The organism is Streptomyces humicola (genome assembly GCF_024436035.1).
Lineage (GTDB): Bacteria > Actinomycetota > Actinomycetes > Streptomycetales > Streptomycetaceae > Streptantibioticus_B > Streptantibioticus_B humicola.
This window is the reverse complement of record NZ_JANFNG010000015.1, coordinates 55,809-111,276: the sequence shown is the minus strand read 5'-3', so window position 1 is coordinate 111,276 and position 55,468 is coordinate 55,809. Positions and strand designations below refer to the sequence as shown.

The window sequence follows — 55,468 nt, the reverse complement described above, 5'->3', positions numbered from 1 at the left end:
TGTACGGCACGCCGAACGCGTGCAGTCCGGACAGGCCGCAGGCGACGAGTGAGATCACCAGGCGCTCGGCACGCTCGACGAGCCCGTTGACGTTCACCGGCAGGCCGATGGCCTCGCCGCGTGCCTTGGTGTACGACACGACCTGGCCGCTGGCCAGGCAGAAGAGGGTCACGGCGCACAGAACGAGGTTCTTGCCACCTCCGGCATACCACAGCGCGAGCCCGCCGAAGATCGCCGCGTCGGCGACGCGGTCGAGGGTGGAGTCGAGGAAGGCGCCCCACCGGCTGGAGCGGCCCATCTGCCGGGCCATGTTGCCGTCGACGAGGTCGGAGAAGACGAACAGCGTGATGACGACTGTGCCCCAGAAGAATTCACCCCTGGGATAGAAGGCCAGCGCGCCCGCCACGACGCCCCCGGTACCGATGAGAGTCACCGTGTCCGGACTGACGCCCAAGCGCAGCAGCAGCGCGGCGAACGGTGTCAGAACACGCGTGAAGAACGCACGCGCGTACTTGTTCAGCATGGCCTTCCCGGGGGTTGTGGGTGCAGTGTGGCCCCTGTGGCCACCGGCCGCCCCATCGTAGTCACGCGAGCCCGTCGCCACGTCCCGCAGTCACCCGGCCAGAACCTGCACCGGTCCCGGGCGCGGACACCCGAGGTGACCGGCCGGGTACGGGATGGGTACCACCGCCCGTACGACGTATGGACGCAGCGTGACGAGCGTGGGAAGGTCGAAGGTACCGCGGGCGTCGCCGCAGCCGCCTGAGGATTCGCGTGGCCTTGGCGTCCTTGCCTGCGCACATAGGAGCCGGACTCAGAGCATCCCTGCCCTCGTCGGCAGCAGCATGAGGGCAGTCACCGTGCAGTGAGGCATGAGCGGGAGGCATCGACATGGGCGACAGGCGAGATGTACACGCAGGAGCCGCCGGAGGGGCGCCGACGGCCGACCGGCCCGAGGGGCTGCGCAACGTGGTGCTGGTCGGCCACAGCGGTTTGGGGAAGACGACCCTGGTCGAGGCGCTGGCACTCGCCGGCGGCGCGCTGAACCGGGCGGGCCGTGTCGAGGACGGCACGTCGGTCTCCGACTACGACGAGATCGAGCACCGCCAGCAGCGGTCGGTCCAGCTGTCGCTGGTCCCGATCGAGTGGGGCAGCATCAAGATCAATCTACTGGACACCCCCGGGTACGCGGATTTCGTCGGGGAGCTGAGGGCCGGTCTGCGGGCAGCGGATGCGGCCCTTTTCGTCGTCTCGGCGGCCGAGGGCGTCGACGGCGCAACGCGGATGGTGTGGGAGGAGTGCGCCGCGGTCGGGATGCCGCGCGCGGTGGTCATCACGCATCTGGAGAACGCGCGCGCCGACTTCGAGGAGATGACGGCCATCTGCGGCCGGGCCTTCGGCGGCGACGACCCGGACGCGGTGCTTCCGCTCTACCTGCCGCTGCACGGCGAAGAGGGGCCCGACGGCCACACCCCCGTGGCCGGTCTCATCGGCCTGCTCTCGCAGCGGGTCTACGACTACTCCTCCGGCGAGCGCGTCGAGCGCGACCCGGATCCGGAACACCTGCCGCTGATCGAGGAGGCGCGCGGCCGGCTCATCGAGGGGATCATCGCCGAGAGCGAGGACGAGACTCTGATGGACCGCTACCTCGGCGGCGAGGAGGTCGACTTCAAGACGCTCATCGAGGATCTGGAACGCGCCGTGGCCCGCGGCACCTTCTACCCGGTGCTCGCCGCCGCCCCGCCGGCCGAGGGCGCGCGCCACGGCCTGGGCACTCTGGAGCTGCTGGAGCTGATCACCGGCGGCTTCCCGACGCCCGCGGAGCGCGAGGTGCCCCCGGTGACCACGCCGGACGGCGGGCCGCGGCAGCCGCTGTCCTGCGACCCGGACGGCCCGCTCGCCGCCGAGGTGGTCAAGACCTCCTCCGACCCGTACGTGGGACGGATCAGCCTGGTGCGTGTCTTCTCCGGGACGATCCGGCCCGACGAGACGGTACACGTCTCCGGACACGGCATGGAGGACCGCGGCCACGAGGACCACGACGTCGATGAGCGCATCGGTGCGCTGTCCTGCCCGTTCGGCAAGGTCCAGCGCCCGGTGCCGAAGGCCGTCGCCGGTGATCTGGTGTGCGTGGCGAAGCTGACCCGTGCCGAGACCGGCGACACCCTGTCCTCCAAGGACGACCCGCTGCTGATGGAGCCGTGGGTGATGCCGGACCCGCTGCTGCCGGTGGCGATCGAGGCGCACAGCAAGGCGGACGAGGACAAGCTCTCGCAGGGCCTCGCGCGTCTGGTGGCCGAGGACCCCACGATGCGCCTGGAGCAGAACCAGGACACCCACCAGGTGGTGCTGTGGTGCCTGGGCGAGGCGCATGTGGACGTGGCGCTGGAGCGGCTGCGCGGCCGGTACGGGGTGCAGGTGGACGGCGTCCCGTACAAGGTGTCACTGCGCGAGACGTTCGGTGAGAAGGCCGCTGGGCGCGGGCGGCACGTCAAGCAGTCCGGCGGGCATGGGCAGTTCGCAATCTGCGAGATCGAGGTCGAGCCGCTTCCGGTCGGCTCCGGGATCGAGTTCGTCGACAAGGTGGTCGGCGGTGCGGTGCCGCGCCAGTTCATCCCTTCGGTGGAGAAGGGGGTGCGGGCTCAGGCGGCGAAAGGCGTCGCCGCCGGCTACCCGGTCGTCGACATCCGGGTGACGCTGCTCGACGGCAAGGCGCACTCGGTGGACTCCTCCGACGCCGCCTTCCAGACCGCGGGCGCGCTGGCGCTGCGGGAGGCGGCCGGCGATGCCCGGATCCATCTGCTGGAGCCGGTCCATGAGGTCAAAGTGCTGGTCTCGGACGAGTATGTGGGTCCGGTGATGAGCGATCTCGCCGGGCGCAGGGGCCGGGTGCTCGGCACCGAACCGGCCGGTCCCGGGCGGACGTTGGTGCGCGCGGAGGTGCCCGAGATCGAGATCGGACGCTACGCGATCGACCTGCGCTCGCTCTCCCACGGCACCGGGCGCTTCAGCCGCTCGTACGCCCGTCACGAACCGATGCCGCCTCAACTCTCCGCGAAGCTCAGGGAAGAGCGCTCGTAGCGCCCGCCCTTGGGAGCCCGATGCCCTGACGTGCGGGGCATCGGGCCGATACGCTGTGATCGGGTGGTCGTACTGCGGGATGGGGGCGTTGGGTGTCTGCACTTTCGGGATTCTCCGGCGTGGAGTTCGACTTCAGCCCGGGCGCTCAGGTCCCGCTCATCGGCATGGACGGACAGACGGCCGCAACGCAGGCCCTGTCGTCCGCCGCCTACCGCGACGGCCGGGTGGACGCGCTGGTGAAGGCGAACCCGGCGACGGGCGTCAGACCACCGAGGTTGTCGATCTTCGAACCCAATCTGGGTGAGGCGTTCGCACGGGCGGTGCAGGTGCGAATGCTCGGCGGGGCGCGCAAGGAGACCGTGCAGTCCTTCGGCACGGATCCGCAGACCGTCGTCGAGCACTGCCTCGCCGCCAACCGCATCCGGCAGGCCCGCGATGCCCGTCTCACCGTGGTGATGGCAGTCTGCGGCCTGCTGTTCCTGCCGGGTGTGCTCATCTGGCTGATCGCCTTCCAGCTGCGCAGGTGGCTGGCGAAGGCGGAGGGGGCTCGCGCCGGAGCCCTCGGCGGTCTCGTCATCGCGGTCGCGGGCCTCGGGACGCTGCTGCTGATCTGGCGGCCGCCGCTGCATGGCCTGGGCGCGTGGTACCTGCGGGCGATGATGGTGGTGCCGGTGATCGGATGGATCATCGCGCGGCGCATCTGCGAGCGCACCGCGGTGGATCTGCGGGATCGCTGGTCGGGGCTGTTGTCCGGGTCGGGTGTCGGCGCCCAGATCCCGGAGGCGGTGCCGCAGCACCCCAACGACGAGCGTGCCGAGCGGATGCGCCAGTCGTTCGTTGCGCTCGCCGCGGAGCAGAACAGCAATGTGGTCTTCTACGCCGGCCCCAAGGGGATACTCGGCATGGGCCCGCGCTGGGGCAGCTGGCAGCTGGCCGAGGAGCTCGTGCCGCAGGGCATGCCGGAGATCCACCCGTTCCGCAGCTGGGACGTGATCAAGGCCATCCAGGCCAAGCTCGGCGAGCTGGAACGCGGACCGCTGCACACCGGTGGCTTCCCCAAGCCGTCGATACGGCACTGGATCGTCGCACCGCTCGGGGAGAATGCCACGGAGATCAGCAGGCCCACCGGCGCCGAGGTGGAGGCGTTCACCGTCAAGGACTTCGAGCTGCAGCGGATATGCAACGAGCAGCAGTTCGGCAGCGGCAACCGGCACTACCTCGGTGTGCAGTTCGTGCTGTGGGACGGGCAGTTGGTCATCACCTTGCTGATCACGGTGACCGTGCTGCACGCGACCTTGCGCATCGAGGTGACCGGGCACGCGCTCGGGCCGGTCCACTCGCTTTTCACCGCCAAGCCCGCGCCGAAGGAGAAAGAGGTCTCCAAGTCCGTCAAGTTCTGGGAGACCAAGACGGTGCAGCTGCCGCTGGTGGAGCCCGGCGAGGTGGTGCGGCTGGCGGCACGGGCGCCGTTGACCTGGTTCCCGCCCGTACTGGACTTCTTCGGCGGCCAGTTGACGCTTCCCGAGCCGTTCGGGCTGCGCTCGGCGTGGGCGGACAAGCCGTGGAAGCACCGCTTCATGTCCGACGACGCGCTGCGCGCCGCGACACCGGTGCTGCGTGCGGTGCACGCAGCGGCGCTGTCGGTGCTGGAGGAGAACGGCGTGGACACCGAGCGGTTCGGGACGAGGTCGCTGTTCCTCAGCAACGTCGTCCAGGGCGTGGAACCGCGGCGGGCGGACGCTTACGATGCGTGACCCGGCCCTCGGGCAGGGCTGACCGGACGGCCGGTCAGCCCTGCGGCCAGGCCTGCGCGAGCATGGTCCGGGTTTCGGCGAGGAGCTGAGGCAGCACCTTGGTGTGGCCGACGACGGGCATGAAGTTGGTGTCGCCGCCCCACCGCGGCACGACGTGCTGGTGCAGGTGGGCGGCGATGCCCGCGCCCGCCACCGTCCCCTGGTTCATCCCGATGTTGAACCCGTGTGCGCCGGAGGCCGCGCGCAGCGCCCTCATCGCCTGCTTGGTGAACTCGGCGAGCTCCGCGGTCTCGTCCGCGTCGAGCTCGGTGTATTCGGCGACGTGCCGGTACGGGACGACCATGAGGTGCCCGCCGTTGTACGGGTAGAGGTTGAGCACCGCGTAGACGTGTTCACCCCGGGCGAGGATCAGCCCGTCCTCGTCGGACTTGGCCGGAATCGTGCAGAAGGGACAGCCGTCCTGGGCCCCGGGACCGCTCGGCTTGTTCTCGCCCTGGATGTACGCCATCCGGTGCGGGGTCCACAGGCGCTGGAACGCGTCCGGCGTCCCCACCCCGATCTGCTGCTCCGGCTCACTCGTCATGCGGGCCAGCATATTCGCCTCTTGCGGGCCGCGACGTGGCCAGGGGCGGACCGATCGGTCCGCCCCTGACGACCCGCTCGCGCGGGTCTCGCGTCACACCTGGATCCGGCTCTCCACGGCGTCGACGATCTCCGCGATCGCCTCGTCGCGCGGGATGCCGTTCTTCTGCGAGCCGTCCCGGTAGCGGAAGCTCACCGCTCCGTTGGCCATGTCGTCGTCGCCCGCGATCACCATGTACGGGATTTTCGACTTCTGCGCGTTGCGGATCTTCTTCTGCATGCGGTCCGTCGACGAGTCCACCTCGATGCGCACTCCCTTGGCCTTGGCCTGGGCGGCGAACTCCTCCAGGTACGGCACGTGCGCGTCGCCGATCGGGATCCCCACCGCCTGCACGGGGGCGAGCCATGCCGGGAAGGCGCCCGCGTAGTGCTCCAGCAGGACTGCGAAGAACCGCTCGATCGAGCCGAAGAGCGCGCGGTGGATCATCACCGGGCGCTGGCGGGAGCCGTCGGCGGCGGTGTACTGCAGGTCGAACCGCTCAGGCAGGTTGAAGTCGACCTGGATGGTCGACATCTGCCAGGTGCGGCCGATGGCGTCCTTCGCCTGCACCGAGATCTTCGGGCCGTAGAAGGCGGCGCCGGCCGGGTCCAGGACCAGCTCCAGGCCCTGCTTCTCGGCGGCCTTGCGCAGCGTCTCGGTGGCCTCTTCCCAGTTCTCGTCCGACCCGATGAACTTCTCCGGGTCCTTGGTGGACAGCTCCAGGTAGAAGTCCTCCAGGCCGTAGTCGCGCAGCAGGTCGAGCACAAAGGTGAGCAGTGAGTCGAGCTCGTCGGCCATCTGCTCCTTGGTGCAGTAGATGTGCGCGTCGTCCTGGGTGAACCCGCGGGCCCGGGTCAGGCCGTGCACCACGCCGGACTTCTCGTAGCGGTAGACGGTGCCGAACTCGAACAGCCGCAGCGGCAGTTCGCGATAGGACCGGCCCCTCGCCCCGAAGATCAGGTTGTGCATGGGGCAGTTCATGGGCTTGAGGTAGTAGTCGTGGCCCTCGTCCAGCTGCATGGGCGGGTACATGCCGTCGGCGTACCAGTCCAGGTGGCCGGACTTCTCGAACAGGGTCGACTTGGTCGCGTGCGGGGTGTAGACGAACTCGTACCCGGCCTGCTCGTGGCGCCTGCGCGAGTAGTCCTCCATGGCGCGGCGGACGACCCCGCCCTTGGGGTGGAAGACGGCCAGGCCGGAGCCGATCTCTTCCGGGATGGAGAACAGGTCGAGCTCGCTGCCGAGCTTGCGGTGGTCACGCTTCTCGGCCTCGGCGAGGAAGTCCAGGTGCGCCTTGAGCTGGTCCTTCGACGGCCACGCGGTGCCGTAGATCCGCTGCAGCTGCGGGTTCTTCTCGCTGCCGCGCCAGTAGGCCGCGGCGCTGCGCATCAGCTTGAACGCCGGGATGACGCGGGTGGAGGGCAGGTGGGGGCCCCGGCACAGGTCCTTCCAGCACAGCTCGCCGGTCTTGGCGTCGAGGTTGTCGTAGATGGTCAGCTCGCCGCCTCCGACCTCAGCGGAGGCGCCCTCGGCCGCTTCGGCGGCCGACCCCTTCAGACCGATCAGTTCGAGCTTGTACGGCTCGCCCGCCAGCTCCTCGCGGGCGGCCTCGTCGGAGACCACGCGGCGCGAGAACCGCTGCCCACGCTTGATGATCTCCTGCATCTTCTTCTCGACGGCCTTGAGGTCGTCCGGGTGGAACGGCTTGTCGACATCGAAGTCGTAGTAGAAGCCGTCCCGGATCGGCGGGCCGATGCCCAGCTTCGCCTCGGGGAAGAGCTCCTGGACGGCCTGGGCCATGACGTGCGCGGTCGAGTGGCGCAGGATGTCGAGCCCGTCCTGGCTGTCGATGGCGACCGGCTCCACCTCGTCGCCGTCGGCGAGCGGGTAGGCGAGGTCCTTCAGCACCGCTGCGCGGCCGGAGGAGGCGACCCGAGCGGCGACCACGGTGCGGTCGCCGTCGAAAAGCTCCGCGGCGGTTGTGCCCGTCGTGACCACCCGCTCTTCCCGTTCAGCGGAATCGCGTTTGATGATCACACGGACGTCGGACACCGGTTTCTCCTGCCTCGCGGTTTCGCTTCAGGGCAGCGATAGCTGCACCGCTGAATCGTACCGAGCCGCAGGCCGTGCGCGCGAAGTGATACGGACGCCGGATGGGCGGTGCGGGCGGGGCTCCGGGGCGGCTCCAGCCCTCGGCGGACCTATGCCTCACCCTCGTGCAGCGACTTCAGCAGCGCCTCGCGCTCCTCCTCCTCGACGGGCACGGGCGCGACGCCGGTGGCCCCGGTCATGCGACGGAACCCGCCGCGGCTCTCCAGCTTGCCGCTCACCCGCAGCGGCAGCCCGGCGAGGTGAGCGTGGACGGCGACGCGGTAGGCGTCCTCGGTGAGGCGGACGCGGATGTGGCGCACGTCGGCGCCGGCCAGCACCCGCAGCCGCACCGTGCCGCCGCCGGCCGGCCGGGTGCTGCGCAGCCGGACGACGGTGCCGGTCACCTGGACGGGCACGGGGGGCTCGGCCCGTACGAAGCGCGCGGAGGCGCGCTGGAGGGCGGGCAGGTCGCCCGGCGAGAAGTCCACGGGCTCGGGATGCGCGGCCATGCCTGTGGGCAGCCCCGCCGATGGGGACCAGGACAGGGCTATCTCCACGCCTTCGGTGTCGCGCACCAAGTGCACCACCGACTCCACGAGTTCATGGCATACGCCGAGGCCCACGGCCGCGTCGAAGGCCTCCATGCCGCCGGTGGCGCGCTGGTAGTCGATCGCGTCGCGAGTGGCCTGCAGCGCCCGCAGCAGCGTGCCGGTGACGGCACGGCCGTCCGGCGCGGGTGCGTACGCCGTCAGCAGATGGCCGCCGTTGGCGGGCCCGATGAGCACTTGGTCGAGGTAGGTGTCGGCGTACCGGCCGTGGCGCTGGCCGAAGTACGCGGCGGTGCCCCGCGCGGCCCGCGCCGCGGAGGTGAGCATGGCGCGCGCCGCGCCGCGCAGCTGGTCGGCGGCGGTCCAGGGCACCGCGCCCGCGATCTGCGGAACCTCCCGCCGCCAGCAGATCTCGTCGCCCGGCACGGCGAGCTCGAGCAGCACATCGCGGGCGGAGGGTGCGCCGGAGCGGGCGAGGGCGGTGAGCGCCTCGCCCAGCAGGTCGGAGTAGTCGCCGTAACCATGAGCGGCGGGCACCAGCAGGCTGGTGCCCGTCCCGTACCGGGTGCCGGATGCGCCCGGTGGGGTCCAGCGGGTGTAGCGCCCGCTCTCGCCTCCTCGGCGCTCCCATCCATGGCGCACCAAAAGCGCGGTGAGCACCTCGGGGTCGACGCGCTCGGGGTCGGGCAGCTCGGGCTCCCCGGGGGTGGGGCCTGCGGTGGCGCGGCCTTCCGCGGTGCGGCGCATCACGGTCTCCCTCCAGCCCCGACCCGCGTCATGATCTCGCACAGTGCCCGGTCGTCGAAGATGCGCGCGGTGGGGATGCGTACGGTCGTCTTGTGTTTGCCGGTCACGGCATGGCCGGCGAGGTTGGTCCAGTAGCAGCAGTGCCGCAGCTCCATGCGGTCGTGACCGGCGCGCAGCCACTGCTCCTGGCTGCGCGGCACGAGCATCACGACGAGGATCTTGTGGACCGAGACCGGCGAGCGGGCGAGCTTGACCAGATGCTCGTTCTCCAGGGTGAAGGAGAAGAACGGGCCCGCTGGGCGCGGTGCCACCTGGTAGGTGCACTTGAGCTGCACCTTGATGGTGACCTCGTCGTCGACGGCATGGCCGCGCGAGCTGTGACTGATGTGCCAGTCGATGCCGTTGTCCGGAAATGGCTGGGCCAGTGTGCAGCCCGCGGCCGCGGCGACCGCGTGCAGATACCCCACCTGCAGGGTCTCCATACAGCTGGTGACGGCGAGCCCTCCCCGTAGCGGTGCGGTCCGCTCGGGAAGCAGCCCGCCCGGTTCTGGCTGCGCGAGCGCCATGGCTGCTGCCGTGCCTTCCGGGCTTTGCGTTGGTTCGTTCCCCGCTTGCGTTGCATTTCCCCGCCGGAGCGCCCGAATTCGAACGGTCCGTCAACTCTGTCTTCTCCGCCGGAAATGATCCGCAAACGGGTACGGTTCATTGACACGCCGTCACGGGTAGAAATACGGACAGACGGACGTCCGCGCAGGCCGCAACCGCCGTGCAGCCGCTCGGGGTTCACCCTCTCGTCACCTTCGGTCACCCACGCAAGGAGCCGGCCATGGCGCGCTGGTACGAGGGACCTCTCGCCTCGTTCGACACGGAGACCACGGGCGTGGACGTGGAGCGCGATCGCATCGTGTCTGCGGCGCTCGTCGTCCAGGACGCCGAGGGGGGCCAGCCGCGCACGTCGCGGTGGCTGGTCGATCCGGGTGTGCCGGTGCCCGCCTCGGCGACCGCGGTGCACGGGCTGACGGACGCGTTCCTCAGCCTCCACGGCAGGCCGCCGGGGCCGGTCGTCGAGGAGCTGGCGCGGGCGCTTGCCGCGCAGTCGGCGGCGGGCGTTCCGCTGGTGGTGATGAACGCGCCGTTCGATCTGACGCTGCTCGACCGGGAGTTGAAGCGTCACCGTGCGACACCGCTCGCCGTGTACCTGGAGCACAGCCCTCTGTGCGTGCTGGATCCGCGGGTGCTGGACAAGTACGCGGACCGCTACCGCAAGGGCCGTCGCACGCTGACGGATCTGTGCGCGCACTACGGGGTGGAGCTGACCGATGCGCACGACGCGGGGGCGGACGCGCTTGCGGCGCTGTCACTGGTGCGCGCGATAGGACGGCGCTTCCGCGACCGTGGCGTGGGGTCGATGTCGGTTGCCGAGCTGCACGTACGGCAGGCGCTGTGGCATGCGGCGCAGGCGCGCGGACTGCAGGCGTGGTTTGCGAGGAACGGTTCGCAGGAGGCGTGCGACCCGGCGTGGCCGTTGCGTCCCGAGCTTCCGGAGGCTGCGTGAGCAAGGTGACGGCCGCACGGGTGAATTCGGTGTGGGCGATACTGGGTTCGAACCAGTGACCTCTTCGGTGTGAACGAAGCGCTCTTCCACTGAGCTAATCGCCCTGATCATCTGCTCGCGGGGCCTTGGCCGCCGCGGCACGCCCTGAACAATACAGCGCGCGGGACCCCGCGTTCAAACGGCATCCCGGTGGTCTGCCGCGCCGTCGCCGGCGGCGAGCAGCTCGGTCAGCCCGCGCCGCCCGCCGCGCATCATCGCCGCGTGGTTGGCACGGAACAGCGGGCGGGCCGGCACCGCGAGCACGCGCATCAGCCGTTTGCGGACGATCACGTCCTGCTCGAAGACCGCCTGTGTCCCCGTCCCGCGCGGACCCGGAATCAGCCTCCAGCGGGCCCACCCGTCGAGATCGCCGGTCATGGTGATCTCCAGTATCCGCGCCGCGGGGTCCCGGCGCGCTTCGCGAGCCGTGACGCACAGCTCGTAGGGAAGGGCGGAACGCATCCGGACGACGCCCACCCGGTCGTCGACGCGGGAGACCTCGCGCACCTGAGGCCACCAGCGCGGATACTCCTCGGCCCGCTCCAGGACCGCGTAGACGCGCTCCGGCGCCGGGTCGAGCGGCCAGACGCTGCGAAAGCGATAGCGGCACCAGTCCATGGATCCAGCATCCTGCAGACGCAGCGCGTGCATGCCAAAAAGCCCGGAAGTCATCACGACTTTCGGGCTTCCGGGTTCCGGGTGGGCGATACTGGGATCGAACCAGTGACCTCTTCGGTGTGAACGAAGCGCTCTCCCGCTGAGCTAATCGCCCCGGCGCGGGAGCAACATTACCGCATGTCAGCGGCTGCTCCTGACCACCTCCGGACGACAGGAGCGCCCACCTCCCGAACATTCATCACTCTCCGTAGTTCAATGGGCACACACTCGGGGTCCCGCAAGGTCACCAGGTCGGCCCACCGAGGGAGGCTGGAAATGGTCCGAACGAAGTACCAGAAGCCGCACAAACCAGTCAGAGGGGTTTACAACGTCCCCGCAGGTGGCATGTCGATTTCGCCGACGTGCGAATCCCCGAGCGCACACTGAGCGAAAGGCCCTGGCGCTTATGAACACCACGGTCAGCTGCGAGCTGCACCTGCGCCTCGTTGTGTCGAGCGAATCCTCACTGCCCGTACCCGCGGGCCTGCGGTACGACACGGCCGACCCCTATGCCGTGCACGCCACCTTCCACACCGGCGCCGAAGAGACGGTCGAATGGGTTTTCGCCCGCGACCTACTCGCCGAGGGCCTCCACCGGCCCACCGGCACCGGCGACGTCCGCGTCTGGCCCTCCCGGAGCCACGGGCAGGGCGTCGTATGCATCGCCCTCAGCTCCCCGGAGGGCGAGGCCCTGCTGGAGGCCCCCGCGCGGGCTCTGGAGTCGTTCCTGAAGCGAACCGATGCCGCAGTGCCGCCCGGCACGGAGCACCGCCACTTCGACCTGGATACGGAGTTGTCCCACATCCTCGCGGAGAGCTGAGACCGCGCACCATCCGCGGCCGTCCTGACTCGGGGGGACGGCGCGGACCCGAATCACGCCCTGCACGCACCGGTGGCACCAGGGTCACCACGCGTATGCCGCCGGCGCAGTCCCCCTGCGCCGGCGGCATACGTGCATGTGGCCGCGGACGGCCGTACGGCGCTTCGCACAGCGCCCCTGCGCGCTAGAGTCACCCGACAGATCTCCGGCCAGGGAGCGCAGGGAGCGAGACCGTGCTGATCAATCACGACACCCGGTGCGCCCTCGACTGCGTGGTGGATCTGATCAACACCGCGCCCGAGAGCGAGGGAAGCGAAGGACTGTTCGATCTGGAGGCGCTGCACGATTTCGTGGCGCGCAACCGGGTCAGCGACGTGGGGCGGCTCGGCGAGTCCGACCTCACGGCCGTGCGCGGGGTGCGCGACCGATTCACCGAGGTCTTCGGCTCCTCCGGTGACCGCACCGCCGCCGAACTGATCAACACGCTCGTCGCCGAGGCGGGCACCACGCCGCGGCTGACCGACCACGACGGCTACGACTGGCACGTCCACTACTTCGCGCCGGGCGCCTCGCTCGCGCACCATCTCGCGGCCGACGGCGGCATGGCGCTGGCGTTCCTGGTGGTCGCCGGGGAACGGGAACGACTGCGGCGCTGCGCCGCGCCCGACTGCCGTCGCGCCTTCGTCGACCTGTCCCGCAACCGTTCACGCCGCTACTGCGACAGCCGCACCTGCGGCAACCGCCTCCACGTCGCCGCCTACCGGGCACGGCAGCGCGAGGCCGCGGGCTGACCGCCCGCGGCCGGCTCACTTCTGGTCGCGCTCACCGCACGTCGTACTCACCACAGGTCGTAACAGGCACCGAACAGCAGCAGGGTGCCGATCACGGCGAGAAAGAGCATCAGCGGCGGCTGGGAGAGAGCGAAAAGGCACCCACGGGGCTCGTCATTCATCGGAGCGTGGCCTCAACAGATCGTAGGTCACTCGACAGGGGGCTTGCTCGCACAACCGTACGCCCTCGTGAGGCTCAAGTCGCTGTCCACGAGCGGGAGTTGGTCACAGCCGGGACGATCATCGCGCAGCGCCGTGCCGCGGTTGGAGGCAACACGCCCGCGTCGCTCCGATGCCGCTCCGATGCCGCTCCGATGCCGCCCGAACGCCGCTCGAATGCCGCTGGTGTCCCGCTCAGATACCGTGCTTTCGGAGGATTTCCTCGATGTCCCCGAGGTCGGACAGGCCGTCGTCGGCCGCACCGCTGCCCTTCCGTTCCTTCGGCTGCCGCTCGACGGCCTTGCCGCCCGCTCCGATCGCCGGCGCGGAGGTGGTGGGCGCCACCGCACGGCTGGCCGCCCCGCCCTCGACCGCTTTCCCGCCACCGCGAGCGGCGGCGAAGCGCGTCACCACGTACAGCACCACGGCGACCGCGAGCACGGCGAACCCCGCCCACACCGTCGGCTTGAGCACCAGGCCCGCGCCCCAGCTGCCGATCGCCTCGCCGACCCTGCTGCCGAGGGTGATCAGCCCGGTCATGTACAGACCCACGGGCAGCAGCGCCACCGCCGCGATCCGCGTGGCGCGCAGGAAGCGGCGCCGCCACGCCGTCAGCAGCGCGACCGCGAGTCCCGCGCCCGACAGCGCCACGCACACGGTCTCGGTCAGCATCGTCCGCTCCTTACACGCCGGGATGTGCGTCCACTCCCATCGTGCACCGCCCGACGGTCCTGCGGACCGTGCGGCGACCGGTCTTCAGGGACATCTCGGGGTGCGGCTCCTCCCCAGGTGCGAGGGGCGGGCGCGGGTACTGCCCGACGGCACTGGGAGACTGAGTGCATGAACGATGCCCCGCCCCCATCCGCCCGGCCCTCGGCACTGCCCCCGGTACTGGAAGTCTGGTGCGAGCTGCAGTGCCCCGACTGCCGCACCGCCCTGCAGGATCTGCACGTCCTGCGCGCCCGGTACGGCGACGCACTGCGGATCGAGCTGCGCCACTTCCCCTTGGACAAGCACCAGCACTCCTTCGCCGCCGCTCAGGCCGCCGAGGAAGCTTTCGCGCAGGGACGCGGCTGGCCGTACGTGGAAGCGGTGCTGGGGCGCGCCGAAGAGCTGGGCTCGCGGGGCGAGCGGCTCCTGGTGGAGATCGCGGACGAGCTCGGACTCGACGCCGAGGAGGTGGACACCGCGCTGATCGACGGCCGTCACACCCTCACCGTCGACGCCGACCAGGCCGAGGGCAAGGCGATCGGGATCACCGGCACACCGTCGTACGTCATCGGCGGAGTGCGGCTCGACGGCGGCAAGAGCCAGGAGGGGCTGCGGGAGCGGATCGAGCGGATCGCCGACGAACTGCTCGCCGGCGAGGGCGCCGCGGGCTAGATCAGACGGGCTGGATCAGGCTAGAACAGCTCCTTGGCCATGAAGCGGGTCGTGGTGCGGTAGCCCAGCGAGGTGTACAGGCGCAGTGCAGGGGCGTTGCCGGCGGAGACGTTGAGTCCGAGGCTGCGCACCCCGGCGGCCAGGCACTCCCGCTCGGCGGCCAGCATCAGCGTCCGCCCGTGTCCGCGGCCGCGGTGCTGCTCGTCCACCTCGACGTCGTAGACCCGCGCCGGGACCTGAGCGTCGGCCGGGTCGCGCAGCCGCAGCCACAGCCGGCCGACGTCGGTGCCGTGGTGAGCGAGCAGGCGCAGGGCCGTATCGGCGGTGTGCACACCGTCCGGAAGCGTTCTGTGGTAGGTGGCGTCGGCCTTCGCCACCGCGCGCTCGTACGGCACGCCGTGCTCCGCCAGGCTGCGGATGAAGCGGTCGCGCTCGTCGACGTGCCAGCGGGCGTACTCGTCTTCCCCCATCGGCCGTACCGAGCAGCCGTCGGGGAGCTCGGGCGGGGTGGCGTCCAGCTGCTTGAGCATGGTGCGGTTGCGCTCGGTGTAGCCAAGCGCCGTAGCGAGGCGCAGCGCCGCGCCGGCGCTCTCGGGGACGGCCGCCTCGATCCGGCGGCAGCCCCAGCCGCGCAGCACCTCCTCCGCGGCGAGGGCGGCGACCGTACCGCGTCCGCGCCGCCGGTCCGGCTCGTCGACGGCGAGTGAAACGATCCGCCCTTCGTAGGCGCCAAGGCGCGTGTCGGTGGCGAGTTCGACCGCGCCGACGGGGCGGCCGTTGACGCACACGGCGAAGCGCCGCGAGCGTGCTCCGTCGTCGCCGAGCCTTTCCGGTCCGACGGGGCGCAAGGTGGTGGTCATCGTGTCACTCCCCGCTGTGTCCTCCCCCGCCACGTCACCGGTTCACGGGTTCGGATCGGCGGCCGAGCGCTCGGCGAAGACGCGCATCGCCTTGGCGGTGACGGGTCCCGGCGCGCCCGGCAGTTCGCGATCGTCCACCCGGTGCACGGCCTGCACGTCGCGCAGGGACGAGGTCAGAAAGATCTCGTCGGCCTCGGCGAGGATCTCGAACGGCAGATCCGCCTCGCGCGCGCCGACCCACTCGACGACCAGCTCGCGGGTGATCCCTGCGAGGCATCCGGCGGCGAGGGGCGGGGTGAGCAGCTCGCCGTCGACGACGACGAAGACGTTGGAGCCGGTGCCCTCGCACAGCCTGCCCTGGGTGTTGGCGAAGAGCGCCTCGGTGGCGCCGTGTTCGTGGGCGCGCGCGAGCGCAACGACGTTCTCGGCGTACGAGGTGGACTTCAACCCGGCGAGCGCGCCCTTCTCGTTGCGCGCCCAGGGGACGGTGACAACGGCCGTGGTGTCCGGGCGGGGCGAACTCTCGCCGAGTGCGACAACGAGGGTCGGGCCGCTGTGGCCCCGGTCGGAGCCGAGCGGGGAGACTCCGCCGGTGTAGGTGACGCGCAGCCGCCCACAGGGCATCGGGTTGGCTTCGAGCACGGCGGCGCACGCGCGCCGGACCTCGTCCGCGTCCGGCTCGGGCAGTCCCAGTCCGCGCGCGGAGCGGGCGAGCCGGGCGACATGCCGGTCCATCGCGAACGCGATGCCGTCGACCGCCTTGAGCGTCTCGAAAACGCCGTCCCCGACGGTCAGTCCGTGGTCGAAGACGGACACCGTCGCGCCGTCGGCGTCCTTGAGCCCGCCGTCCACCCAGATCTGCTGCGTCAACGCCCTGCACCTCCGATCGTCTCGTGTACACCCGACGCTACCGCCAGCAGCCGTGCGGCCTTCAGTTCGGTCTCGTCCCATTCCCGCTCGGGATCCGAGCCCCAGGTGATGCCGGCGCCCGTGCCGAATCGCAGGACGGGGCCGCCCGGGGCTGTGCGCTCGATCCAGAAGGTGCGGATCCCGACCGCGACGGCGGCGGTGCGGCGGTCGGCGTCCACCCAGCCGATACCGCCGCAGTACGGCCCGCGCGGGGACGCCTCCAGCGCGTGGATGATCCGCAGGGCGCTGGACTTCGGCGCGCCGGTGACCGACCCGGGCGGGAAGGTGGCCTCGAACAGCTCGGGCCATCCGGCGCCGTCGCGCAGCTCGCCGCGGACCGTCGAGACCAGGTGCACCAGGCCCGGATGGGGCTCGACGGCGCAGAGCGACGGCACGGTGACCGAGCCGGGTGCGCAGACGCGTCCCAGGTCGTTGCGGACCAGATCGACGATCATCACGTTCTCGGCGTGGTCCTTGTCCAGCAGGTCGGCAGCGCTGCGGCCGGTGCCCTTGATCGGTCCCGATTCCACGGTGCGGCCGTCACGCCGCAGGAAGAGCTCGGGGGAGGCGGTGGCGATCTCGACCCCGTGTGCGGGCAGGCGTATCACCCCGGCGTAGGGGGCGGGGTTGCCGCGCTCCAGCACGGCCGCGAGGGAGGCGATGTCGGCGTCCTGGGGCCGCGGCAGCGGTGCGGTGAGCACGCGGCAGAGATTGGCCTGGTAGACGTCGCCGGCCGCGATGTACTCGCGGATGCGGCGCACCCCGGCCATGTACTCCTGGCGTCCGAGCGACGAGGTCCACGCGCCGCGGTCGGGACCGTGCCAGTCGTGCCCGGCGGCCCCGGGCGCGGTGATCACCCGTCCGAAGCGCGCGCACACCGTCCGCCCCTCGAAACCGGCGGCCACCACCCAGAACCCACGGGAGTCGAGAGCGCCGAGGTCGGTGGTGACATCGCGCAGGTCACAGGCGAGCAGATCGCCGAATCTGGCCATCGGCGAGAGGTCGGACACGGTATCTCCCTGGTGCGTGCAGCAGCTCTCAACCGGTGACAGTACCGGGAGGCCGGAAGAGGCGCCGTAGGAGAAGTGCTGGTCATCCGCGCGGCACGCAGCGCAAACGGAATTTGAGCTGACGCGGGAATCCGCTAGAGTTCAACACGTCGCCGGGACGCGGAGCGCCCCGGGATCACGACGCACGCGGACGTGGCTCAGTTGGTAGAGCATCACCTTGCCAAGGTGAGGGTCGCGGGTTCGAATCCCGTCGTCCGCTCGATGGGGGTCGTTGGCCCCCACACTGGTGGAGTGGCCGAGAGGCGAGGCAACGGCCTGCAAAGCCGTCTACACGGGTTCAAATCCCGTCTCCACCTCGGACGATTAGCTCAGCGGGAGAGCGCTTCCCTGACACGGAAGAGGTCACTGGTTCAATCCCAGTATCGTCCACAAGGTCAAGGGCCTGATCCACTCGTTGGATCAGGCCCTTGTGGTGTGCGGGGAGCCAAACCGGGGAGCCACCGGCGGATTGATCAAGCCTCGTGAGCCGGCTCGCCGAAGATCACATCCATGGTGTCGGCCCCCTCGGTGATCACCGGTCGGATCTGCTTCCGGTAGACGACCTCCGTCGTGGTCGTGCTGCCGTGGCCGACCACGCGGGCGATCTTCTCCACCGGGATGCCGTGATCGGACATCAGCGACACGAAGCTGTGCCGCAACTCCCGAGGCGTCCACTCCGGCGCCAACCCCGCCGCCTTGACGATCGAACGAAACGCCCGGCGCACGTTGGCAGCATCGAGCACCTGACCGGTGGTCGTGGCGAACACCAAGTCGGAGGCGTCCCACAGCAGCCCGTAGGCGATCCGTTCATCTTGCTGTCGGTAGCGATGCTCTACCAGGGCTGCGACAACCAGCGCGGGCAGCTTGAGCGTCCGACGGCTCTTGCGGGTCTTGGTGTCCCCATGCCGCCGCACCGAACGCCAGACCTCCGCATGCGGGGGCACGTCGCCAGCCGGGCGCAAGTGAACGTGCTTCCAGGTCATCGACCGTGCCTCCTCGGTCCGCACGCCAACCAGCAACGAGAGCACCACGTACGCATAGAGCCGAGACCACCGCGCCGCAGCCAGCACCGCTCGGGCTTGGTCCAAGGTCAGTGACTTGCTCGGCCGTCCGGCCTGTCCTTCGGGCACCTCGACAAGCAACGTGACGTTGCGCCGTACCTTGTCCCGCCGCATCGCGTGATCGATCGACCGCCGCAAGATCGACAGCACAACACGGAGCGACGACGTGGCCAGCACCTCAGCACGATCATCCAACCAGTCGTCCACATCGTCGGCGGTCAGCTCCCGCAACTTCGCACGGCCCAGCAGGGGCAAGACATGTTTCTCGGCCAGGATGCGGTTCTTGCTCACGGTCGCCGGGTCACGGCCCTTGAGCCCCCTAGCCAGCCAGTCGTTCACGGCGTCCGCCACGGCGTAGTTCGCTGGCGTACGGTCGCCAACCTCCAACTCCTTCCGCAGCTCACGAAGCTTGCCGCGCACCTCGGTCTTGGTCTTGCCATAGACCTTGGGACGGCGACGTCGTCCTGACGGCGTGTAACCGAGCGAAATCGCCCCGACCCAGCGCTGTTTCGACTCGTCCCAGTAGATCAAGGCGGCACGCGCCCCGGCTCACCGCCGGGGCCGACGCTCCTGCCTTCGCCCCGCTCCGGCCCCGGCTCCGCCGGGCAAGGCTGCTGCCACTCTCCTATCAAGCCACATCCGGTCAGCCCGAGCCGCAGCCGGCGGGGACAAATCCCAAGCAAGCCCCTCAGCAGAGCAGCGAGCCTCCGAGCCACCCACCGACTACGACCGACCCTGCGCCTATCAAGACGACCAGGCCACAACCAGGCTCACACTGAGGCGAGCCTCGAAGATCGGGGCCCACATCGGGCCTTAGCGGGCAGGTCCACAGACCGCCCGAGTCGCCAACAGCTTACGGGCCCCGATCTCTCGCCCCATGGCAGCTCCAGCCCAAAGCCGCTCCACCGACCTCAGTCCATGGCTGCGCGCGTAGTACCTCTAATGGATTATCTGGATGGCAGGGGCGATGGGGGTTACCTAGCGTCGGTCACGCACAGAGCGCAGTTAATTGACTTCGGCGCGTAAAGGCCCGGCGCTGCGCTCAGAAGGCGGAGGTTCTCCCATGCGCCTCACACGAATAGCGACCACAGCCCTCAGCGGCGTAGCGGTTCTCGCCCTCAGCACCCCGACGGCACTCGCCGCCGGCCACTCCCCGGCAAGGCACCACGACAAGCACCCGAAAGCCACGCGCGTGGTCAAGTGCGTCAAGGTGCACCCTGAGCACAAGGAAAACGGTATCGGCGTTTCGAAGAAGGAGCGCAAGCCGCAGAAGGAACACAAGCAACGTCATCGTCGGTGCGAGGTATTCATCATCACGATCAAGACCATCAACAAGATCGAGATCAACGGCCACCACCATCGCCAACACCGTCGCGACAACCATCGCCAACACCGTCGCGACGAGCACTGATCACGAAGCGAACAGGTGGGCCATCCATCAGCTCCTGCCGCGTGCCGTCGAGCCGGATCACGCGTCCGTCCAGAGGCCCCATCCGTGCGGATGGGGCCTCGTCCCACAGCGACGGCCGGGACGCCAAGTCCGGGGCTTCTCTGGGCCGTGTGAGGTCGGCCAACGTTGACAGAAGCCGACGGGCATCTGAACTGGTCAGAGTCGTGGGCTTGTTCTGTCTCGCTGGTCAGCCGGGCGGCTGATCAGTAGACGGGCTACTGCCGATGGGCAAGGCGCCACCAGCCCGATTCGCGAACCAGCGTGAGGCCCCATGATCTCTAGCCCCATGGCAGCCCAAAGCCGCTACGCCGACCTCTCGGGCACGTGCCGAACCCGCCCGCGTGTCTGGCCAGATGGATGGTCTCAATGGCATGGGCCCGTCGGGCCTCAACCACCCCCGGCTACGTGACGAATGGTGCATTCGCCAGAGGCCGGACGACTCTATCTGCATCCTCCCGGCGGAATGATGATCAAAGTGAGGGGGGCAATGACCACCAGCGGAGATACCTATGGCCGGCCAATCAACGAATGGGAAGGGAGTAGCGGCACACCTGGACCTGTCGTCGAGCCGCGTCGACGGCTGGACGGTCGCTATCGTGGCAGGCCAAATCGACCTGGCCACAGCCTCACAGCTCCGCGGATACGTCAACGATCTCCTGGCCGACCACGGCAAGCCGACCCAGGTCATCGTGGACCTGACCGATGTCAGCTTTTGCGACGCCTACGGGTTGGGCATGCTCAATGCGGTCCACCGCAAGGCACAGCAGAAAGGGCACACGGTTCGCTTCGTGGTCTCCCCGGGCCGCGTGGAACGGCTCTTCCGGATCATGGGCGGTACCCATGGCCTCACTCCGTCGGTCCACAACACGCTGGCTGAAGCAATCGCACCAGGAGGGTAGCTTCCTTGATCGGGCTCCTCCGTCTCGATCGAGCGGAGGAGCCTTCCTCGCGTAGGCCAGGGAGCCACCGGGGGAGCCACTCAGGGAGCCACCCGAGGCAGACGCTCACGGACGACGACGGACGGACCCGGACCCCGGAGCCGAATTGGCGCAGGTGGCGGCGGATGCGCTACTGTCTTCCACGTCGCCAGGGCGACGAGGACGATTAGCTCAGCGGGAGAGCGCTTCCCTGACACGGAAGAGGTCACTGGTTCAATCCCAGTATCGTCCACACCGCACGGCGGAGGCCGGGGCCACAGCCCCGGCCTCCGCCTTTTGCGTCCCTCTTCCGGTTCTGCATCCCTGCGCCGGACACGCCGGAAGCACCTCTGCTCTGCAGAATGTGAGGCCCGGACACCTCCCCCAGGTGTCCGGGCTCTCCTGCCGTCCGCTCGCCCCCGTCCCCACGGGGTTTTCGCCGGTGTCCCCGTCCGGGCCGCTCTCCCGGACCCCGGGGCGCCGCTCAGCGCCCCATCAACCCGGCTACGGACGACGCCTGTATGACCACGGCGTGCCAGCCGCCGAACGCGACGACGAGCAGCACGGCCGGCGGCACCGCCATCGCGGCGGCCGCCAGCGGGTGGCGGGTCCCCGAGGCGCGGCGCTCCCCGGACAGGGCCGCAGAGGTCAGGTCGCGGGCGCGCCTGACCGCACGTATCGCCGTGTCCGTCATCATGCTCTCCCCGTGGTCCTCAACGTGGAGCGACGGGCGTCTGGCCTCGGGGGACGAGTGCTGCGCCCGCCGCTTGGCCTCAACAGTAGGCGCGCGCCAAGCCAGGGTCGTCATGCCGTCGTACCGCTTGCCTGGCCTCCCGGAGGATGACTCCGTAGGCGGCGGCATACTCCGCTGGGTGGAGGCGCCTCTCAGGGTTCCGGGGTGATCCCGGAGGGGAGGGCCGCCGCACGGCGCCGCGGGCGCGCCGACTCCGCGTCCGCCTGCTCGTCGTCGCGCTCCACCGGTTGCTCGACCAGGGCGAGGACACGGCTGGACATGAACCGTGCCGTGCGTACCACGGAACCGCTCCTGGTGACTTCGCTCACCTCGACCACACCACGCCATACCGCCGTCTCCACCCGCCGTCCCGCACGAGTGGCCACTACGTCATATGTACGTATCGTGTCACCGGCATCGACGACTATCTCCACGCGGTCACCTTTCATGCCGTCAATCCCCCTTCATGGGCGGACTGTTGATGGCGGGGGCAAGCTCCGCCCCGGCGCCTCGGCGGACCGTTCCCCATGACCCCAGGATCCCACCGCCCACTGACATTCCCACCGTTGGCGCTGGCGGCGCCTTACACGCGCACCGGCCGGTCAGTCCGTAAGCTGTGCCACGTCAGAACGGCAGACTGGCAACCGACAGACCGACAGACGGGCAGCGGAGTGGGGCCTCCCCACCGGAGGCAGGGGACTACATGGCGATGATGCGGCTCCGGCGCGAGGATCCGCGTGTCGTCGGCACGTTCAAGCTGCACAGGCGGCTGGGCGCCGGCGGCATGGGCGTGGTCTACCTGGGCTCGGACAAGCGCGGTCAGCGGGTGGCGTTGAAGGTGATCCGGCCCGAGCTGGCGGAGGATCAGGAGTTCCGTCACCGGTTCGCACGCGAGGTCTCCGCGGCCCGGCGCATCCGCGGCGGCTGCACCGCGCGTCTGGTCGCGGCCGATCTCGAAGCGGAACGGCCGTGGTTCGCGACGCAGTACGTACCCGGTCCCTCCCTCTACGACAAGGTGGGCGCGGGCGGCCCGCTGCCCCCGGCGGAGGTCGCGGCGATCGGCGCGGCGCTCGCCGAGGGCCTGGTGGCGGTGCACGACGCGGGCGTGGTGCACCGGGACCTGAAACCGTCGAACATCCTGCTCTCCCCCAAGGGCCCGCGCATCATCGACTTCGGCATCGCCTGGGCGACGGGCGCCTCCACCCTCACCCACGTCGGCACGGCCGTCGGCTCCCCGGGCTTCCTCGCGCCCGAGCAGGTGCGGGGCGCCGCCGTCACACCCGCCACCGACGTCTTCGCCTTCGGCGCGACGCTGTCGTACGCGGCGGCCGGCGACTCGCCCTTCGGACAGGGCAGTTCCGAGGTGATGCTGTACCGGGTGGTGCACGAGGAACCGGATCTGAGCGGCGTGCCGGACTCGCTCGCACCGCTGATCCATGCCTGTCTCGCCAAGGAGCCGGAGGACCGGCCGAGCACATCGCGCCTGGCCGAGCGCCTGGCGGAGATCGCAGCGCGTGAGGCCCGCGGCCTCGACGTGGTGCGCCGTGAGACGCTCCCGGCCGCGAAACCGACGGCACCTCGCGTGGAGCGTCCGACGGGGCGGCGCGCCGAGGAGTACACGCAGCAGCAGACCCATCGCAGGGCCCCGGGCGCCGATCAGTCCTCCCGCGCCGCGAGCGGTGGCCCCGTGCGCACACCGCCGCACGGCAACGCGGCACGCGCCGCATCGGCGCGTCAGGGCGGCGCCCGGCAGAGCAGCCCGCGCACGTCGGCGCGGCACGGCCCGCCGGGCTCGCGCACGGCACCGGCACGCTCGGCGCCCGCGCGCCGTCCCGGCGGTGCGGGCGGCCCCGACCGCGGGCTTCTGCGCCAGCGGCTGATCGTCTTCTTCACGGTCACCTTGCTGGTCGCGCTGGGCATCGCGACGGCGCAGGGGTGCCAGGGCCCGGCCCGCGGCCTGGGCCCGACCGGTTCCACGGTGACCGCGCCGGCCTCACCCGCTCCCTGATGTCCCCGCTCGCCCTGATGTCTCCGCGAGGCGAACGTCGCAAGGGGGTGGCGTACCGGTCGTTGGGTCGGTTACGTTTCTAAGCGCTTGCTTAGCGCATGAGCGCACCGGAGAGGACGTGACGCATGACGACCACCGGCACGGACGAGCCTGGCCTGGACGCCGAGGAGGTGCGACGCCGCGTCCGTGAGCTGCTCGCGGCCCACGACCCGGCAACGACCGACCGGCTCGGTTTCCTGCGCGCCAGATTCGACGCGGGCCTTGCCTGGGTGCACTTCCCCGAGGGCCTGGGCGGTCTCGGCGCACCGCGCGCCCTGCAGGCCGTCGCGGAGGCGGAGTTGGCGGCGGCGGGGGCGCCGGACAACGACCCGCGCCGGATCGGCATCGGCCTCGGCATGGCGGCTCCGACCATCCTGCGGTACGGGACCGAGGAGCAGCGGGGCCGCTTCCTGCGCCCGCTGTGGACCGGCGAAGAGGTCTGGTGCCAGCTGTTCAGCGAGCCGGACGCCGGCTCGGACCTGGCGTCGCTGCGCACCCGGGCGGTGCGCGACGGCGACGACTGGGTGGTCACCGGCCAGAAGGTGTGGACGTCCAACGCCCACAACGCCCGCTGGGCAATCCTCATCGCCCGGACCGACCCGGAGATGCCCAAGCACCGCGGAATCACCTACTTCGTCTGCGACATGACCGATCCGGGCGTCGAAGTCCGCCCGCTGCGGCAGATCACCGGCGAGGCCGAGTTCAACGAGGTCTTCCTCACCGGCGTGCGCATCCCCGACGCGTACCGGCTCGGTGACATCGGCGAGGGCTGGCGTGTCGCACAGACCACGCTCATGAACGAGCGGGTCGCCATCGGCGGCACGCGTGTGCCACGCGAGGGCGGGATGATCGGCGCAGCAGCGGCGACCTGGCGCGCGCGGCCGGAGCTGCGCACCCCCGCGCTCCACGACCGCCTGCTGCGGCTGTGGGTGGACTCCGAGGTGGCACGCCTCACCGCCGAGCGGGTGCGCCAGCAGCTGGCTGCCGGCGCACCCGGCCCCGAGGGCTCGGGCGTGAAGCTGGCCTTCGCCCGTCTCAACCAGCAGATCAGCGGACTCGAACTCGAACTGCTCGGCGAGGAAGGGCTGCGGTACAGCGACTGGTCGATGACCCGCCCGCAGATTGTGGACTTCTACGGCCGCGACGCCGGTTACCGCTATCTGCGGGCCAAGGGCAACTCCATCGAGGGCGGCACCTCGGAGATCCTGCGCACCATCATCGCCGAGCGGGTGCTCGGCCTGCCCGCCGAGCCGCGCACCGACAAGGACGTCGCCTGGAAGGACCTGCCCCGATGACCACGCCGACTCCGCAGACTTTGTCGACTTCGCAGACGACGCCCGCATCCCCCGATCTGCTCTACTCGGACGTGGAGGACGAGCTGCGGGCCTCGGTGCGCGCACTGCTCTCCGACCGCTGCCCGCCCTCGGCGGTGCTGGCCCGCTGCGAGAGCGACACGCCGTACGACCCGGAGCTCTGGCGCACCCTCGCAGGCGCGCTCGGCACTGCGGGGCTGCTGGTGCCCGAACGGCTCGGTGGCCAGGGGGCGTCGGCGCGCGAGGCGGCCGTCGTCCTGGAGGAGCTGGGCGCCGCCGTGACGCCCGTACCGTTCCTGACCAGCGCGGTGCTCGCCACCTGCGCCTTGCTCGGGTGCGACACCAAGGACGAGGCGGTCGCGGCGCTGCTCCAGCAGCTCGCGTCCGGTGAGACAGTGGCGGCGCTCGCCGTCCCGTTCACCGCGGCGCCCGGCGTGCCGTTCCCCCGGGCCGTACGGGCCTCGTCCGACGGCGAGTTGACCGGCACGCTGACCAGTGTCGCCGATGCGACCGCCGCGGGTGTGCTCGTCGTTCCGGCCGTCGGCCCCGAGGGGCCGGGGCTGTATGCCGTCGAAGCCGCGGCGGCGCGCATCACCGCACCCGTGCCGCTGGACCTGACACGCCCGATCGCCGACGTCGGCCTCGCGGGCGCCCCCGCGCGGCGGTTGGAGGCGCCGGATGCCGCGGCCGCGCTCGACGGGGCGCTGCGGGCCGGGGCGGGGCTGCTCGCCTCCGAGCAACTCGGCATCGCCCAGTGGTGCCTGGAGACCACCGTCCAACACCTGGCCGAACGGCACCAGTTCGGCCGTCCGGTGGGGTCCTTCCAGGCAGTCAAGCACCGCTTGGCGGACCTGTGGCTCGAAGTGGTCTCGGCACGGGCGGCGGCGCGCGCGGCGGCCGATGCGCTGGCTTCCGGGAGCGACGACACGCGGGTTGCGGTGGCCGTGGCTCAGGCGTACTGCGCGGGCGTGGCGGTGCACGCTGCGGAGGAGTGCGTGCAGTTGCACGGCGGCATCGGCATGACCTGGGAGCACCCGGCGCATCTGTTCCTGAAGCGGGCCAAGGCGGACGAGGCGGCACTCGGCACGCCGGGCCACCACCGCACGGCGCTCGCCGCTGCGGTGGACCTGCCCGCGGCGGGCTGAGCGGCGGCGCGGGCCCGGCGTGGCTTCTCGGCGTGGCGTCCCGGGCGCGCGACGCGCCCGGGATCAGCCGGTGGCGACCGCGTAGAAGGCCACTGCGGCCGCGGCGCCGACGTTGAGCGAGTCGACCCCGTGCGCCATGGGGATGCGCACCCACTCGTCCGCGGCGACCAGCGCTCTCGTGGACAGGCCGTCGCCCTCCGCGCCGACCATCAGCGCGACCCGTTCGAGACCGCGGGCGGCGACCTCGTCGATCACGGCGGCCTTCTCGTCCGGCGTCAGCGCAAGCAGGCGGAATCCGCCTTCCCGCACGGTCTCCAGGTCGCGGGGCCAGCGTTCCAGCCGGGCGTACGGGACGGCGAAGACCGCGCCCATCGACACCTTCACCGAGCGCCGGTAGAGAGGGTCGGCGCAGTCCGGCGAGAGCAGTACGGCGTCCATGCCCAGGGCCGCGGCGCTGCGGAAGATCGCTCCGATGTTGGTGTGGTCGTTGACTGCTTCCATCACCACGATGCGTCGCGCGGTGCGCACCAGTTCCCGCGCGTCCGGCAGCGGCTTGCGCTGCATCGAGGCGAGCGCCCCGCGGTGGACGTGGTAGCCCGTCACCTGCTCGGCGAGGTCGGGGCTGACCGCGTAGACCGGTGCGGGCACCTCATCGATGACGTCACGCATGGTGTCGACCCACTTCGCCGACAGCAGCATCGACCGCATCCGGTAACCGGCGTGCCGGGCACGCCGGATCACCTTCTCGCCCTCGGCGATGAACAGGCCCTCGGCGGGCTCGCGGCGGCGCCGAAGCTCGACGTCGGTCAGCGAGGTGTAGTCGTGCAGACGTGCGTCATCGGGGTCATCGATCGTGATGAGCTCAGCCACAGGGTGATACTGCCTTCTTCGGACCGTGGTGCCAACGGCGGTGACGCAATGGGTTACCCGTGGTTACCTTCGCCGCGCACGCGCCGTCCTACGGCCACGACCTCGCCGACCACGATCACCGCGGGCGGACGGACCCCCTCGGCGGCCGCGGTCTCGGCGACCGTGGCCAGCGTCGCGTCCACGCGCCGCTGCGCCGCCGTCGTGCCCTCCTGGACTATCGCGACGGGCGTGTCGGGCGCCCTGCCGTGCGCGATGAGCGTGGCCGCGATCGCGCCGATCCGCTCGACGGCCATCATCAGCACGAGCGTGCCGCGCAGGCGGGCGAGCGCCGCCCAGTCGACGAGCGAACGCGGGTCGTCGGGCGCGACATGCCCGCTGACGACGGTGAACTCATGTGCCACGCCGCGGTGCGTGACCGGGATCCCGGCGGCGCCCGGCACACTGATGGAGCTGGAGATCCCGGGCACGACGGTGCAGGGGATGCCGGCCTCCGCGAGCGCCTCGGCCTCCTCCATGCCGCGGCCGAAGACGAACGGGTCGCCGCCCTTGAGCCGCACCACGGCCTTGCCCGCCTTGGCGTGCTCGATCAGCGCGTTGTTGATCGCCTCCTGGGCCATCGCCCGCCCGTAAGGGATCTTGGCGGCGTCGATCACCTCGACGTGCGGCGGCAGTTCGTCGAGCAGATCACGCGGGCCGAGCCGGTCGGCGATGACCACGTCGGCCTCGGCGAGCAGCCGGCGTCCACGCACGGTGATCAGGTCCGGGTCGCCGGGGCCGCCGCCGACCAGCGCCACACCGGCGGTGCGGGCGCGGTGGTGCGGGGCGGCGAGAGTGCCGTCCCGCAGCCCCTCGACGACCGCGTCGCGCACGGCCGCGGAGCGGCGCGGGTCGCGACCGGTGAGCACGGCGACGGTGACTCCCTCGCTTCGTCCGGTGGCCGGGGTCCAGGCGGTGGCGGCCTCGGCGTCGTCACTGCGCACACACCACACGCGGCGCTCCTCGGCCTCGGCGGAGGCGGCGGCGTTGGCCCGCGGGTCGTCGGTGGCGACCACGGCGTACCAGGCGCCTTCGAGATCGCCGGGCCGGTAGGCGCGCCGCTCCCAGCGCACCTCGCCGGCGTCGGCCATCGCCTCGACGGAGGCGGTGGCGGATGGCGAGACGACGAGGACGTCCGCTCCGGCCGCGACCAGCGCGGGAAGCCTGCGCTGCGCCACCTGGCCTCCCCCGACGACGACGACACGCCGTCCGGCCAGCCGCAGTCCGACCGGGTAGGCGGGCGTGTCGGTTCGGTCCATGACGGTGAGACTCCTCGTGCGATGTGTGACATGAGTACGAGACGGGTCCGTGCCCAACCCTACGGGCGCGCAGCCTGCCGCGCCGGGGCGGACGGCCCCGGCGCGGGCGGACGGCGTCTCGGTCACTCCTTCTCGGTGACTCCGGCGGAGTCGAAGGTGGCGACCTCGTGCATGACACGCGCGGCGCTCTGCACCAGGGGCAGCGCGAGCAGCGCCCCGGTGCCCTCACCGAGCCGCAGGTCGAGGTCGACCAGCGGGCGCAGCCCTAGCTTGGTGAGGGCCGCGACGTGGCCGGGCTCGGCGCTGCGGTGTCCTGCGATACACGCGGCCAGCGCCTCGGGAGCGATGGCACGGGCGACGAGGGCGGCGGCTCCGGCGCTCACCCCGTCCAGGATCACCGGCGTGCGCAGCGACGCGCCGCCGAGCACGAGACCGACCATCGCCGCGTGCTCCAGCCCGCCGATCGCGCAGAGCACCCCGATCGGGTCGGCCGGATCGGGCTTGTGCAGTTCGAGGGCGCGGCGCACGACGTCGACCTTGCGGGCGTGCATCTCGTCGTTGATGCCGGTGCCGCGGCCGGTCACCTCGGCCGGGTCTGCTCCGGTGTAGACGGCGATGAGCGCGGCGGAAGCGGTGGTGTTGGCGATGCCCATCTCACCGGTGAGCAGGGCCTTGTTCCCCGCCGCCACCAGGTCCCTGGCCGTGTCGATGCCCACCTCGATAGCCCGCAGCACGTCCTCACGCGCCATCGCGGGACCGGTGGTGAAGTCGCCGGTGCCGTGCCTGACCTTGCGCGGCAGCAGCCCGGGCGTGGTGGGCAGTTCGGCCGCCACGCCCACGTCGACGACGCACACCTCGGCGCCCACCTGGTTGGCAAAGGCGTTGCAGACCGCTCCCCCGCCGAGGAAGTTGGCCACCATCTGCGCGGTGACCTCCTGCGGCCAGGCGGTGACGCCCTGGGCATGCACCCCGTGATCGCCGGCGAAGATCGCGACGGCGGCGGGCTCCGGGATCGGCGGCGGGCACTGCCGCGAAAGGCCGCTCAGCTGTGCGGAGATGATCTCCAGCATGCCGAGCGCGCCGGACGGCTTGGTCATCCGCTTCTGCCGCTCCCACGCCTCGCCGAGCGCCTTGGCGTCCAACGGGCGGATGCCGCGCAGGGTTTCGTCGAGCAGGTCGTGCGGTTCCTCGCCGGGCAGGGCGCGCCGGCCGTACTCCTCCTCGTGCACCACCCAGGAGAGCGGGCGCCGCTTGGACCAGCCCGCCTGCATCAGCTCGGGCTCCTCGGGGAACTCGTCGACGTACCCGATGCACAGGTAGGCGACGACCTCCAGGTGCTCGGGCAGGCCGAGTTCGCGGACCATCTCGCGCTCGTCGAAGAAGCTCACCCAGCCTACGCCCAGGCCTTCGGCGCGCGCCGCGAGCCAGAGGTTCTCCACCGCGAGCGCGGAGCTGTAGGGCGCCATCTGCGGCTGGGTGTAGCGGCCGAGGGTGTGGCGGCCTCCGCGTGTCGGGTCTGCGGTCACCACGATGTTGACCGGCGTGTCGAGGATTGCCTCGATCTTCAGCTCGCGGAACTGTTTGGCGCGGGCCTTCGGCAACGACTTGGCGTATGCGTCGCGCTGCCGCATCGCCAGCTCGTGCATCTTCTCCCGGGTCTTGGCGGAGCGGATGACGACGAAGTCCCAGGGCTGGGAGTGGCCCACGCTGGGCGCGGTGTGCGCGGCCTCCAGGACGCGGATCAGCACGTCGTGCGGGATCGGGTCCTGGCGGAAGCCGTTGCGGATGTCGCGGCGCTCCCGGATGACGCGGTGCACGGCGTCGCGAACGGCCGCGTCGTACCCGGCGGCGGTGCCGGCACCGGCGAGGGGCAGGGCCTCGGCGGGCAGTGCCTCGGCCTCGGCCGGGTGCGGGCCGGCTGCCTCCTCGGGCAGCTCGGGGCGGTCTGGGACTTCGGTGGCATCGGCAGCGGCATCGCCCTGCGCGGCGGGCGGCTCCGGCAGCGACTGCGCCCGGGGCTGCGGATCGGGCACAGGCTCCGGCTCGGCCTGCGGCGCTGCGGAGGCGGGCTGCGCGGCCACCACCGCCTCGGGGGCGGCCTCGGCTTCGGCGACGACCTCGCCCATGGGCGTGTCGGCCTGGGGCTGCTCCTGCGGGACCGGGACGGCGGCGGGAGCCGGCGGCTCCGGCACGATCGGAACCGGCTGCTGCTGGTGCATGACCGGTTGGCGGTCGAGATCGGCGAGACCGCCGGGCTCGTCGACCGCTGCGGGCAGCGCCCCGGAGGGCGGCACGGGCCCGCCCTGGGCCGGGACGGCGGGGCCGGCCGGGACGGCGGGGCCGGCTGCGGGCGCTTCCGGCGCCTTGGCCACCACCTCGGCGGCCGTCTCCGCAACCACCTCTCCGGCCGGCTGCGCGGGTGCTGCGGCGGCTTCGGGCTCGGCCGGTGCGGGTTCGGCCGACTGCGGTTCCCCGGACTGCGGTTCGGGGGCGGGCACGGGTGCCGGGGCCGCGGGAGGCTCGCCGTTCCATGCGGGGGCGGCGGCAGCATCGGGGCCCTCGCCGGTCTGCTGGGCCGGGATCGACACTCCCTCGGAGGGCGAGGGCACATCGAGGTACTCGGGCCCGGCGGTGGGCGGGCCGGGCTGCCGTACGGGGACAGGGGTCGGGCCGCGGTCGGCGAGCGAACGGACCGAGACGCCGCCGGTCGGCTCCGCGACGGGCGGCCCCAAGTTCAACGGGCGCCGGACGGGCGCGGCTTGCCCGGACGCAGGGGCGGGCGCCGCCGGCGTGGGCGGCGCGGCCGGTGCGGGCGGCGGTACGCGCACCTCCCCGAGGTCGATCGACCCCGAGTCGCGCCCGCCGGCCTCGTGTGCCCCGGTCTCAGCGGCAGCGGGCGACGGCGGGACCGTGGCCTCCGGCTGCGCCTGCGCCGCCGGCACGCCAGCCGCGGGGGTGCCGGTCCCAGGCACGGGCACGGCCACGGACTCCTCGGCGGCCGCGGTAGCCGAGGGAGCCGACGGTGCGTCAGGTGTGACGGACGCGGCAGGTGCCGGGGCCTTCGGTGTCACGTCCGCCGGCTGCGCGGGCTGAGCGGGCTGCACGGTGGCGCTCTGTACGGGCCCGGGCTGCGCCGGTACCGGCTGCGGATCGCTCCACGAGCCCTGCGGGCCGGGCATCAGCAGCAGATCGTCGTCGTCCTCGGCGCCCGCGAGCGTGTCGGCGCCCTCCGGCTGGTCGAGAAAGGTGTACGCGGGAGCCGCCGGGGCCTCGTACGGTTCGGTGCCCCAGCCGGGAGCGGCTGCTCGCTGCCCGGCGCCACTGTCCGCCGGCTGTCCGGCGTGCGGTTGCCGAACCGCTTCTGCCCCAGCGTTCCCCGGCAGTCCCTCGCCGGGGACCGGGCCGGTGTCAGTCATGCGTGCCCCTCGCCCATCGGTATCGCTCCTTCCAGCCCCGTAGTGCGCCGACGGCCGCGGCGCAAAGCCACCCGAAACAAGAACGAGCGCATGCGACAAGCGGCACGACCACCACGGGACGACCATTGTCCCGGCCGTTCGCGCGCCGCGGCACCCAACTCACGCCCTGAGCGATGTGGACTACGCCACTCCCCCGGTCCGCCGCGGGAGCGGCTGATGTCACTGCGGCCCGCAGAGCCCGTCACCGACGCCGCGCTCGCCTCCGGCGGCGAAGGGCGCGGCTGCTCGACGCGTGATGGTCCGACGCTTCGTCAACCACGTCGGTCAACCAAGGCGCGCGTCAACCAATCCACACGTCGACAGATCGACACATCGACACCGTGAGGTGGCACAACGGTCCGCCAGCCTACCGCGCGATCGCAGCACATCGCCGCCAAGGGGCGGCGCCGTACAGGGAGCGACCGTCACATGCGGCGGCCGCAGAGGAGAAACACGGTCGTCCGCTCGCTTTCGGCCCACTCGTCGTCCAGTTCGACCGATTGCAGCAGTGACCGCTCGACGGCGTATCCGCCCTCCGCCAGCGCGCGCCCGCATGATTCCGCCTCGTCCCGCGTTGTCGCACTGGTGACGATCCGTTCCGGACGGCGCGCGGCGCAGGCGGCGACGACCGCGGCAGAACCGCCCCCGATCCGTACGATGTCCGGCTCCGGCAGGTCCTCCAGGACGTGCGGGGCGGTGCCGTGCACGACCTGCGGCTGCACGCCGTGACGGCGGGCGTTGGCGGTGATCAGTCCGCAGGCGTCGGCGTCGCGGTCGACGGCGATGACAGCGGCCCCCAACCTGGCCGCCTCCACCGCGGCCGCCCCGCTGCCGGCACCGATGTCCCACATCAGATCCCCGGTGCGCGGGCCGAGCCGGGCCAGTTGAAGTGCCCGCAATTGGGCGGATGAGTCCGTGCGTGTGCCGTACTCCTCCGCGGACAGCGCCCAGCCGCGCAACGGGCCCGGATAGCCCGGCTCTTGCCCGGCGATCCAGCCGGTGCCCTCCGCCGCGGACGCTCCGCCGATGACGAGCACGACGTTCGGATCGCGCCAGCTGTGGTCGGCGACCTTGTCGGAGGTGAGGACGGAGACCTCCTCGCGCGGGGTGTCGAGGGCCTCGCAGATCACGAAGGTGCGGTGCACGCCGCCGAGCATGAGAGCGAGTTCGGCAGGGCCCGCACCCGGCGCGGTCAGCACCGCGACCTTCGGGTAAGCCCTGATGACGTTGACGGCCCGCCGCAGTGTGCGGTGGTGCGCGACGACGATCCTCGCGTCCTCCCAGGGCATGCCGACGCGTGCGAAGGCCCTCGCGACCGAGGAGACCCCGGGCACGACCTCGACCTCCAGCCCGTGCTCCGGCTTGCGCAGCGCCCGTACGACGCCGAAGAAGCCCGGGTCGCCGTCGGCGAGCACGACCGCCGTGCCGCGATGGGAGGCGATCCTGCGGGCGGCCAGGTCGATGCTGCCGAGGAGCACCCGTTCGGCATCGGCCGGCACGTCGGGCAGCGCCAGCAGATGGCGTGCGCCCGCCACCAAGGTGGCCGCGCCGATCGCTGAGCGTGCCGCGTCGGTCGGCGGCGTGCCGTCCCACCCGATCACCGTGACGCGGTCGGCCATCGTCGTCCTTCGTCGTCCTTCGGTCGTGTGTGTCCGTTGTCGTGCCTTACGGGGTCTCGTCCGTCACCCGGGCGCAGACCTGCGGGGACACACTAACCCGGCCGGTCAGCGCCAGTCGGGGTAGGCGGCGTACCCGGCGTCGTCCGAGACGCGGCCGGTGACGCCGTCGAGGTCCTCGGGGAGCAGGCTCCAGACGATCAGATCGGTGCGGACCTGCAGCCAGCTGCCGTCCTCGTTCTGCGAGCGCACTATGCCGGCGTTGCGCAGCACCCCTTCGCTGATGCAGCCGATCTTCTGCGCGACCTGCTGTGCCGCGGTGTTGTCCGCGGCCGTGCGCAGCTCGAGACGCTCGAACTTCTGGTCGGCGAAGAGCCATTGGGCGGCGGCGAGCACCGCTTCCGAGGCATATCCCTCGCCGCGCGCCCAGGGCGCGATCAGATAGCCGACCTCGGCGCTGCGGCACCGCCAGTCCGTGTTGCGCAGGTGGACGGTGCCGACGAGCCGTTGGGTGAGGAACTCGCCGACGGCCAGCACGATGCCGCGGCCCTCGCTCCGCTCCGCGGGCGCGCGACCGGTGATCCAGCCACGGGCGTCGTCCTCGGTGTACGGGTGCGGTGCGGAGGTCCAGGCGGTGACCAGCTCGTCGTTCATCATCTCCGTCAGCGCCGGGATGTCCTCTTCCTCGTACGCACGCAGCACGAGCCGCTCCGTGCTGATGGAGATGTCCGGGAAGGTGGATGTCATGCGCCGCTCCTCGCCGAGCCCCGTGTAAAGAGCCGTGAAGAGCACAGCATGCAGCATCGGGGGCCCCGCGTGCAGCGCAGGGTGGGATCGGGTGTCGTACGCACACAGGTGCTGGACAGGGCGAACAGCATTGGTACGTACCGCAGTTGACGAGCACGGAGGGCACTGATTGTTCCCCTCATTGTCACCCGGTCCTGCTACCGTCTGCCCGCGTGACCATCCACCACGCAGCAGGAGTCGGATTCCAGCGTGCGGCGGGGGGCTACGAGCGCTCCCGGCCCTCGTACCCCATGGCGGCACTCGCCCAGCTAGCGGACGCCTTGCCGCTGGAAGCCGGGCGCACAGTCGTCGATCTCGGCGCGGGTACAGGGAAGTTCACCCGGTTGCTCGCCCTGACCGGGGCCGAGGTGATCGCCGTGGAGCCGGTCGCGGAGATGCGCGCCAGACTTGCGGAGCTGCTGCCGGGGGTCGCGGTGACGGCGGGCACGGCGGAGTCCACCGGCCTGCCGGACGGCTGTGCGGACGCCGTGGTGGCGGCGCAGTCTTGGCACTGGTTCGCGGGCGGCCAGGCGCTCACGGAGGTGGAGCGGCTGCTGCGCCCCGGCGGCGCGCTCGGACTGGTGTGGAACCGCTATGACACCTCGGTGGAGTGGGTGCGGGACTTCCAGGACATCTACTTCCGTCTCGCGCAGCGCGACCTGCCCAGCCCGCTGGACGACGGGTGGCGTGACGCGTTCCGGGACCGTCCGGGCTGGTCACCGGTGTCCGAGAACCACTGGCCCAACCCGCACTCGACGACCGTCGCGGACGTGGTGGAACGGATGATGTCCTCCAGCCACATCCTCGTGCTGGGCGCTGCTGAGCAGGAACGGGTACGGGCACAGGCGGTGGAGGTGCTGGAACGGCACGAGGCGACGCGCGGACGCGAACGCTTGGAGATGCCGTACACGACGGACGTGTACTGGCTGCACTGGCGGCCCGGCGAGGGCGGTTGAGCGGCCGCCCCCGCCGGGGGCCGCGACGCGCTTACGACGCGACCTTGCCGAACGCCGGGATCACGGCGCCGTGGAAGGTCGACTCGATGAACTGCTTGACCTGAGGGGAATTGAGCAGCTTGGCCAGCTTCTGCACCCGCGGGTCATTCTGATTGCCGTCCTTGACCGCGAGGAAGTTGGCGTAGGGGTTGCCAGCCGCCTTCTCCAGCGTGAGGGCGTCCTTCTGCGGGTCGAGGTGGTCCTCGATGGCGTAGTTGCCGTTGATCACGGCCGCGTCCACGTCGTCGAGGGAGCGGGGGGTCTGGGCGGCGTCGAGCTCCTGGAACTTCAGGTGCCTGGGGTTGGCCGCCACGTCGGCAGGGGTGGCGGCATCGCCGGTGCCGGGCTTGAGGGTGAGCAGGCCGGCGGCCTGGAGCAGCGTGAAGGCACGGCCTTCGTTGGTGGTGTCGTTGGGCACGGCGATGGTCGCGCCGTCCCTGAGCTGCTTCAAGTCCTTGATCTTGTGCGAGTAGACGCCGAGCGGTTCGAGTTCGACGTCGACGACGGGCACGATGTGGGTGCCGTTCTTCTTGTTGAAGTCGTCGAGGTACGGCTTGTGCTGGAAGAAGTTGGCGTCGACGCTGCCGTCCTCGGTCGCGGTGTTGGGCGTGACGTAGTCGCTGAACTCCTTGACCTCCAGCTTGAGTCCGGCCGAGGCGGCGAGGCGGTCGCGGACGTAGTCGAGGATCTGGGCTTGCGGTGTGGGGCTGGCGGCGACGACGAGCGGCGCGTCGGCGCTCTCCTTCTTGGCGCCTGATGAGCCGCAGGCGCCAAGGCCGAGGGCGAGCGCTCCTGCCGCGAGGACGGACGTGGTGATCTTTATGGCGTTACGCACGAAAAGTGCCTCTTTCCCGGGTGTTGCTGATGCGGTGATGCGGTCAGATGGTCTGTGAGCGGCTGCGGCCGGCCAGGGCGCGTACGGCGAGGTCGCCGATGAGCTGGACGGCGCTGACGACGGCCACCAGCACAGCGAGGGTGATGAGCATGACCCCGGTGTCGAATCGCATGTATCCGTAGGTCACGGCGAGGCTGCCGAGTCCTCCGGCACCGACGGCGCCCGCCATCGCGGAGTAGCCGATGAGTGCCACCACCGTGGTCGTCAGGCCCGACACCAGCGAGGGCAGGGATTCGGGCAGCAGCACCTTGCGTACGACGGTCCAGGTGGAGCCGCCCATCGCCTGGACGGCCTCCACCAGACCACCGTCGACCTCGCGTACGGAGGTCTCGACGAGCCGCGCGAAGAACGGGATCGCGCCGACCGCGAGCGGCACGATGGCCGCCTCGGCTCCGATGCTGGTGCCGACGACGAAGCGGGTGAAGGGGATGAGGGCGACCATGAGGATGATGAAGGGCACCGAACGGCCTATGTTCACGATCACGCCGATGCCCTTGTTCACCGTGGCGTTCTGCACCAGGCCCCCGCGGTCGGTGAGCACGAGCAGCACCCCGAGCGGCAGTCCGCCGAGTACGGCGATCAAAGCCGACCAGCCCACCATGAACAGGGTGTCCTGACAGGCCTGTACGAGCAGCGGCTGTATGTCGTCCCAGCTCACTTCACGAGCTCCTTCCGCGCGTCGGCGGCCACGTCCGCGACGTCGACCTGCGGCCCCTGCTCGCGCAGGAAGCCGATCGGCACCACGTTCTCCTCGAAGCGGCCGGGCAGTTCGATGCGCATCCGGCCGACCTGCCGCCCGCCGAACGTCTCGATGGCCGCGCCGAGGATCGACACCTCGACGTTGTAGGTGCGCGAGAGCCGGGAGATGACCGGCTCGGTCGCCGCCTCGCCGTGGAACGTGAGGTCGACGACGGTGCGGCCCTCACCGGACGGTTCGCCGCCCACGGGGAAGAGCTCCTGCGCGAGTTCGGAGCCAGGGGTCGCCAGCAGCTCGGTGACGGTGCCCGATTCCACGATGCGTCCGGCCTTCATCAGCGCCGCCGAGTCGCAGACGGCCTTGACGACGTCCATCTCGTGGGTGATCAGCAGGACGGTCAGGCCGAGGTGGCGGCCCAGGTCCCGTAGCAGCTGGAGGATCGAGCGGGTGGTCTCCGGGTCGAGCGCCGAGGTGGCCTCGTCCGAGAGCAGCACCTTGGGGTCGCCGGCCAGCGCCCGGGCGATGCCGACGCGTTGCTTCTGCCCGCCGGAGAGCTGCGCCGGGTACGCCTTCGCCTTGTCGGTGAGGCCGACCAGATCGAGCAGCTCGCGCGCCTTGCGGGCGCGTTCCTGGCCGGTCACGCCGAGGATCTCCAGGGGCAGTTCCACGTTGCCCTGGACCGTGCGCGAGGAGAGCAGGTTGAAGTGCTGGAAAACCATCCCGATCCGGCTGCGCGCGGCGCGCAGTTCGGCCCGGGACCGCCGGCCACGGCCGGCGAGAGCGGTGAGGTCCTGTCCGTCGACCTCGACCGTGCCGGAGGTGGGCCGTTCCAGCATGTTGACGCAGCGGATGAGCGTGCTCTTGCCGGCGCCGCTGCGGCCGAGGACTCCGTACACCTCGCCTTCGCGTACGTGCAGATCGACGCCGTCGAGCGCGGCGGTCTCGCGGCCTCGCGAGTGGTAGACCTTCCTCAGGCCCGTTGTGGTGATCACTGGATGTCCGTCACTGTCGAGTACGCGGCCGGTGTCGGCACGCGTACGGGGCATTCGTCTCGGATTTCGGCATGGCTCGGCCCCGGGAGGGGCGGCCCTTGGAGGCTCAGCGGCAGCGCGGGACGGCTGGCGCGAGAACGCCGGAACGCACGTCGGCGCGCTGCAGGGATGTCATGGAGTGTCCGTTGTGCGGGGCGTGAGCGCGGGACTCAGGCTCGGGCCCTCAGAGTGCGCACATTCGACACGGACGCATTCGACACATGGGACGAACACCGGGCATGGTCGCCTCGGTCGCACGGCTGCGGTTGTTCGTCTCGGTCATGCGCACCAGTAAACCAGAAGCGCCCGTCGGGTTTCGCATTCCGGTCACCGTGTCCGCATCGCGGACAGCTGCCTTACGCGCCGCAGACGAGTTCGATGGAGTCTGCACCCCCGGCGCGGACGCGCGCCGATACCTCGGAGAGGTCGCGGACGACGACGTCGGCGACGAGCTCGGAGCGGTGGTGCGTGGTGGCCAGTGCCACGGTGGTCATCCCGGCGGCGCGGCCCGCGGTGAGTCCGGCCGGGGCATCCTCGAAGACGGTGCAGCGGCCCGCGGCGAAGCCCAGCTTGCCCGCCGCGAGCAGGAACGGCTCGGGGTCCGGCTTGCCGCGCCGCACGTCACCGCCGCTGATGAGCAGTCCTGGCGAGATCCCCGCGACGGCGAGCCGCGCCTCGGCGAGCCTTCGGGTGGCGGAGGTGACCACCGCCCAGCGGTCGCCCGGGAGCGACGCGAGCAGCGCCTTCGTGCCCGGAAGGATCATCACGCCGTCCGCGTCCTGCACTTCGAGCTCCTCGATGCGCGCCAGCGCGCCGATCACCTGCTCCGCGGGCAGCAGCTCGGCGACGATGTCGGCCGCGAGCCGGCCGTGCAGTTGCACCTGCGCGAAGCGCTCCGCGCTGATCCCGTACTCCTCGGCCCACCGGGCCCAGCACCGGACCACGGAGTCCATCGAGGAGAGCAGGGTCCCGTCCATGTCGAACAACAGGGCGTCGGTGCGAAGCATCATGATCCCCGACCCTACGCGGCCGGGCGGGGCCCGTGCATCGGGGCCAAAGGCCCGTAATAGAGTCACGGCATGCTCGTACACCCCTGTCCGTTCCCTGCCGATTTGCGGAGCGCGTGGTGATCACCTGGCTCACCGTCGCCGTCTCGGCCGCCTCGCTGCTCCTGGCCGCGTGGTGCGGATACGCCACCGCACGGGACCAGTCCACCAAGGACTGGCACTTCATCGGCATGGCCGTGGTGAGCGTGCTGGCGCTCGCCCAGCTGGTGGTGGGGATCGTCGAGTTGACGCAGGGCCGCAAGCCCGTCGGCGGGACGGTCATGTTCGTCGCCTATCTGGCGGGCGCGCTTCTCGCCGTGCCGGCGGCCGGCTTCATGTCGCTGATGGAGCGCACCCGTTGGGGCTCGGCGATCGTGACGGCCGGCGGGCTGGTCCTCGCCGTGCTCGAAGTACGGCTGTTCGACATCTGGGGAGGCGGGCATGGCTGACGCGCGAAAGATCGGCGAGGGGCCGGGGCGGCTGCTGGTGAGCCTTTACGGGCTGTTCACCGTGGCTGCCGGGTCGCGCTCGCTCTACCAGCTGATCGCGCAGTTCCACGAGGCGCCGCTGGCGTACATCCTGTCCGCCGTCGCGGCGGTGGTGTACGCCTTCATCCTGGTGACGCTGGTGCGCGGCGGCGAGTCGGCGCGGCGTCTCGCGCTGGTGTGCTGCGGTGCGGAGCTGGCCGGGGTGCTGATCGTGGGGACGCTGACCATCGTCATGCCGTCCGACTTCCCGGACCAGACGGTGTGGTCGTACTACGGGATGGGCTACCTGTTCATCCCGCTGGTGCTCCCGGTGACGGGCATGCTGTGGCTGCGCACTGGTCGCGCGGACAGGGAGCGCGGGTCAAGGAGGGGGGCCAGGGCCGGGGGTTCCCCGTGCCCGGAAGGCCAGGGGCCTGGGCCTGCTGCGTGAAGGCTGTGCCACCTCAGCCGACTCCGTCGGCGGCGCAGCGGCGCTGCATGCGAGGGGGCATCTCCCGCGCACAGCTGCAGTGGAGAGCGCGGTGCGGCCCGTGGGTGCCCCCGGCCGAAGGCCAGGGGGCGAGAGCCTCCGCCTGCCTGCGCAGGGAGGTGCCCCCTGGCACGCGACGCCGCGGGCCCTGTCCGCGCGACCTCCGGGCCGGCTCCGAGGCGCGGGAGCGCCGCGGAGCCGGCCCAGGGCGCTGCAACACCGCAGGGGCTAGGCGCTGGCGGCGAATGACGTGGCGGCGGCCCCCGCCGCGGAGCGGCCAGTTGTCACGGCGCGGCCGTCGCCGACGGGCTTTTCCAGGGTGACCAGGCTGAGCTTCCGGTTGACCTGCTCGGTGCCGGTCTGGGCGTAACCGAGCCTGCGGTACAGCCGGAGGTTGCCCTCGCTGCGATGACCAGTGAACAGCCGGTACCGCTTGGCCTCGCGCTCGACGGCGAGCCGTTCCTCGATGGCGCGCAGCAGCCGCCCGCCGAGGCCGTGGCGCTGCATGCGGGGGTGGACGATCAGCTTGGCGATGCGTGCCGTCCCGTCCTCGTCGACGACGCCGCGCACCGAGCCGACGACCTCCTCGCCGAGCCGGGCCACCAGCACGCATCCCCTGGCCAGCTCCTCACGGAGCGCATCGAGGGTCTGGGTGAGGGGTTCGATGCTGTAGTCGCCGTACAGCTCGGCTTCCCGCTGGTAGCAGAGGTACTGCAGTTTGAGGATCTTCTCGGCGTCGTCGTCGGTCGCCGTAGAGATGGTCACGCTCATGCCCATGTGTGCGCAGGCCTCCCCTTGTGAGTCCTCCCGGACGCGGAAGGTGAGGGTGTGCGCCCGGGATGTGTGCCCTTGACCGGAGTCGGGGTGGGTTCACACCGATTCCGTGGCGCCGATGATCGCACAGTCGTCCGGGCGACGGCCGCGGCTGACGTGCCCGCTTCCGAATCGGTCCGGACACGTCAAGAGCGCCCTGTCGCCGACTGTTTACCCCTGTGTACCCCGTAGTTGCGGCAGTTCAACCTCCGTCCGGAGCAGTGCACGCAGACAGCCGAGGCATCGCGAGCGCAGCGGCCCGAGGCTGCCCTGTGAGATTCCCAACTCCCGGGAAATTTGGTGGTACGTGGGGTCGGAACGGGACAACAGCGCAGATATCAGCTGCGGGCAGCGGCCCGGGAGGCGGCGGACGGCGGCCCGCAGCAGTTCCCTGGTCTCGGCGGCGATCACCTCCCCTTCGGCCGACGGCGCCACCGCCGCAGCCGCCCGTACGCGGGGGGACCGGTCGTCGTACGGGACCTCACGGCGCCCGCGACGGCGGAATCCGCGCGCCTCGGCGCGGACGGCGTCCCTCAGCCATCGCGCTGGCGACTCGGAGGGAGGGCCGCCGCATTCCAAGAGCCGCAGCCACACGGCCTGTTCGAGGTCACGCGGATCGGCGCCGGCAGGCCCGGCTTCGGCCGCGGCCTCCGCGGCCAGCAGCGGTCCCAGCCTGGCGAGGCGCGCCGGGAGGGTGCGCGATGTCATACCGGGCGTCATAACGGGAATCCTGTGCACGGCGGGTTACCTGGCGGTGCGGATTCGGGCCGCCGGTCACCCGCCTGTGTCAACTCTGTGTATCGTCCGTACGAACCCCGCGTGGAACTCGCCCGTAGCCGCGAGTATGGTCCTCACCTGGGGCGACGGGGGATCGGATTACGTTCCACGTCCCGTCACCTGTGATCACTTGTGATCGGCCGACCACGACCGGAGGGCCCGTTGTTCCGCATCTTGCTCAAGGCGCTGCTCGGACTGCTCATGCGCGTCCTGTTCCGCCCACGGGTAGAGGGAGCGGAGAACATCCCCGACAGCGGGCCGGTGATCCTGGCCTGCAACCATCTCACCTTCATCGACTCGATCTTCCTGTCGCTCGTGGTAAAGCGGCAGGTCTTCTTCGTCGGCAAGAACGAGTACGTCACGGGCCGCGGCATCAAGGGGCGGCTGATGGCGTGGTTCTTCGGCGAGATCGGCGGCATGGTGCCGGTGGACCGGGACGGCGGGCACGGAGGCGTCGCCGCACTGATGACCGGCCAGCGGCTGCTGGAGGAGGGCAAGGTCTTCGGCATCTACCCGGAGGGCACCCGCTCCCCCGACGGCCGGCTCTACCGCGGCCGCACCGGGGTCGCCCGACTGGCGCTGATGACCGGTGCGCCGGTGGTGCCGTGCGCGACGATCGGCACCGACCGGGTGCAGCCGTCCGGCGCGGGACTGCCGCGGATCAGCCAGGTGACCGTCCGCTTCGCCGAGCCGCTCCGCTTCGCGCGGTACGAGGGGATGGGCCGCGACCGCTATGTGCTGCGGGCGGTCACGGACGAGGTGATGAGCCACGTGATGCGGCTCTCCGGCCAGGAGTACGTGGACGTCTACGCCACCAAGGCGAAGGCTTCCGCCTCCGACCACCGCAAGGCGGCCTAGTCACCGAACTCGTCACCGCCCGGACGGGACCTGTCCGGCCAGCTCCTGACCGCGCAGCATCCGCCACGCCCATGCCGCCGCCACCAGCAGCAGGACCGCACCCACGCCGCAGGCGACCCGCAGCCCGTCGCTGAAGGCGCCCTGCGCGGCGGTGAGTAGTGCGTCGCCAGTGGGGCCGGGCAGGCGCGCCGCGGCCTCGACGGCACCGGGCAGCGACTGCTCGGCCTGCGCCGCCAAGGCGCCGGGGACACCGTGCGGAACGGCGAATCCCGAGTACAGGCCCGTGACGATCGAGCCGAGCACGGCGATGCCGAGCGCCGTTCCGAGCTCGTAGGCCGTCTCCGAGACCGCGGACGCGGCGCCCGCGTTCTCCTGCGGGACGGCGGAGAGAATCACGTCGGCGGTGACGGTGAAGGAGAACCCCGCGCCCATGCCGACCACCAGCAACACCGCCCCCAGCAGCGGATATCCGGTGTGCGGTGCGACCGTCACCAGCGCCGCGAGACAGACCCCGATCGCGGCGAGCGAACCGGCGACGACGCCACGCACCGAGTAGCGCCTGGCCGCGTGTCCGGCGAGCAGTCCGGTCACGACGGCGCCCACGCTTGCCGGAATCTCGGCGAGCCCGGCCTGCAGCGCCGAGCGCTCCTGCACCATCTGCAGGAACTGGGAGAGGAAGAAGACCAGCCCGGACAGGCCCACCACGGTGAGCAGGTCGGCGAGGACGGAGGCGGTGAAGCCGCGGTTGCGGAAGAGCCGCATGTTCAGCAGCGGTTCGGGGATGGTGAGTTGGCGCCGGACGAACGCGGCCAGGCAGCCGAGGCCCAGGACGCCCGCGGCGGTGCGGGCCGCGCCGAATCCGTACGCCGCCGTCTCCTTGATCGCGAACACGACGCCGATCATCCCCACCAGCGACAGCAGGACGCTGACGGTGTCCCACGGGCCGGGGGCCGGATTGCGCGATTCGGGCAGCAGCCTGGCGCCGACGACGATCAGCGCGCCCATCACCGGGATGTTGATGAGGAAGACCGAGCCCCACCAGAAGTGTTCGAGGAGAAAGCCGCCCAGGACCGGCCCGAGCGCGGCTCCCGCCATCGACGCCGAGCCCCAGGTGCCGAGCGCGAGGCTGCGCTCGCGCGGGTCCTCGAACAGGTTGCGGATCAGCGCGAGCGTCGAGGGCATCAGAGTCGCCCCCGCGACGCCCATCAGCGCGCGAGCGGCGATCAGCATCGCAGGGGTGGCGGCGTAGGCGGCGAGCAACGACAGGACGCCGAACGCGGCTGCGCCGGTGAGCAGCAGTTTCTTGCGGCCGATCCGGTCGCCGAGGCTGCCCATGGAGACCAGGAACCCGGCGATGACGAAGGAGTAGACGTCGCCGATCCAGAGCATCTGGGTGGGCGACGGCTTGAGCTCGTCGCTGAGGAACGGCATGGCCAGGCCGAGCACGGTCGCGTCCACGGCGACGACGAGCAGGGCGAGGCCGAGCACGCCCAACGCCCACCAGCGGGCGGGATCGGGGCGCCCGGCAGCTGAGCCGTGAGCGACGACGGGTTCGCGCAGCGCAGGTGAGGTCATGACGGCCTCCGCAGCATCCCGCCGAGCAGCAGCTCGCTGACCATGCGCGCGGAGTCGTTGCGCGCCACCGTGCCGTCCTGGACGCACCAGCCGGAGGCGGCGATCAGCGCATACATCGCCTCGCCGAGCCAGGCGGGCGTCAGGTCGAAGCGGAAGACGCCCTCCTCCTGGCCGCGCCGGAACAGCGCGCCGACCCGCCGGTCGACGCGCGACCAGCCCTCGGTGATGCCGGGCAGGTCGTAGAGCTGATTCTCGCCGTAGAGGAAGGCGAGGAAGCCGGACACGGGCATCGCTTCCTCGATCAGCCGCTGTACCGCGGCCACCGGGTCGCCCTCCTCGATTCGTGCGGCGTCCAGGCGCTCCTCCACCTGGGCGATGCCCAGCTCGCCGAGCGCCCGCACCAGGGCGTCGCGTCCCGGAAAGTGCCGGTGCAGGGTGGCGCGGCTGATCCCGGCCGCCCTGGCGATCTCGTCCATCGAGGCGGTCGGCCGGCGGGCGAGCAACGCGGCGGCCTCCCGCAGCACCTGGTCCCGGTCGAGGCTCATGAGACCAGCGTACATCGTATGAGACGGGAATGTCTCAATCGAATCCCGCACCGCAGCCCGACGTGCATGCGCCAGGGCCCGGTCACCCATCGACGGGTGACCGGGCCCTGTGCGGAACTGCCGGGCTCACCGCTTGGCGTCCGCCCATTCACGCTGGGCCGCGAGATCCGCCTTGACCTCGGCAAGCTGCGCGGCGACCGCGGAGGGTGCGGTGCCACCGCGTCCGTTACGGGCGGCCAGCGCACCGGCCACGTTCAGCACGCTGCGCACCTCAGGCGTCAGGTGCGGGGAGATCGCCGCGAACTGCTCGTCCGTCAGCTCGTCGAGCTCGATGCCGTTCGTCTCGCAGACCTTGACGCACTCCCCCGCGACCTCGTGCGCCACGCGGAACGGCACGCCCTGCTTGACCAGCCACTCGGCGACGTCGGTGGCGAGCGAGAAGCCGGCAGGCGCCAGTTCCTCCATGCGCTCACGGTTGACGGTGAGGGTGGCCATCATGCCGGTGAAGGCCGGCAACAGGACTTCGAGGGTGTCGCAGGAGTCGAAGACCGGCTCCTTGTCCTCCTGCAGATCGCGGTTGTAGGCCAGCGGGAGGGCCTTGAGCGTGGCGAGCAGACCGGTCAGGTTGCCGATCAGACGCCCGGACTTGCCGCGCGCGAGCTCGGCGATGTCCGGGTTCTTCTTCTGGGGCATGATCGACGAACCGGTGGAGTAGGCGTCGTCCAGCGTCACGAAGCAGAACTCCTTCGTGTTCCAGATGATGACCTCCTCGGCGATCCGGGAGAGGTCGATGCCGATCATCGCGGTGATGAAGGCGAACTCGGCGACGAAGTCGCGCGAGGCGGTGCCGTCGATGGAGTTGGCGGCCGAGCCGTGCTCGAAGCCGAGCTCGGCGGCGACGGCCTGCGGGTCGAGGCCGAGCGACGAGCCGGCCAGGGCGCCGGACCCGTACGGGGAGACGGCGGTGCGCTCATCCCACTGCCGCAGCCGCTCCGCGTCCCGGCCGAGCGCCTGGACGTGGGCGAGCACATGATGGGCGAAGAGCACCGGCTGGGCGTGCTGCAGATGGGTGCGGCCGGGCATGGCGACGTCGGGGTGCGCCTCGGCGAGGCCGACGAGCGCCTGCTGGAGATCGGCGATCAGCCCGCCGATGATCCGGGCGTGGTCGCGCAGGTACATCCGGAAGAGCGTCGCCACCTGGTCGTTGCGGGAACGGCCGGCCCGCAGCTTGCCGCCGAGCTCGGGACCGAGCCGCTCCAGCAGGCCGCGCTCCAGCGCGGTGTGCACGTCCTCGTCGGCGACGGTGCCGGTGAAGGTGCCATCCGCGACGTCGGCCTCCAGCCGGTCGAGGCCCGCGATCATGCGCTGCAGCTCGTCCGCGGTGAGCAGACCGGCCTTGTGCAGCACCCGGGCATGGGCCCGGGAGCCGGCGATGTCGTAGGGGGCGAGCCGCCAGTCGAAGTGGACGGAGGCGCTGAGCTTGGCGAGGGCCTCAGCCGGTCCGCCCGCGAACCGGCCGCCCCACAGCCGTACGTCCTGCTGACTGCTCACTGCGCGAGGTCCCGCTTCGCCGCGATCTTGCTGCTCATGCCGAAGATCTCGATGAAGCCCTTGGAGAGCGACTGGTCGAAGGTGTCACCGGTGTCGTAGGTGGCGAGGTTGAAGTCGTAGAGCGACTCGTCGGAGCGCCGGCCGGTGACGACCGCCCGGCCGCCGTGCAGCGTCATCCGGATGTCCCCGGTGACGTGCTGGTTGGCCTCGGCGATGAAGCCGTCGAGCGCCCGCTTGAGCGGGGAGAACCACAGGCCGTCGTAGACGAGCTCGCTCCACCGCTGCTCGACCTGCCGCTTGTACCGGGCGAGCTCCCGCTCGACGGTAACGTTCTCCAGCTCCTGGTGGGCGGCGATCAGGGCAATCGCGCCTGGGGCCTCGTAGACCTCACGCGACTTGATGCCGACGAGCCGGTCCTCGACCATGTCGAGCCGTCCGACACCCTGCGCGCCGGCCCGGGTGTTCAGCTGCTGGATCGCTTCGAGAACGGTGACCTGCTTGCCGTCGATCGCCACCGGAACGCCCTGCTTGAAGGTGATGATCACCTCGTCGGCGTCGCGCGGGGTGGCCGGGTTCTGGGTGTACTCGTAGACGTCCTCGATCGGCGCGTTCCAGATGTCCTCGAGGAAGCCTGTCTCGACGGCCCGGCCGAAGACGTTCTGGTCGATGGAGTACGGGGACTTCTTGGTGGTCGCGATCGGGAGGTTCTTCTCCTCGCAGAACGCGATCGCCTTGTCCCGGGTCATCGCGTAGTCCCGGACAGGCGCGATGCACTTCAGGTCGGGGGCGAGGGAGGCGATGCCGGTCTCGAACCGCACCTGGTCGTTGCCCTTGCCCGTGCAGCCGTGGGCGACGGTGTCGGCGCCGTGCTTCTTGGCAGCGGCCACCAGATGCTTGACGATCGTCGGCCGGGAGAGGGCCGAGACCAGCGGGTAGCGGTCCATGTAGAGGGCGTTCGCCTTGATCGCCGGAAGGCAGTACTCGTCGGCGAACTCGTTCTTGGCGTCTGCGACCTCCGCCTCCACGGCGCCGCAGGCGAGCGCCCGCTTACGGATGATCTCCAGGTCCTCGCCACCCTGGCCGACATCAACGGCGACGGCGATGACCTCGGCGCCGGTCTCCTCGGCGATCCAGCCGATGCAGACGGAGGTGTCCAGGCCGCCGGAGTAGGCGAGTACGACGCGCTCAGTCACGGCTTTCTCCATTCACAGTGCGTGCGGGGTGGGCGGGCATCCATGGGGATCCATGCGGTGCTGGGTATAAGTATGCATGAGTCCGTATGGAAATCAAAGTCTCCGGAGAGATCCGGCTGCAAGTGCCCGCGAACGGGCTACTCAGCGGTGGCTCTCAGCGAGCCGCAGCAGATGGTCGGCGAGCGGCTGGCCGCCGTCCGGGTCGCGGCTGATCAGCATCACGGTGTCGTCGCCCGCGATCGTGCCGAGGATGTCGTGCACCTCCGCCTGGTCGATCGCCGAGGCGAGGAACTGGGCGGCGCCGGGCGGCGTGCGCAGCACCACGAGGTTCGCCGACGCCTCGGCGGAGATCAGCAGCTCCCCGGCGAGACGCGCCATCCGCTGTTCCTTGACCGACTCCCCCAGCGGTGCCATCGGGGTGCGGAATCCGCCCTCCGACGGCACCGCGTAGATCAGCTCGCCCCCCGAGTTGCGGATCTTGACCGCGCCCAGCTCGTCCAGGTCGCGCGAGAGCGTCGCCTGCGTGACGTTCAGCCCGTCGTCGGCCAGCATCTTGGCGAGCTGGCTCTGCGACCGCACCGGCTCCCGGTTGAGGATGTCCACGATCCGGCGGTGTCGCGCGGTGCGGGTCTGCGGTACGGCCTGGCCGCCGCCTGGGTGCGCCTCGGTCATCGTCGTCAGTCTCCGGATCGTCGTTCCCCGTGGCCCGGTCAGCCGCGGGCCGCGTCGAGGACGCCGGGAAGCGCCCGGACGAACGCGTCCGCCTCGTCGTCGCCGAGGATCAGCGGAGGGGCGAGCCGCACCACGTCGGGTGCGGGAGCGTTCACCAGGAATCCAGCGTCCTGAGCCGCCTGCTGCACCTTCGGTGCCAGCGGCTCGGTGAGCACGATACCCAGCAACAGCCCCGCGCCGCGCACATGGTCGACCAACGGGTGCCCGATCGCCTCGGTCCCGCTGCGCAGCCGCTCCCCCGTGCGCTTGACCCGCTCCAGCAGCCCCTCGTTCTCGATCGTGTCGAGGACGGCGAGTGCGGCGGCGCAGGCGACGGGGTTGCCGCCGAACGTCGAGCCGTGCTGACCGGGCGTCAGCAGCCCGGCGGCGTCGCCGAAGGCCACGGTGGCGCCGATCGGCAGCCCGCCGCCGAGCGCCTTGGCGAGAGTGACGATGTCGGGCTCGACACCCTCGGCCTGGTGGGCGAACCAGTGGCCGGTGCGCCCGACGCCAGTCTGGATCTCGTCGAGGACGAGCAGGGTGCCGGTGGCCCGGGTGATCTCACGGACGGCGCGCAGATATCCCTCGGGCGGTACGACGACGCCGTTCTCGCCCTGGATCGGCTCGATGAAGACGGCGGCGGTGTGATGGGTGACGGCGTCCCGCAGGGCTTCGATGTCCCCGAACGGCACATGCGTGACGTCACCGGGCAGCGGCCGGAACGGCTCCTGCTTGGCGGGCTGGCCGGTCAGGGCGAGGGCGCCCATGGTGCGGCCGTGGAAGCCCCCGGTGGTCGCGACCATGTGCGGACGCCCGGTGCGCCGGCCGATCTTGAAGGCGGCCTCGATCGCCTCCGCACCGGAGTTGGAGAAGTACACCCGGCCGGGGCGGCCGGACAGCCGCAGCAGCCGTTCGGCAAGGGCGACCGGGGGCTCGGCGATGAACAGGTTGGAGACGTGGCCGAGCCGGGAGATCTGGCCGGAGACCGCCTCGACGACCGCCGGGTGCGCATGGCCGAGCGCGTTGACGGCGATGCCGCCGATGTAGTCGAGGTACTCGTTGCCGTCGGCGTCCCAAAGCCGGGCGCCCTCACCGCGGACCAGCGGCAGGCGCGGGGTGCCGTAGTTGTCCATCAGGGCGTCCTGCCACCGCCCGGTCAGCGCCGCGTTCGCGTTCGTCATCGCCGGCCCCCTTCGGCCTCGTTCGCATCGGATTGCGCATCGGGAACGACCATCGTCCCGATGCCCTCGTCGGTGAAGATCTCCAGCAGGATCGAGTGCTGCACCCGCCCGTCGATCACGCGGGCGGTGTGCACGCCATTGCGCACCGCGTACAGGCAGCCCTCCATCTTCGGCACCATGCCGCTGGCCAGCTCGGGCAGCAGCTTGTCCAGCTCGCTCGCGGTGAGTTGGCTGATGACGTCGTCATTGTTGGGCCAGTCCGCGTACAGGCCCTCGACGTCGGTGAGGACCATCAGCGTCTCGGCGCCGAGCGCGGCCGCGAGTGCTGCTGCCGCGGTGTCGGCGTTGATGTTGTAGACATGACCGTCGTCGGCGCTGCGGGCGATCGAGGAGACGACGGGGATGCGGCCGTCGTCGAGCAGCGCCTGGATGGCGCCGGCGTCGATCTCGGTGATCTCTCCGACGCGGCCGATGTCCACGCTCTCGCCGCCGATCTCGGCGTACCGTTTCACGGCGGTCATGGTGTGCGCGTCCTCGCCGGTCATGCCGACGGCAAGCGGTCCGTGCTGGTTGAGCAGTCCAACGAGCTCCCGCTGCACCTGGCCGGCGAGCACCATCCGGACCACGTCCATCGTCTCCGGCGTGGTCACCCGCAGGCCCGCCTTGAACTCCGACGTCAGGCCCAGCTTCTCCAGCTGTGCGCTGATCTGCGGGCCGCCGCCGTGCACGACGACGGGCTTGAGGCCGGCATGGCGCAGGAAGACCACGTCCTGGGCGAAGGCCGCCTTCAGCGCCTCGTCGACCATGGCGTTGCCGCCGAACTTGATGACGACGGTCTTGCCGTGGTGGCGGGTGAGCCAGGGCAGCGCCTCGATGAGCGTCTGCGCCTTGGGCAGTGCGGTGTGTTTGCGCGGGGGTACCCCCGGCCGGGGGTTGGGGGAGCTCATGAGCTGTAGGCGCTGTTCTCGCGGACGTAGTCGGCGGTCAGATCGTTGGACCAGATGACGGCGGAGTGCGATCCCGCGGCCAGATCGGCGGTGACGCGCACCTCGCGGAAGCGCATGTCGACCAGGTCGCGGTCCTCGCCGACCGAGCCGCTCTTGCACACCCATACGCCGTTGATGGCGACGTTCAGCTGGTCGGGCTCGAAGACGGCGGAGGTGGTCCCGATCGCGGAGAGCACCCGGCCCCAGTTGGGGTCCTCGCCGTGGATCGCACACTTGAGCAGGTTGTTCCGGGCGATGGAGCGGCCCACCTCGACGGCGTCGTCCTCGCTCGCCGCATTGACCACCTCGATGCGGATGTCCTTGGACGCGCCCTCGGCGTCGCCGATGAGCTGGCGCGCGAGGTCGTCGCAGACGGCGTGCACGGCGTCGGCGAACTCCTGCTGCGGCGGAGTGATGCCGGAGGCGCCGGAGGCGAGCAGCAGCACAGTGTCGTTGGTGGACATGCAGCCGTCGGAGTCGACCCGGTCGAACGTGGTGCGCGTGGCGGCGCGCAGCGTCGCGTCGAGCCCTGCGGCGTCGACGTCGGCGTCGGTGGTGAGGACGACGAGCATGGTGGCGAGACCGGGGGCGAGCATGCCTGCGCCCTTGGCCATACCGCCGACGGTCCAGCCGTCGCGGGCCGCGACGGCCGTCTTGTGCACGGTGTCGGTGGTCTTGATGGCGATGGCGGCCTTTTCACCGCCGTGCGGGGAGAGTTCGGCGACGGCCTTGTCGATCCCCGGCAGCAGCTTGTCCATCGGCAGCCGCAGGCCGATGAGTCCGGTCGATGCGACGGCGATCTCGCCTGCGCTGTGACCGAGTGCGTCCGCCGCCTTCTCGGCGGTGGCGTGGGTGTCCTGGAAGCCGAGCGGCCCGGTGCAGGCGTTGGCGCCACCGGAGTTGAGGACGACGGCGCAGACCTGGCCCCCCTTGAGCACCTGCTCGGACCACAGGACGGGCGCGGCCTTGACGCGGTTGGAGGTGAACACGCCTGCGGCGGCGAGGTTCGGCCCCTGGTTGACCACCAGGGCGAGGTCCGGGGTGCCGCTCTCCTTGATCCCGGCGGCAACCCCGGCCGCCGTAAAGCCCTTTGCTGCGGTGACACTCACGGTGCGACTCCCGTCGTGGAAAGCCCTAGCTCCTCCGGGAGGCCGAGGGCGATGTTCATGCTCTGCACCGCGCCGCCCGCGGTGCCCTTGGTGAGGTTGTCGATCGCGCTGATGACGACGACCCGGCCGGCGGACTCGTCGTGGGCGACCTGCAGCAGCGCGCAGTTGGAGCCGTACACCGCCGCCGTGGACGGCCACTGGCCCTCCGGGAGCAGGTGGACGAACGGCTCGGCGTCGAGCGCCTTGGCGTACGTCTCGCGGAGCAGGCCCTCCGAGACGCCGGGGGCGGCCTTGGCGCTGCAGGTGGCGAGGATGCCGCGCGGCATCGGGGCAAGGGTGGGCGTGAAGGATACGGTCACCGGCCGGCCGGCCACCGCCGAGAGGTTCTGGATCATCTCAGGGGTGTGCCGGTGGCCACCGCCGACCCCGTACGGGCTCATGGAGCCCATCACCTCGCTGCCCAGCAGATGCGGCTTGGGTGCCTTGCCCGCGCCGGAGGTGCCGCTGGCGGCGACGATCACGGCCTCGGGCTCGACGAGCCCGGCCGCGTACGCCGGGAAGAGTGCGAGCGAGACGGCAGTCGGGTAGCAGCCGGGTACCGCGACCCGCCGGGAGCCCCGCAGTGCCTCACGGGCGCCCGGCAGCTCAGGCAGGCCGTAGGGCCAGGTGCCGGCGTGCGGCGAGCCGTAGAACTTCTCCCACGCGGCGGCGTCCTGGAGGCGGAAGTCCGCACCGCAGTCGACGATCAGCACATCGCTGCCCAGCTGTTCGGCAACGGCGGCGGACTGGCCGTGCGGCAGAGCGAGGAAGACCACATCGTGCCCGGCCAGCGCCTCGACCGTGGTGGGTTCGAGCACACGGTCGGCGAGCGGTCGCAGATGCGGCTGAAGCGCGCCGAGCCGCTCACCCGCATTGGAGTTCGCGGTGAGCGCGCCTGTCTCGGCTTCGGGGTGCGCGAGCAGCAGGCGCAGCACTTCGCCGCCCGCGTACCCGCTCGCCCCTGCCACCGCTGCCCGGAATGCCATCGAAGCCTCCAACCGTCGATGGCATGACTATACGGCGCACCGAACTTTTATGCAAAGATCCTTGGAGCCCCCGGGAAGCGCGGGGGAGAAGCCCCGCCCGACCGGCACCCACAGGCTGAGCACACCGGCGGCGCCGATGCCGCCGAGGCGGAGCGCAAAGGTGGCCTCGCGCCGGCCGCCCCGCCCTAGGGCCCCCGCCCGCGGTTCATGCCCCCTGCTGTGGACGGCCCTCACGCGCGGAGCGGCCCGTTCGGCCCGCTCAGCCCACCGCCTTGGCCGCCGCGCGTCCCGCCGTACGCCCGGAGAACAGGCAGCCGCCGAGGAAGGTGCCTTCGAGCGAGCGGTAGCCGTGCACTCCCCCGCCACCGAAGCCCGCCACCTCGCCGGCCGCGTAGACGCCGGGCAGTGGCTCGCCGCCGTCGGCGAGCACGCGCGCCGACAGGTCGGTCTCCAGGCCGCCGAGCGTCTTGCGGGTCAGGATGTTCAGCCGCACGGCGATGAGCGGGCCGGCCTTGGGGTCGAGGAGGCGGTGCGGTGCCGCGACGCGTACGAGCTTGTCGCCGAGGTAGTTGCGCGCCCCGCGCACCGCCATGACCTGGAGGTCCTTGGTGAAGGTGTTGCCGATCTCGCGGTCGCGCGCGGTGATCTCGCGGCGCAGCGCCTCCTCGTCGATGAGCGGCTCCGGGGTGATCGCGTTCATCCCCCGCACCAGCGACGACAGGTCCTTTTCGACGACGAAGTCCGAGCCGTGCCGCTTGAACGCCTCGACCGGGCCCGGAGCGCCGGGCAGGGCGCGGCCCAGGACCTCGCGGACGTTCCTGCCGGTGAGGTCGGGATTCTGCTCGGAGCCGGAGAGGGCGAACTCCTTCTCGATGATCTTCTGGGTGAGGACGAACCAGGTGTAGTCGTACCCGGTGGTCATGATGTGTTCGAGGGTGCCGAGCGTGTCGAAGCCCGGGAAGAGGGGCACGGGGAGCCGCTGCCCGCGGGCGTCGAGCCACAGCGAGGAGGGGCCCGGCAGGATGCGGATGCCGTGGTGCGGCCAAATGGGGTTCCAGTTCTCGATGCCCTCGGTGTAGTGCCACATCCGGTCGCGGTTGATGATGCGGCCGCCCGCGCGCTCGGTGACGCCCAGCATGCGGCCGTCCACGTGGGCGGGGACGCCGGAGAGCATGCGCCGCGGGGGCTCACCGAGCCGCTCCGGCCAGTTCTCGCGGACGAGGTCGACGTTGCCGCCGATGCCTCCGGAGGTGACGATCACGGCCTGAGCGCGTAGTTCGGAGGTGCCGACGACGGTGCGTGAGCTGGCGACCCCGCGTGCCGCATCGCTGTCTTCGAGCACCTCGCCGCCGACGGTGTCCACGGCGCCGGCACTGCGGCCGAGCGAGGTGACGCGGTGCCGGAACCGCAGCTCGACCAGGCCGCGCTCGGCCGCCGCCTCGACGCGCCGTATGAACGGTTCGAGCAGCCCCGGTCCGGTCCCCCAGGTGATGTGGAAGCGGGGTACGGAGTTGCCGTGCCCGGTCGCCAGGTAGCCGCCGCGCTCCGCCCATCCGACGACGGGGAAGAAGCGCACGCCCTGCGCGTGCAGCCAGGACCGTTTCTCACCGGCCGCGAAGTCCACGTACGCCTCGGCCCAGCGGCGGGGCCAGTGGTCCTCCGGCCGGTCGAAGCCCGCGCTGCCCAGCCAGTCCTGCCAGGCGAGCTCGTGGCTGTCCCGTACACGCATCCGCCGCTGCTCCGGCGAATCGACGAGGAAGAGGCCGCCGAAGGACCAGAATGCCTGGCCGCCCATCGAGGCCCGTGGCTCCTGGTCGAGAAGGATCACCTTGCGGCCCGCGTCGGCCAGCTCAGCGGTGGCCGCGAGACCCGCGAGACCTGCTCCGACCACGATCACATCGGCGTCGTACGACATCGTTTCCATCCTCGAAGGCTCGTCGGCCCGGCGCACGGGAACGGCAGTGGGTTACCGCAGGGTAGGGGATCGGTCGCGGTGGCTGCGATACGGCCCCGGCCGAGCAGGTGCAAGCCGCGAAGGCGCGCATAGACTTGGGGTATTGCGCCGGAACTGACATCGGCCGAGTCCGTCGGCAGGCACTCCTGGCGGGAGGTCATCTTGATGCACGCACACAAAGGCGACAAGCTTCTCAGGCACGGCAGGATCGTCGGACAGCATGACGAGGTCGGCGAGATTCTCGAGGTACTCGGCTCGGACGGAGGACCGCCGTTCCGGGTGCGGTTCGAGGACGGCCACGAAGGCGTGGTGTCGCCGGGCCCCGACTCGGTGATCCTGGACAAGACAGCCGAACCCCCGGGTTCACGCTGAGCGATCGCACCGGGGACCAGGGTGGGGGGACGTCCCGCCCGGCGGACGACGTACCCCCGCCGTGGGTTTCGTGTGCGCATGTTCCGTCTGCGCGCGTCCCATCTGCGCGCGTGTACGTCGCCCGCGCGTCAGACGGGTACGTCAGTGCGGGACGCGGGCCCGCGTCGGATAGTGGTCCTCGACAACCCGCCGCATCGCCCCGATCGGGTCAGCGGCCACATCCCTCGCCGAGAAGAACACATTGCCGAGCACTTCCCGCCATTCCTCGTCGAGGGTGAGGTGGCGGGAGAGTTCCCGCGGATCCTGCCAGGCCGCGGGCTGCCCCGCGGCTCCCTCCCGGTAGAGGGCCTCGCCGACGTAGAGGTGGACTCCGGTGCCGGCCACCACCTCCGCCCACCACGGCACGAGCTCGGCGTAGTCGGCTGCCTGCAGTCCGATGTTCCAGTACAGCTGCGGGCAGATGTAGTCGATCAGCCGCTTGCGCACCCAGCCGCGTGAATCGGCGTACAGGTCGTCGTAGCTCTGGGTGCCCGCGCTGGTGTGCGAGCCCTGCGGATCCGTCGAGAGGTTGCGCCACACCCCGAAGGGGCTGATGCCGAAGCGGGCGCGCGGCCGGGTCCGCCGTACGCGGGCCGCCGTCTCCCGCACCAGGAGCTCGGTGTTGTGGCGGCGCCAGTCGCCGCGGTCGCCGAAGCCCGAACCGTACGCGTCATAGGCCTCGTCGTCGTCGAACTCCTCGCCCGCGACGGGGTACGGATAGAAGTAGTCGTCCCAGTGGACGCCGTCCACCGGGTAGCGGGCGACGGCGTCGAGCATCGCGGCCTCGACGAAGTGGCGCACCTGGGGCAGTCCGGGGTTGTAGTAAAGCTGTCCGGCGTAGCGGACCACCCATTCGGGGTGGCGGCGGGCAGGGTGGCGTGGGGCGAGCTTCCCGAGGTCGTCCTGAAGCGAGACCCGGTACGGGTTGAACCAGGCGTGGAGCTCCAGACCGCGCCGATGGGCGGCGTCGACCGCGAATCCCAGCGGGTCCCAGCCGGGGTCCTGGCCCTGGGTGCCGGTCAGGTACTGCGACCACGGTTCGAAACGGGACGGCCACATTGCATCCGCGGTCGGCCTGACCTGCAGCAACACCGCATTGAGGCGGTGGCGCACCGCGGTGTCGAGCAGCGATTCCAGTTCGCTGCGCTGTTCGGCGGCCGACAGGCCCGTCCTGGACGGCCAGTCGAGATTCCTCACGCTCGCGATCCATGCGCCCCGGAACTGCGCGGGCAGGTCGTCCGGGCCCTCCCGGCCGTCGCGGGCCGCTGCGGTAGAGGCCGCGGTCAGGTTCCCGCCGATCGCCGCCACGGCCGTCGCCGCCGCCGCCGTGAACTGCCTGCGTCGCATCATGGCCACCATCCCTGGC

The 55,468-nt window shown here is 71.1% G+C and carries 52 protein-coding genes and 6 tRNA genes (1 of these 58 running past the window's edge); 20 read left to right on the top strand and 38 right to left on the bottom strand.

From position 1 onward, the window contains the following. A protein-coding gene (gene pgsA, locus NGB36_RS19695) for a phosphatidylinositol phosphate synthase (RefSeq protein WP_255921652.1) crosses the window boundary here: on the bottom strand, nucleotides 1–523 show its 5' portion. 134 nt of this gene lie to the left of the window's left edge; 523 of the gene's 657 nt are visible here — the first part of the coding sequence; the start codon lies at nucleotides 521–523; its stop codon lies beyond the left edge, outside the window. 368 nt (nucleotides 524–891) lie between these two features. On the opposite strand from pgsA, the gene NGB36_RS19690 reads away from it, so the two are divergent. Beyond that, nucleotides 892–3,081, top strand: a complete 2,190-nt coding sequence (locus NGB36_RS19690; RefSeq protein WP_255921651.1) for an elongation factor G-like protein EF-G2 — start codon at nucleotides 892–894, stop codon at nucleotides 3,079–3,081. A 164-nt stretch (nucleotides 3,082–3,245) separates the two neighbouring features. Further along, on the top strand, nucleotides 3,246–4,835 hold the full coding sequence (locus NGB36_RS19685; RefSeq protein ID WP_255921693.1) for an AbeC-like domain-containing protein: 1,590 nt from the start codon (nucleotides 3,246–3,248) through the stop codon (nucleotides 4,833–4,835). 34 nt (nucleotides 4,836–4,869) lie between these two features. Here NGB36_RS19685 and NGB36_RS19680 read toward each other — a convergent pair whose 3' ends face one another. From NGB36_RS19680 to NGB36_RS19665, 4 genes are all read right to left on the bottom strand, one after another. After that, entirely contained in the window at nucleotides 4,870–5,430 is a 561-nt protein-coding gene (locus NGB36_RS19680; protein WP_255921650.1) for an HIT family protein, read from the bottom strand. Between the two features lie 81 nt (nucleotides 5,431–5,511). Beyond that, entirely contained in the window at nucleotides 5,512–7,509 is a 1,998-nt protein-coding gene (gene thrS / locus NGB36_RS19675) for a threonine--tRNA ligase (protein ID WP_255921649.1), read from the bottom strand. Between the two features lie 149 nt (nucleotides 7,510–7,658). Continuing rightward, nucleotides 7,659–8,843, bottom strand: coding sequence for a hypothetical protein (locus NGB36_RS19670; protein WP_255921648.1), 1,185 nt, complete (start codon nucleotides 8,841–8,843; stop codon nucleotides 7,659–7,661). Continuing rightward, complete coding sequence (locus NGB36_RS19665) at nucleotides 8,843–9,409, bottom strand: DUF4365 domain-containing protein (RefSeq protein ID WP_255921647.1); 567 nt, start codon at nucleotides 9,407–9,409, stop codon at nucleotides 8,843–8,845. The genes NGB36_RS19670 and NGB36_RS19665 overlap by 1 nt, the downstream gene beginning before the upstream one ends. 260 nt (nucleotides 9,410–9,669) lie before the next feature. On the opposite strand from NGB36_RS19665, the gene NGB36_RS19660 reads away from it, so the two are divergent. Then, nucleotides 9,670–10,398 (top strand): exonuclease domain-containing protein, encoded by a 729-nt coding sequence (locus NGB36_RS19660; protein ID WP_255921646.1) that lies wholly within the window; start codon nucleotides 9,670–9,672, stop codon nucleotides 10,396–10,398. A gap of 32 nt (nucleotides 10,399–10,430) precedes the next feature. Here the strand turns inward: NGB36_RS19660 and NGB36_RS19655 are convergent. The 3 genes from NGB36_RS19655 to NGB36_RS19645 form a co-directional block, all read right to left on the bottom strand. Continuing rightward, nucleotides 10,431–10,502 (bottom strand) — tRNA-Val (locus NGB36_RS19655). Nucleotides 10,503–10,572: 70 nt separating this feature from the next. Then, entirely contained in the window at nucleotides 10,573–11,055 is a 483-nt protein-coding gene (locus NGB36_RS19650) for an SRPBCC family protein (protein ID WP_255921645.1), read from the bottom strand. 82 nt (nucleotides 11,056–11,137) lie between these two features. Beyond that, nucleotides 11,138–11,209 (bottom strand) — tRNA-Val (locus NGB36_RS19645). A gap of 291 nt (nucleotides 11,210–11,500) precedes the next feature. Here NGB36_RS19645 and NGB36_RS19640 point away from each other — a divergent pair. Together NGB36_RS19640 and NGB36_RS19635 are read left to right on the top strand one after the other, a co-directional pair. Then, complete coding sequence (locus NGB36_RS19640) at nucleotides 11,501–11,914, top strand: SsgA family sporulation/cell division regulator (protein ID WP_003959770.1); 414 nt, start codon at nucleotides 11,501–11,503, stop codon at nucleotides 11,912–11,914. A gap of 233 nt (nucleotides 11,915–12,147) precedes the next feature. After that, nucleotides 12,148–12,705 (top strand): CGNR zinc finger domain-containing protein, encoded by a 558-nt coding sequence (locus NGB36_RS19635; RefSeq protein WP_255921644.1) that lies wholly within the window; start codon nucleotides 12,148–12,150, stop codon nucleotides 12,703–12,705. 393 nt (nucleotides 12,706–13,098) lie between these two features. Here NGB36_RS19635 and NGB36_RS19630 read toward each other — a convergent pair whose 3' ends face one another. Next, a complete protein-coding gene (locus tag NGB36_RS19630) occupies nucleotides 13,099–13,575 on the bottom strand; it encodes a hypothetical protein (protein WP_255921643.1) in 477 nt (158 codons plus the stop codon). 168 nt (nucleotides 13,576–13,743) lie between these two features. On the opposite strand from NGB36_RS19630, the gene NGB36_RS19625 reads away from it, so the two are divergent. Continuing rightward, on the top strand, nucleotides 13,744–14,286 hold the full coding sequence (locus tag NGB36_RS19625; protein WP_255921642.1) for a DsbA family protein: 543 nt from the start codon (nucleotides 13,744–13,746) through the stop codon (nucleotides 14,284–14,286). Between the two features lie 20 nt (nucleotides 14,287–14,306). Here NGB36_RS19625 and NGB36_RS19620 read toward each other — a convergent pair whose 3' ends face one another. The 3 genes from NGB36_RS19620 to NGB36_RS19610 are packed head-to-tail and all read right to left on the bottom strand — an operon-like array spanning nucleotide 14,307 to nucleotide 17,065. Next, complete coding sequence (locus NGB36_RS19620; RefSeq protein ID WP_255921641.1) at nucleotides 14,307–15,146, bottom strand: GNAT family N-acetyltransferase; 840 nt, start codon at nucleotides 15,144–15,146, stop codon at nucleotides 14,307–14,309. 42 nt (nucleotides 15,147–15,188) lie between these two features. Then, nucleotides 15,189–16,016, bottom strand: coding sequence for an aminotransferase class IV (locus tag NGB36_RS19615; protein ID WP_255921640.1), 828 nt, complete (start codon nucleotides 16,014–16,016; stop codon nucleotides 15,189–15,191). Next, nucleotides 16,013–17,065 (bottom strand): chorismate-binding protein, encoded by a 1,053-nt coding sequence (locus tag NGB36_RS19610; protein WP_255921639.1) that lies wholly within the window; start codon nucleotides 17,063–17,065, stop codon nucleotides 16,013–16,015. The genes NGB36_RS19615 and NGB36_RS19610 overlap by 4 nt, the downstream gene beginning before the upstream one ends. Nucleotides 17,066–17,251: 186 nt before the next feature. On the opposite strand from NGB36_RS19610, the gene NGB36_RS19605 reads away from it, so the two are divergent. The 3 genes from NGB36_RS19605 to NGB36_RS19595 all read left to right on the top strand — a co-directional run bounded on the left by NGB36_RS19605 (nucleotide 17,252) and on the right by NGB36_RS19595 (nucleotide 17,494). Continuing rightward, nucleotides 17,252–17,324 (top strand) — tRNA-Gly (locus NGB36_RS19605). Nucleotides 17,325–17,350: 26 nt separating this feature from the next. Then, a tRNA-Cys gene (locus tag NGB36_RS19600) sits at nucleotides 17,351–17,421 on the top strand. A 1-nt stretch (nucleotide 17,422) separates the two neighbouring features. Continuing rightward, nucleotides 17,423–17,494 (top strand) — tRNA-Val (locus NGB36_RS19595). 83 nt (nucleotides 17,495–17,577) lie between these two features. Here NGB36_RS19595 and NGB36_RS19590 read toward each other — a convergent pair. Continuing rightward, nucleotides 17,578–18,696, bottom strand: a complete 1,119-nt coding sequence (locus NGB36_RS19590) for a site-specific integrase (RefSeq protein ID WP_255921638.1) — start codon at nucleotides 18,694–18,696, stop codon at nucleotides 17,578–17,580. 532 nt (nucleotides 18,697–19,228) lie between these two features. On the opposite strand from NGB36_RS19590, the gene NGB36_RS19585 reads away from it, so the two are divergent. The 3 genes from NGB36_RS19585 (at nucleotide 19,229) to NGB36_RS19575 (ending at nucleotide 20,785) form a co-directional block, all read left to right on the top strand. Beyond that, nucleotides 19,229–19,576: a hypothetical protein gene (locus NGB36_RS19585; protein ID WP_255921637.1), complete on the top strand. Its 348-nt coding sequence runs from the start codon at nucleotides 19,229–19,231 to the stop codon at nucleotides 19,574–19,576. Between the two features lie 635 nt (nucleotides 19,577–20,211). Then, nucleotides 20,212–20,514, top strand: coding sequence for an STAS domain-containing protein (locus tag NGB36_RS19580; RefSeq protein WP_255921636.1), 303 nt, complete (start codon nucleotides 20,212–20,214; stop codon nucleotides 20,512–20,514). A gap of 199 nt (nucleotides 20,515–20,713) precedes the next feature. Further along, nucleotides 20,714–20,785, top strand: a tRNA-Val gene (locus NGB36_RS19575). A gap of 231 nt (nucleotides 20,786–21,016) precedes the next feature. On the opposite strand, the gene NGB36_RS19570 is transcribed toward NGB36_RS19575, so the two are convergent. The 3 genes from NGB36_RS19570 to cas5 form a co-directional block, all read right to left on the bottom strand. After that, nucleotides 21,017–21,226 carry a hypothetical protein gene (locus NGB36_RS19570; protein WP_255921692.1) on the bottom strand — a complete coding sequence of 70 codons (210 nt, stop codon included), beginning with the start codon at nucleotides 21,224–21,226 and terminating at the stop codon, nucleotides 21,017–21,019. A 191-nt stretch (nucleotides 21,227–21,417) separates the two neighbouring features. Further along, nucleotides 21,418–21,714: a DUF8836 family protein gene (locus NGB36_RS19565; protein ID WP_255921635.1), complete on the bottom strand. Its 297-nt coding sequence runs from the start codon at nucleotides 21,712–21,714 to the stop codon at nucleotides 21,418–21,420. A gap of 15 nt (nucleotides 21,715–21,729) precedes the next feature. Then, nucleotides 21,730–21,810 carry a CRISPR-associated protein Cas5 gene (cas5, locus tag NGB36_RS33840; protein WP_372509480.1) on the bottom strand — a complete coding sequence of 27 codons (81 nt, stop codon included), beginning with the start codon at nucleotides 21,808–21,810 and terminating at the stop codon, nucleotides 21,730–21,732. A gap of 158 nt (nucleotides 21,811–21,968) precedes the next feature. Between cas5 and NGB36_RS19560 the strand changes: the two genes are divergently transcribed. The 3 genes from NGB36_RS19560 (at nucleotide 21,969) to NGB36_RS19550 (ending at nucleotide 25,770) form a co-directional block, all read left to right on the top strand. Continuing rightward, the gene (locus NGB36_RS19560; protein WP_255921634.1) at nucleotides 21,969–23,273 is read left to right on the top strand and encodes a serine/threonine-protein kinase; all 1,305 of its coding nucleotides are present in this window, start codon (nucleotides 21,969–21,971) and stop codon (nucleotides 23,271–23,273) included. A gap of 125 nt (nucleotides 23,274–23,398) precedes the next feature. Continuing rightward, entirely contained in the window at nucleotides 23,399–24,607 is a 1,209-nt protein-coding gene (locus NGB36_RS19555) for an acyl-CoA dehydrogenase family protein (RefSeq protein ID WP_255921633.1), read from the top strand. Further along, nucleotides 24,604–25,770 carry an acyl-CoA dehydrogenase family protein gene (locus NGB36_RS19550; RefSeq protein WP_255921632.1) on the top strand — a complete coding sequence of 389 codons (1,167 nt, stop codon included), beginning with the start codon at nucleotides 24,604–24,606 and terminating at the stop codon, nucleotides 25,768–25,770. Before NGB36_RS19555 ends, NGB36_RS19550 begins: the two co-directional genes overlap by 4 nt. Nucleotides 25,771–25,833: 63 nt before the next feature. Here the strand turns inward: NGB36_RS19550 and NGB36_RS19545 are convergent, their stop codons facing one another. The 5 genes from NGB36_RS19545 to NGB36_RS19525 all read right to left on the bottom strand — a co-directional run bounded on the left by NGB36_RS19545 (nucleotide 25,834) and on the right by NGB36_RS19525 (nucleotide 33,753). Beyond that, entirely contained in the window at nucleotides 25,834–26,640 is an 807-nt protein-coding gene (locus NGB36_RS19545) for a TrmH family RNA methyltransferase (RefSeq protein ID WP_255921631.1), read from the bottom strand. Nucleotides 26,641–26,693: 53 nt separating this feature from the next. Beyond that, nucleotides 26,694–27,935: a uroporphyrinogen-III C-methyltransferase gene (gene cobA, locus NGB36_RS19540; RefSeq protein ID WP_255921630.1), complete on the bottom strand. Its 1,242-nt coding sequence runs from the start codon at nucleotides 27,933–27,935 to the stop codon at nucleotides 26,694–26,696. 122 nt (nucleotides 27,936–28,057) lie between these two features. Beyond that, nucleotides 28,058–31,351, bottom strand: a complete 3,294-nt coding sequence (gene cobT, locus NGB36_RS19535; RefSeq protein WP_255921629.1) for a nicotinate-nucleotide--dimethylbenzimidazole phosphoribosyltransferase — start codon at nucleotides 31,349–31,351, stop codon at nucleotides 28,058–28,060. Between the two features lie 464 nt (nucleotides 31,352–31,815). After that, entirely contained in the window at nucleotides 31,816–33,009 is a 1,194-nt protein-coding gene (cbiE, locus tag NGB36_RS19530) for a precorrin-6y C5,15-methyltransferase (decarboxylating) subunit CbiE (RefSeq protein ID WP_255921628.1), read from the bottom strand. Between the two features lie 105 nt (nucleotides 33,010–33,114). Continuing rightward, a complete protein-coding gene (locus NGB36_RS19525) occupies nucleotides 33,115–33,753 on the bottom strand; it encodes a GNAT family N-acetyltransferase (protein WP_255921627.1) in 639 nt (212 codons plus the stop codon). Nucleotides 33,754–33,965: 212 nt separating this feature from the next. On the opposite strand from NGB36_RS19525, the gene NGB36_RS19520 reads away from it, so the two are divergent. Continuing rightward, complete coding sequence (locus tag NGB36_RS19520) at nucleotides 33,966–34,748, top strand: class I SAM-dependent methyltransferase (protein ID WP_255921626.1); 783 nt, start codon at nucleotides 33,966–33,968, stop codon at nucleotides 34,746–34,748. Between the two features lie 31 nt (nucleotides 34,749–34,779). Here the strand turns inward: NGB36_RS19520 and NGB36_RS19515 are convergent, their stop codons facing one another. From NGB36_RS19515 to NGB36_RS19500, 4 genes are all read right to left on the bottom strand, one after another. Further along, nucleotides 34,780–35,622 (bottom strand): MetQ/NlpA family ABC transporter substrate-binding protein, encoded by an 843-nt coding sequence (locus NGB36_RS19515; RefSeq protein ID WP_255921625.1) that lies wholly within the window; start codon nucleotides 35,620–35,622, stop codon nucleotides 34,780–34,782. A gap of 43 nt (nucleotides 35,623–35,665) precedes the next feature. Then, a complete protein-coding gene (locus tag NGB36_RS19510) occupies nucleotides 35,666–36,340 on the bottom strand; it encodes a methionine ABC transporter permease (protein ID WP_255921624.1) in 675 nt (224 codons plus the stop codon). Beyond that, a complete protein-coding gene (locus NGB36_RS19505) occupies nucleotides 36,337–37,371 on the bottom strand; it encodes a methionine ABC transporter ATP-binding protein (protein WP_255921623.1) in 1,035 nt (344 codons plus the stop codon). Before NGB36_RS19505 ends, NGB36_RS19510 begins: the two co-directional genes overlap by 4 nt. A 395-nt stretch (nucleotides 37,372–37,766) precedes the next feature. Beyond that, nucleotides 37,767–38,420 (bottom strand): HAD-IA family hydrolase, encoded by a 654-nt coding sequence (locus tag NGB36_RS19500; RefSeq protein WP_255921622.1) that lies wholly within the window; start codon nucleotides 38,418–38,420, stop codon nucleotides 37,767–37,769. 116 nt (nucleotides 38,421–38,536) lie between these two features. Between NGB36_RS19500 and NGB36_RS19495 the strand changes: the two genes are divergently transcribed. Both NGB36_RS19495 and NGB36_RS19490 read left to right on the top strand, forming a co-directional pair. Continuing rightward, the gene (locus NGB36_RS19495) at nucleotides 38,537–38,905 is read left to right on the top strand and encodes a hypothetical protein (RefSeq protein WP_255921621.1); all 369 of its coding nucleotides are present in this window, start codon (nucleotides 38,537–38,539) and stop codon (nucleotides 38,903–38,905) included. After that, nucleotides 38,898–39,374, top strand: a complete 477-nt coding sequence (locus NGB36_RS19490) for a hypothetical protein (protein ID WP_255921620.1) — start codon at nucleotides 38,898–38,900, stop codon at nucleotides 39,372–39,374. The genes NGB36_RS19495 and NGB36_RS19490 overlap by 8 nt, the downstream gene beginning before the upstream one ends. 267 nt (nucleotides 39,375–39,641) lie before the next feature. On the opposite strand, the gene NGB36_RS19485 is transcribed toward NGB36_RS19490, so the two are convergent. Both NGB36_RS19485 and NGB36_RS19480 read right to left on the bottom strand, forming a co-directional pair. Then, nucleotides 39,642–40,190: a GNAT family N-acetyltransferase gene (locus NGB36_RS19485; RefSeq protein WP_255921619.1), complete on the bottom strand. Its 549-nt coding sequence runs from the start codon at nucleotides 40,188–40,190 to the stop codon at nucleotides 39,642–39,644. A gap of 207 nt (nucleotides 40,191–40,397) precedes the next feature. Further along, nucleotides 40,398–40,934, bottom strand: coding sequence for an RNA polymerase sigma factor (locus NGB36_RS19480; protein WP_255921618.1), 537 nt, complete (start codon nucleotides 40,932–40,934; stop codon nucleotides 40,398–40,400). A 231-nt stretch (nucleotides 40,935–41,165) separates the two neighbouring features. Here NGB36_RS19480 and NGB36_RS19475 point away from each other — a divergent pair, with 231 nt between their 5' ends. Beyond that, entirely contained in the window at nucleotides 41,166–41,861 is a 696-nt protein-coding gene (locus NGB36_RS19475) for a lysophospholipid acyltransferase family protein (protein ID WP_255921617.1), read from the top strand. Nucleotides 41,862–41,873: 12 nt separating this feature from the next. On the opposite strand, the gene NGB36_RS19470 is transcribed toward NGB36_RS19475, so the two are convergent. From NGB36_RS19470 to NGB36_RS19425, 10 genes are all read right to left on the bottom strand, one after another. Beyond that, on the bottom strand, nucleotides 41,874–43,436 hold the full coding sequence (locus NGB36_RS19470; protein ID WP_255921616.1) for an MFS transporter: 1,563 nt from the start codon (nucleotides 43,434–43,436) through the stop codon (nucleotides 41,874–41,876). Next, a complete protein-coding gene (locus tag NGB36_RS19465) occupies nucleotides 43,433–43,981 on the bottom strand; it encodes a TetR/AcrR family transcriptional regulator (protein ID WP_255921615.1) in 549 nt (182 codons plus the stop codon). The genes NGB36_RS19470 and NGB36_RS19465 overlap by 4 nt, the downstream gene beginning before the upstream one ends. A 126-nt stretch (nucleotides 43,982–44,107) precedes the next feature. Further along, nucleotides 44,108–45,532, bottom strand: a complete 1,425-nt coding sequence (argH, locus tag NGB36_RS19460; protein WP_255921614.1) for an argininosuccinate lyase — start codon at nucleotides 45,530–45,532, stop codon at nucleotides 44,108–44,110. Next, complete coding sequence (locus NGB36_RS19455) at nucleotides 45,529–46,725, bottom strand: argininosuccinate synthase (protein ID WP_255921613.1); 1,197 nt, start codon at nucleotides 46,723–46,725, stop codon at nucleotides 45,529–45,531. The genes argH and NGB36_RS19455 overlap by 4 nt, the downstream gene beginning before the upstream one ends. A 141-nt stretch (nucleotides 46,726–46,866) precedes the next feature. Further along, nucleotides 46,867–47,397: an arginine repressor gene (locus tag NGB36_RS19450; protein ID WP_255921612.1), complete on the bottom strand. Its 531-nt coding sequence runs from the start codon at nucleotides 47,395–47,397 to the stop codon at nucleotides 46,867–46,869. A gap of 38 nt (nucleotides 47,398–47,435) precedes the next feature. After that, nucleotides 47,436–48,617: an acetylornithine transaminase gene (locus NGB36_RS19445; protein WP_255921611.1), complete on the bottom strand. Its 1,182-nt coding sequence runs from the start codon at nucleotides 48,615–48,617 to the stop codon at nucleotides 47,436–47,438. Continuing rightward, nucleotides 48,614–49,564, bottom strand: coding sequence for an acetylglutamate kinase (argB, locus tag NGB36_RS19440; protein WP_255921610.1), 951 nt, complete (start codon nucleotides 49,562–49,564; stop codon nucleotides 48,614–48,616). The genes NGB36_RS19445 and argB overlap by 4 nt, the downstream gene beginning before the upstream one ends. Next, nucleotides 49,561–50,712, bottom strand: coding sequence for a bifunctional glutamate N-acetyltransferase/amino-acid acetyltransferase ArgJ (gene argJ, locus NGB36_RS19435; RefSeq protein ID WP_255921609.1), 1,152 nt, complete (start codon nucleotides 50,710–50,712; stop codon nucleotides 49,561–49,563). Before argJ ends, argB begins: the two co-directional genes overlap by 4 nt. Beyond that, complete coding sequence (gene argC / locus NGB36_RS19430; RefSeq protein ID WP_255921608.1) at nucleotides 50,709–51,737, bottom strand: N-acetyl-gamma-glutamyl-phosphate reductase; 1,029 nt, start codon at nucleotides 51,735–51,737, stop codon at nucleotides 50,709–50,711. The genes argJ and argC overlap by 4 nt, the downstream gene beginning before the upstream one ends. Before the next feature lie 259 nt (nucleotides 51,738–51,996). Next, nucleotides 51,997–53,652 carry an FAD-binding dehydrogenase gene (locus NGB36_RS19425; protein WP_255921691.1) on the bottom strand — a complete coding sequence of 552 codons (1,656 nt, stop codon included), beginning with the start codon at nucleotides 53,650–53,652 and terminating at the stop codon, nucleotides 51,997–51,999. Nucleotides 53,653–53,856: 204 nt separating this feature from the next. On the opposite strand from NGB36_RS19425, the gene NGB36_RS19420 reads away from it, so the two are divergent. Next, on the top strand, nucleotides 53,857–54,063 hold the full coding sequence (locus NGB36_RS19420; RefSeq protein ID WP_255921607.1) for a DUF1918 domain-containing protein: 207 nt from the start codon (nucleotides 53,857–53,859) through the stop codon (nucleotides 54,061–54,063). Nucleotides 54,064–54,204: 141 nt separating this feature from the next. Here NGB36_RS19420 and NGB36_RS19415 read toward each other — a convergent pair whose 3' ends face one another. Then, nucleotides 54,205–55,449: a glycoside hydrolase family 10-like protein gene (locus NGB36_RS19415; protein ID WP_372509479.1), complete on the bottom strand. Its 1,245-nt coding sequence runs from the start codon at nucleotides 55,447–55,449 to the stop codon at nucleotides 54,205–54,207. Nucleotides 55,450–55,468: the final 19 nt, after the last annotated feature.

Excerpts from the sequence above, each read along its gene's own strand:
- NGB36_RS19690 (WP_255921651.1), top strand. The coding sequence starts at position 892 with ATGGGCGACAGGCGAGATGTACACGCAGGAGCCGCCGGAGGGGCGCCG.
- NGB36_RS19685 (WP_255921693.1), top strand. The coding sequence starts at position 3,246 with ATGGACGGACAGACGGCCGCAACGCAGGCCCTGTCGTCCGCCGCCTAC.
- NGB36_RS19680 (WP_255921650.1), bottom strand. The coding sequence starts at position 5,430 with ATGCTGGCCCGCATGACGAGTGAGCCGGAGCAGCAGATCGGGGTGGGG.
- NGB36_RS19670 (WP_255921648.1), bottom strand. The coding sequence starts at position 8,843 with ATGCGCCGCACCGCGGAAGGCCGCGCCACCGCAGGCCCCACCCCCGGG.
- NGB36_RS19665 (WP_255921647.1), bottom strand. The coding sequence starts at position 9,409 with ATGGCGCTCGCGCAGCCAGAACCGGGCGGGCTGCTTCCCGAGCGGACC.
- NGB36_RS19660 (WP_255921646.1), top strand. The coding sequence starts at position 9,670 with ATGGCGCGCTGGTACGAGGGACCTCTCGCCTCGTTCGACACGGAGACC.
- NGB36_RS19650 (WP_255921645.1), bottom strand. The coding sequence starts at position 11,055 with ATGGACTGGTGCCGCTATCGCTTTCGCAGCGTCTGGCCGCTCGACCCG.
- NGB36_RS19640 (WP_003959770.1), top strand. The coding sequence starts at position 11,501 with ATGAACACCACGGTCAGCTGCGAGCTGCACCTGCGCCTCGTTGTGTCG.
- NGB36_RS19630 (WP_255921643.1), bottom strand. The coding sequence starts at position 13,575 with ATGCTGACCGAGACCGTGTGCGTGGCGCTGTCGGGCGCGGGACTCGCG.
- NGB36_RS19625 (WP_255921642.1), top strand. The coding sequence starts at position 13,744 with ATGAACGATGCCCCGCCCCCATCCGCCCGGCCCTCGGCACTGCCCCCG.
- NGB36_RS19620 (WP_255921641.1), bottom strand. The coding sequence starts at position 15,146 with ATGACCACCACCTTGCGCCCCGTCGGACCGGAAAGGCTCGGCGACGAC.
- NGB36_RS19585 (WP_255921637.1), top strand. The coding sequence starts at position 19,229 with ATGCGCCTCACACGAATAGCGACCACAGCCCTCAGCGGCGTAGCGGTT.
- NGB36_RS19570 (WP_255921692.1), bottom strand. The coding sequence starts at position 21,226 with ATGACGGACACGGCGATACGTGCGGTCAGGCGCGCCCGCGACCTGACC.
- NGB36_RS19565 (WP_255921635.1), bottom strand. The coding sequence starts at position 21,714 with ATGAAAGGTGACCGCGTGGAGATAGTCGTCGATGCCGGTGACACGATA.
- NGB36_RS19560 (WP_255921634.1), top strand. The coding sequence starts at position 21,969 with ATGGCGATGATGCGGCTCCGGCGCGAGGATCCGCGTGTCGTCGGCACG.
- NGB36_RS19555 (WP_255921633.1), top strand. The coding sequence starts at position 23,399 with ATGACGACCACCGGCACGGACGAGCCTGGCCTGGACGCCGAGGAGGTG.
- NGB36_RS19550 (WP_255921632.1), top strand. The coding sequence starts at position 24,604 with ATGACCACGCCGACTCCGCAGACTTTGTCGACTTCGCAGACGACGCCC.
- cobA (WP_255921630.1), bottom strand. The coding sequence starts at position 27,935 with ATGGACCGAACCGACACGCCCGCCTACCCGGTCGGACTGCGGCTGGCC.
- cobT (WP_255921629.1), bottom strand. The coding sequence starts at position 31,351 with ATGACTGACACCGGCCCGGTCCCCGGCGAGGGACTGCCGGGGAACGCT.
- cbiE (WP_255921628.1), bottom strand. The coding sequence starts at position 33,009 with ATGGCCGACCGCGTCACGGTGATCGGGTGGGACGGCACGCCGCCGACC.
- NGB36_RS19525 (WP_255921627.1), bottom strand. The coding sequence starts at position 33,753 with ATGACATCCACCTTCCCGGACATCTCCATCAGCACGGAGCGGCTCGTG.
- NGB36_RS19500 (WP_255921622.1), bottom strand. The coding sequence starts at position 38,420 with ATGATGCTTCGCACCGACGCCCTGTTGTTCGACATGGACGGGACCCTG.
- NGB36_RS19490 (WP_255921620.1), top strand. The coding sequence starts at position 38,898 with ATGGCTGACGCGCGAAAGATCGGCGAGGGGCCGGGGCGGCTGCTGGTG.
- NGB36_RS19485 (WP_255921619.1), bottom strand. The coding sequence starts at position 40,190 with ATGGGCATGAGCGTGACCATCTCTACGGCGACCGACGACGACGCCGAG.
- NGB36_RS19480 (WP_255921618.1), bottom strand. The coding sequence starts at position 40,934 with ATGACATCGCGCACCCTCCCGGCGCGCCTCGCCAGGCTGGGACCGCTG.
- NGB36_RS19470 (WP_255921616.1), bottom strand. The coding sequence starts at position 43,436 with ATGACCTCACCTGCGCTGCGCGAACCCGTCGTCGCTCACGGCTCAGCT.
- NGB36_RS19465 (WP_255921615.1), bottom strand. The coding sequence starts at position 43,981 with ATGAGCCTCGACCGGGACCAGGTGCTGCGGGAGGCCGCCGCGTTGCTC.
- NGB36_RS19450 (WP_255921612.1), bottom strand. The coding sequence starts at position 47,397 with ATGACCGAGGCGCACCCAGGCGGCGGCCAGGCCGTACCGCAGACCCGC.
- NGB36_RS19445 (WP_255921611.1), bottom strand. The coding sequence starts at position 48,617 with ATGACGAACGCGAACGCGGCGCTGACCGGGCGGTGGCAGGACGCCCTG.
- argB (WP_255921610.1), bottom strand. The coding sequence starts at position 49,564 with ATGAGCTCCCCCAACCCCCGGCCGGGGGTACCCCCGCGCAAACACACC.
- argC (WP_255921608.1), bottom strand. The coding sequence starts at position 51,737 with ATGGCATTCCGGGCAGCGGTGGCAGGGGCGAGCGGGTACGCGGGCGGC.
- NGB36_RS19425 (WP_255921691.1), bottom strand. The coding sequence starts at position 53,652 with ATGTCGTACGACGCCGATGTGATCGTGGTCGGAGCAGGTCTCGCGGGT.
- NGB36_RS19420 (WP_255921607.1), top strand. The coding sequence starts at position 53,857 with ATGCACGCACACAAAGGCGACAAGCTTCTCAGGCACGGCAGGATCGTC.
- NGB36_RS19415 (WP_372509479.1), bottom strand. The coding sequence starts at position 55,449 with ATGCGACGCAGGCAGTTCACGGCGGCGGCGGCGACGGCCGTGGCGGCG.